The sequence below is a fragment of the Devosia sp. Leaf420 genome, from assembly GCF_001425445.1.
GTDB lineage: Bacteria > Pseudomonadota > Alphaproteobacteria > Rhizobiales > Devosiaceae > Devosia.
In genome coordinates this window covers 283,453-338,064 of the sequence record NZ_LMQU01000011.1, presented here as the reverse complement: position 1 = coordinate 338,064, position 54,612 = coordinate 283,453, and the positions used below count along the sequence as shown (strand labels likewise).

The following is a 54,612-nucleotide window of genomic DNA, read 5'->3' as shown; positions in this document are numbered from 1 at the left end:
CGCCCATATTCTCGAGCACTCAGTGCTCTGTGGGTCGCGAAAGTATCCGGTGAAGAAGCCCTTCGTGGAATTGTTGAAGGGGTCGATGCACACCTTCCTCAACGCCATGACCTTTCCGGACAAGACGGCCTATCCGGTGGCGAGCGCCAATCTCAAGGACTTTTACAACCTTGTGGATGTCTATCTCGATGCGGTGTTCTTCCCGCTCCTGACGGAAGACACGTTCGAGCAGGAAGGCTGGCATTATGAGCTCGAAAGCGCGGGTGCGTCGCTCGTTTATAAGGGCGTCGTCCTCAACGAGATGAAGGGCGTCTTTTCCTCGCCTGACTCGGTGATGCACGACCAGACGCAGCGGGCGCTTTATCCCGATACGACATATGGCAAATCCTCGGGCGGCGACCCGAAGGATATTCCGGCGCTGACCTATGAGCAGTTCAAGCGCTTCCATCAGACGTTTTATCACCCCTCCAATGCCCGCGTGGTATTTGCCGGCGACGACGCGCCGGAAAAACGGCTCGCCATTCTCGATGAGGTGTTCAGCCAGTTCGACGCCGCGCCAGTCGATGCCGAGGTGAAACTGCAGCCGCGCTGGAATGCGCCGCGGCAGGTGAGCGGCACATATGCCGGCCCAATCGACGCGGAAAAGCGCCGCGATGGCATGGTCAGCGTCAATTGGATGATCGATCCGCCGGAGGGCCGCGAGGAGACTCTGAGCCACGGCATTCTAAGCTATTTGCTGGCCGGGAACTCTGCCGCGCCGCTACGCAAGAAGCTCACCGAAAGCGGGATCGGCGAAAGCATGCTCGGCGGCGGGATTTCCACTTGGCTGAGGCAGCCCATGGCTGGCTTCGGGCTCAAGGGGATCGACCCTGCCGACGCGGAAAAGGTCGAAAAACTCATTCTCGATACGCTGGCCGAATTGGCGGAAACTGGCTTTTCCGAGGAGCAGCGAGAAGCGGCGCTCAATACGTTCGAGTTTCATCTACGCGAACAGAACACCGGCGGCCAGCCGCGGGGCATGAGCTATATGTTCACAGCGCTCGGGGCGTGGCTGCATGGCGGCGATCCGCTGGCGCCGCTGACTTTCGAGACCGCGCTTGAAGATCTGAAGCAGAAGGCTGGTCAGGGGCATTTCGAGCGTGAAATCCGCCGGCTGTTCCTCGACAATCCGCATCGCGTCACCTCGAAAATCGAAGCCGATCCGGAAAAGGGCGCCCGCGAGGCGAAGGCCGAGGACGACAAGCTTGCCGCTGTGCGTGCTGCCATGGACGATGCGGCGATCAAGGCGACGCAGGATCGTACCGAGCGGCTGAAGGCACTGCAGGAAGAGGTCGATCGGCCGGAAGATCTTGCGAAAATTCCGACGCTGACGCTGGGCGATCTCGACCGCAAAATTCGCACCATACCGACCGAGGAGAGCGATCTGGCGGGGGCGCGGTTCCTGCACCACGATTTGCCGACGCTTGGGATTTTGTACCTCGATCTTGGCTTTGATCTGAAGGTTCTGAGTGCGGATCTGCTGCCATACCTGCCGCTCTTTGGCCGGGCATTGCTGCAGACGGGTACGAGCAAGGAAGACTTTGTCAGCCTGACCCAGCGTATTGGCAGGACGACAGGCGGCATTGCCCAGCATCGGAGCCTGGCGACCAAACTCGACGATGGCGGCACGGCGGTCTGGTTCTTCCTCTCGGGCAAATCGGTGCCCGATAAGTTCGGCGATATGCTCGACATCATGAGCGATGTGCTGCTCGATGCGCGGCTCGACAATCGCGATCGCATTCGCCAGATGGCGCTGGAGGAAAAGGCGGGCTTTGAGGCCCGCATGATCCCAGCCGGCAATTCCATCGTCGACACGCGCCTCAAGGCGGGGCTTACGGAAGCAAGCTGGGTCGCCGAACAATTGGGCGGGATCAGCTATCTCCAGTTCCTGCGTAACCTCGTCAAGCGCATCGATAGCGATTGGGAGAGCGTTGAAGCGCGTTTCCGCCAGATCCGCGACACGCTGTTCAACCGCGGCCGCATGGTCGTCAATCTGACCGCCGATAGCAGCCTGCTTGGTGACGCGAAGTCTTCACTCCAAAGCTTTGTGTCGGGCCTGCCCCAGCGGGACACGGCTGAACAGGGTTGGGGTTTTGTTGCCGCGCCGAAATCCGAGGGTCTGGTGATCCAGGCGCAGGTGAATTACGTCGGCAAGGGCGCCAATCTCAAGGCGCTGGGCTATGATACTTCCGCTGCTTCGGCAGTGGTGCTGCGCTTCCTCAACACCACCTATCTCTGGGACAAGGTGCGCGTGCAGGGTGGGGCCTATGGCGGATCGAGCCGCTTCGATCTCTCCTCGGGCAATTTTGCCTTCCTCTCCTATCGCGACCCGAACCTCTTGAAGACCCTCGATGTCTACGATGGCGCCGCGAAGGCGCTGCGCGCCGGGATTGGCGAGACCGATCTGACGCGTTCGATCATCGGCGTTATCGGCGACAGCGATCGGCCCGAATTTGTTGATGCCAAGGGCTATTCGGCCATGTGGCGGCTTCTTACAGGCACGACCGACGCGATCCGCCAGCAGCGGCGCGATGAAATCCTAGGGACCAGCAATGCCGATTTTCTCGCACTGGCAGAGGCGGTCGAAGCAATCCGCGATAAGGGCCATGTCGTGGTTCTCGGCGGGGAAGCGGCGATCAGTGCTGCCAATGACAAGCGGCCTGGCCTGCTTGAAGTGACCAAGGTTCTCTAAAGCGCTACCCGGAACGCCGCATTCCTGTGCGGCGTTGCCCCTTTCAAAGGGAAAGGGTGGGACGATGAGCGAAGAGGGCACACTCGGCCGCCTTGTGCGAAAGGTGGATGAGCGAGCAAAGGCAGGTGAGGCCGTTTCGATCGGCCTCATCCAGGAGATCGCCGGTCAACGCGCGGCCGGGCCGATGCTGCTCATTCCGGCGCTGATCGTCATTTCTCCGCTCAGCATCATCCCGGGTCTGCCGACGATGATCGGCCTCAATACTATCCTCGTTGCCGGGCAAATCGTTCTCGGGCGCGATCGGATCTGGCTGCCAAAGTGGCTGCGCGAGCGGTGCATTTCGGCCAAGCATGCTGAAAAGCTCTTGAAGTTTCTGCGGCCGGTGAGCCGCAAGGTCGATGGTGTCGTCAAGCGTCGGGCCAAGGTGCTGACCTCCATGCCGATGCGGCGGATCGGGGCGGTGGTCTGCGTGCTCGTCGGCATGATCATGCCGCTCTTGGAATTTATCCCGTTTACCTCGACCTGGGCGGCGACGATCATCGCGGTCTATGCGCTGGCGATTACCGCGCGCGATGGGTTTTTGGCGCTGGCCTGGATGGGGCTTGTGGGAGGGGCAGTGACGATCGCCTTGGCCTTATTGACCTGAGAAGCAATCAATCCCGCCAGATGTCATCCCGGCCTTGAGCCGGGATCCATCTTAAGATCTGGGGATGGGCCCTCTGCCTTCGCCGGGGTGACAATCGAGCGCTGGGGAAGTGCAGGTGACCTACCGGGTCAGTGCCTCAGTCCCTTGACGATATCTTCCGTGACCTTCTTGGCGTCGCCGAAAAGCATCATGGTATTGTCGCGGAAGAACAGTTCATTCTGGACGCCGGCATAGCCGGCGGCCATGCCGCGCTTGATAAAGAGCACGGTGCCGGCATCTTCGACATTGAGCACAGGCATGCCGAAGATCGGTGAGGTCTTGTCGGTCTTGGCGGCTGGGTTGGTGACGTCATTGGCGCCGATGACGAAGGCGACGTCGCTCTGGGCGAATTCAGAGTTGATGTCTTCGAGTTCGAAAACTTCGTCATAGGGGACGTTGGCTTCGGCGAGCAGCACGTTCATGTGGCCGGGCATGCGACCGGCGACGGGGTGGATGGCGTATTTGACTTCGACGCCTGCGGCTTTGAGAAGGTCCGCCATTTCGCGCAAGGCGTGCTGGGCCTGGGCGACGGCCATGCCATAGCCGGGGACGATGATGACTTTGCCCGCATTTTTCATCAGGAAGGCCGCGTCTTCGGCAGCACCCTGTTTGACCGGGCGATCTTCTTCGGCCCCACTGGTAGCAGCGGCGCTATCGCCCCCAAAACCGCCGAGGATGACCGAGATGAAGCTGCGGTTCATCGCCTTGCACATGATGTAGGAGAGGATGGCGCCGGATGAGCCGACCAATGCGCCGGTGATGATGAGCGCGGTATTGCCAAGGGTAAAACCGATGCCCGCGGCGGCCCAGCCGGAATAGGAATTGAGCATGGAGACGACGACGGGCATGTCGGCGCCGCCGATCGGGATGATCATCAACCCGCCGAGAACGAGGGCGAGCAGGGTAATCAGCCAGAAGAGCGCGGGATTAGCCGTGACGGTAAAGGCCCAGACAAGCGCCAGCAGCACTATGGCGAGGACGATGTGGATGAGATGACGCGCGGGCAGAATGATCGGCTTGCCGCTCATATTGCCATTGAGTTTGGCGAAGGCGATGACGGAGCCGGTGAAGGTGAAGGCGCCGATGGCAACGCCGATCGACATTTCGATGAGCGCCTGGGCGTGGATGGTGCCGATGGCGAGGCCGGTCAGCGGATCGATGTCCACGATACTAAAGGCTTCTGGCGCATAAAGCGCGGCAGCGGCGACGAAAACGGCGGCGAGGCCGACGAGCGAGTGGAAGGCGGCGACAAGCTGGGGCATGTCGGTCATCTTCACTTCGCGCGCGATATAGGCGCCGATGCCGCCACCGAGGCCAAGGCCCACGATGATGAGGAGCCAGCTGACCCAATCGCTGGGCGCAGCGACTAGGAGGGTCGTGACGACGGCGATGGCCATGCCAACCATGCCATAGAGATTGCCCTGGCGGGCGGACGAGGGGCTCGACAGGCCGCGCAGCGCGAGGATGAAAAGCACGCCGGAGACGAGATAGAAGATGGCGGCGATATTGGCGTCGATCATGACCTTCAGCCCTTCTTCTTATACATCGCCAGCATGCGCTGGGTGACGAGGAAACCGCCAAAGATGTTCACACTGGCAAAGACCAGCGCGATGAAGCCGAAGAGTTTGCTGACCCAGCTTGCGTCCGTCGCGAGATGCACGCCGACGGCGAGCAAAGCGCCGACGACGATCACCGAGGAAATGGCATTGGTGACGCTCATGAGCGGCGTGTGCAGCGCCGGGGTGACGCTCCAGACGACGAAATAGCCCACAAAGATGGCGAGGACGAAAATGGCGAGGCGGAAGGTGAAGGGGTCGATGGCGCCGCCGAGCGCCCCATGGGCGATAGCGGTGGTGGTGTCAGCGATCGTGCCTGCAGTCGTTTCCATTTAGAGCTCACCCTCCGGCTTGACGATGGGCCGCCTTGTGGCGGGCTTTTTCTTGGGCGCGGGATTGGCCGCATCGGGTGTCAAAGCAACTGCGGCGGCCTTGCGGGCGACGGCTTTCTTGGCAGCGGGGCGCGAGCCTGCAGGGGCAATGGCTTCAGGTGCGATTGTTGCCGCCGCCTTTTTGCGCGGGGCAGGATTTGCCACGGGCTCGTCAGCCAGCAAGGCAACGGGCTTGGCTTTTGCTACCGCCGGCTTGCGTGGCGCGCCGGCTTTGATCGGCGCATCCTTGGCCACCAGTTTCCGGCTTGGCGTTTTTGGTTCCGGCGCGGCTACGGCGACCGGTTCAGCGGAGACGGCAGATGTTGCTGTGACTGTGGTTGCAAAATTGGGATGCACCACGGCGCCATCGCGGGTCAGGACCGTCGCCTTGACCAGTTCGTCGTCCCAGTTGATCGCGAGTTTTTTCTCCGTCTTGTCGATCAAGGTTTCGATGAAGGAGAGGAGATTTTTAGCATAGAGCTGGCTGGCGGTCGTCGGAATGCGGCTCGCGAGATTGGTGAAGCCGAGGATTGTCACGCCACTATGCTCGACGATCTCGTCAGCACGGGTGAGTTCAACATTGCCGCCACGCTCGGCGGCGAGATCGACGATGACCGAACCGGGCGCCATGCTTTCGACCATCGCGGCAGTGACCAGCTTTGGCGCCGGACGGCCGGGAATGAGCGCGGTAGTGATGACGATATCTTGCTTGGCGATATGGCCGGCGACGAGTTCGGCCTGAGCCTGGCTTTCAGCGAGCGTCAGCTCGCGCGCATAGCCGCCGGTGCCGGAGGCGTCTTTGAGCGCATCGGTCATGATGAATTTTGCACCGAGCGAGCCGACCTGTTCGGCGGCGGCAGCGCGGACGTCGGTCGCTGATACCACGGCGCCGAGACGGCGCGCCGTCGCGATGGCCTGAAGCCCGGCAACGCCGGCGCCCATGACAAAGGCCTTGGCAGGGCGAACCGTTCCGGCGGCGGTCATCATCATCGGCAAAGCGCGCTCGAAATGCGCGGCGGCTTCGATGACGGCCTGATAACCGGCGAGATTGGCCTGGGAGGAGAGGATATCCATGACTTGCGCGCGGGTGATGCGCGGCATGAACTCCATGGCGATGGCGGTAACGCCGGCCCCGGCAAGGGATGCGATCTCGGCCTCATTGCCGTAGGGGTCGAGGCTGGCGATCAGAAGTGCGCCGGGATTGGCTCCAGCGAGAGCTGCGGCCGCTGGGCGGCGCACTGCAAGGATCAAGTCGGCCTGCCAGACGGCTTCTTTCGCCGATGCGGCTACCGCCGCGCCGGCTTGAGCATATTGATCGTCGCTGATGCGGGATTTTTGGCCCGCGCCGGTCTCGATGCTCACATTGGCACCGAGCCCGATCAGTTTGGCGACGGTCTCTGGCGTCGCGGCGACGCGGCTCTCGCCTGTCGCCGTTTCCCGCAGGATCGCAAGTTTCATGAAAATCTCCTCCCGCCTGCCAGGCGGGCAGGCAATTCCATGGCCTGCTGACTGAAACCCCTTTAGGGGCGGATCACGAAGAAGAGGATGATCAGAAGGGCAGCCAGCAGATAAATGGACCACTTCACCGAGACGATGAAGCCATTATAGGTCTTCTCGTGTTCGACATAATCCATCGCCGATTCCAGGACGGGCTGCGAGTGATGCTCGGGGTGGTGGTGATTGGTGGCCATGTATTCCTCGAAATAGCGTCGTTTATAGGTGCAGAGCTTAGGGCGAATTTGCCTCAAGCTCGTCAATCAGCCCTTCGATCATGGAAAGGCCGAGCGTCCAGAAATTGGGGTCTTTGGCATCGAGCCCGAAAGGCGCCAAAAGTTCGGAATGATGCTTGCTTCCCCCAGCCTTGAGGAGCTCGAAATAGCGCTCCGCAAAGCCCTCACTCGATTTCTCATACTGTGCGTAGAGCGAGTTCACAAGGCAATCGCCGAATGCGTAGGCGTAGACATAAAAGGGCGAGTGAATGAAGTGCGGAATATAGGTCCAGAAGATGTCGTAGCCTTCATTCTGGATGATCGCATCGCCCAAGGATTCTGACTGGACGTCGAGCCAGATCTGGTTGATTTCCTCGGTGCGCAGCTCGCCCTGGCGGCGGGCGGTGTGGACACGGCGCTCAAAGGTATAGAAGGCGATCTGGCGCACGACGGTGTTGAGCATGTCCTCCACCTTGGAGGAGAGGAGCGCGAAGCGCTGCTGCTTGTCCGTGGTCTTGTCGAGGAGCGCGCGGAAGGTCAGCATTTCGCCAAAGACCGAGGCGGTTTCAGCCAGGGTCAGCGGGGTATTGGCAAGGATCGGGCCTTGTGCTGCGGCAAGCCGCTGGTGGACGCCGTGGCCCAGTTCATGGGCGAGCGTCATGATATCGCGGGTGCGGCCGAGATAATTGAGCATGAGATAGGGATGGGCGCTTGGCACGGTGGGGTGCGCGAAGGCGCCCGAGAGCTTGCCATTGCCGGTTGGCGCGTCGATCCAGCCCGAATTGAAGAAGGGCTTTGCGACTTCGGCGAGATCGGGCGAGAAGCGGCCATAGGCGTCGAGGACGGTCGAGACAGCCGTGTCCCAGTCCCAGATGCGCTCGTCGCTCGTCGGTAGCGGAGCATTGCGGTCCCAGGCATTGAGCTTGTCCTTGCCGAACCATTTTGCCTTCATCTTGTAATAGCGATGCGACAGACGCGGATAGGCGGCCTCGACAGCGGCCTGGAGCGCGTCGACGACTTCGCGCTCGACCGAATTGGCCATGTGGCGGCTGTCAGCAATGTCTTCATAGCCGCGCCAGCGGTCGGAGATTTCCTTGTCCTTGGCGAGGACATTGGTGATGTGGGTGAAAAGGCGGCCGTTGGCCTTAAAGGTTTTGGCGAGGGCTTTGAAGCCGGCTTCGCGCTTGGTCTCGTCGCGGTCGGAGAGCAGGTTGAGCGTTGATTCAAGATTGAGCGTTTCGCCATCGATCTCGAATTCAAGGCTCGACATGGTTTCGTCAAAGAGGCGGTTCCAGGCGGAAAAGCCGGTGACGGATTTGTCGTGGAACAGCTCTTCGAGCTTGTCGTCGAGCTGGTAGGGCTTGGCTTTGCGCAGTTCGGCAAACCAGGTCTTGTAGCGGCCAAGTTCGGGATCGGCGGCCAGGGCGGCGTCGAGCGTTGCATCGTCGATGCGGTTGAGTTCGAGTTCGAAGAAGAGGACGCGGGTCGACAGGTTCGTCAGCGCCTCGTTGGTATCACCCATGAACTTGGCGCGATCAGGATCGGTCGAGCGCTGCGCATATTGGAGGAACGAGAAAGATCCAATGCGGCCGGTGAGGTCACCCAGAACTTCGCTATCCTTGATCGCCTTGATCAACCCGCCAGAAGCGGTGAGGTCGGCGAGCTTGCTCTTGTAGTCGGCCTCGAATTTGGCGGCGAGCGTCTTTGCTTCTTCGAGCGCTGCCTTGAATTCGGCGCTGTCCTTGCCGGGATAGAGATCGTTGAGGTCCCAAACCGGGAGATTGCCAAACTGGTTGTGGCCTTTTTGGGCAGCAGCGCTCATGCGAACTCGACTCCGAAGCTTTTATTTGGGGCGGACCTTAGCGAGCTTGGTCGGGGCTGTGAAGGTCAGCCCGCCAGAAGCCGATTGGTGCCGTCCCAGATCAGTTGCAGGGCAAGCAGGAACACCAGCCAATAGGCGATGCGATAGAAGAGTTTCATCGAGATGCGGCGGACGAGATAGATGCCGAGGAAAACCCCGATAACCCCCACGGGTGCGAGAGCGGCCGAGAGCGTCAGGTTGTGGACGTTGAGCTGGCCAAGGAAAAAGTAGGGGATGAGCTTGGCGGTATTGACGATGGCAAAGAACACCGCCGTCGTGCCGGAATACACCAAGGGCGGGAGTTTGCGCGGCAGGACGTAAATCTGAAACGGCGGGCCACCGGTGTGGGAAATGAAGCTCGTAAAGCCGGCGACGCCGCCCCAGAAGGTCCCCCAAGGCTTTGAGGGTGGCAGGCCTTCGAGCTTTTTGCGGATCGGGAACACTGCGTCGATGACGAAGAGCAGTGTAACAACGCCCACCATCAGCAGCACGACCGCATCGCTGACAAAGGCCCAGAGCGCCCAGCCAAGCAGGGTGCCGATTGCGGCGCCGGGCAACATAATCTTCAAGATATTGCGGTCGAATTCCTTGCGATACATCCAGACCGCAACGGCGTCCATGCAGAGCAGCACCGGCAGCATCATGCCCGCAGCGTCGCGCGCCGGCATGACCAGCGCCAGGAGCGGCACGCCGACGACGCCGAGGCCACCGAGGAGCCCGGCTTTGGACAGGCCAACAATCAGCACCGCGATGACGGCGACAGTGACGAAAACGGGGTCGATCATGGAAAGGCGAATCCGGCGGGAAGAGGTTCTATCCCCACTCCCAAGCGACAGCTTTGTCAATTGCTCCACACACATTCGCGCGAGGGGGCGGCGCGGTAATCATGGTGCAACTTTTGGGCCCGACACTGGTACTCATGACATACCGTGCCAAAGGCTGGTTTTTCGCCGCCGCCATCAGCTTTTCCCTCTGGGCTCTCATCGCTCTCGTGAGCGTCGAGATCATGATGCAGTGGGAACAACCCAACCCGATCGAAGAGATCGCGGACGAAGCGGCGGTCTAGACCGCTTCATTCCCGGCTAGTCCGGGCAATCCAGCTCGCCTGCATATCGGCCACCAGCACAAGCCGGGTGAAGGTCTTTGAGACATTTGGACCTTCAAACGAAAATCCCCGCCACTAGGGCGGGGACCGAAAAGCTGGGCTGAAGGCCGGGCCGATTATTCGTCGGCGTTGGACTTGAGCGATTTGAGCTTGGAAAAGACCGAGTCGGCGTCGAGGTCTTCGTGGCCCTGATTGCGACGGCCTTCGCCATCGTCTTCCTGGCTGCCATATTCTTCCTGCCGCGCATTGGCGCGCGCGAGCGCTTCTTCGGCGGTAAGAAGGGTCGTGCCTTCGGCGACTTCGTTCGGTGCACCGGCATCCTTGGATGCGCGCTTGACCTCGAGGTCGAGCTCGATCTGGCTGCAGAGACCAAGAGTCACCGGGTCCATGGCGGTCAGATTGGCCGAATTCCAGTGGCTATTTTCACGGACGGATTCGATGGTCGACTTGGTGGTACCCACGAGACGCATGATCTGTGCGTCCTTGAGTTCGGGATGGTTGCGCGTCAGCCACTTGATGGCATTGGGGCGTTCGTTGCGGCGCGAGATGGGGGTGTAACGCGGACCCTTGCGCTTGACGGCAGCAACGCGGACTTTTGGATCGGACAGCTTCAGGCGATAGTTTGGGTTGCCTTCGGCCTTCTCGATCTCTTCTTTGGTCAACTGACCATTCTGGATCGGGTTGACGCCCATGATGCCCGAGGCGACGTCGCCATCGGCAATGCCCTGCACTTCGAGCGGATGCAGCGTGCAGAAGGCAGCGATCTGGTCAAAGGACAATGCGGTGTTGTCCACGAGCCAAACAGCGGTCGCCTTGGGCATGAGTAGGGGCTGGGACATGATAAAACTCTCCTGATGGCGCGGCCGGTTTTCCTCCGGACCGCTCCGCCTCAAAAGCCAAATGCTGAGGGGGAACTGCACACAATATAGAGTTTTGGCGCCATTTCCGCAACGCTGAAACCAGCCCATAACATTTAATTAGCGCAAATTTTATTTGAGCTCAGTCGGCGCTGGTCAGAAGAACGAGTTTCCCGAGATGGCTTCTTTTTTCCATGTGCTCATGTGCCTTGCTCGCTTCGGCTATGGGGAAGGTCGTGACATTGGGTTTGACCCAATCGGGCAGCGATAGATGGGGCAGGAGACGCAGGGCAATATGCTCGGCAATCGCGGCCTTAATCTCTTTTGATTGCGGACGAAGAGTCGAGCCGGAAAGCGTCAGTCCCTTGGCCATCATCAAGCGCAGGGGGACCGGCGCCGTGCCGCCATCGAGCGTCGAAATCTGGACGATATGCCCGCCGCGGGCCGAGGCCTCTATATTGACCGCGGCCATATCGCCGCCGACGACATCGAGAACCCGATCGGCGCCCTTGCCGTCCGTCAATTCCATCACCCGGGCGGTGATGTCTTCGCTCCGGTCGATCGTCGCCGTGGCGCCAAGCCGTTTGGCATAGGCCGCTTTCTCGGGGCTCGAGGTGACGCCAATGGCTTTGGCGCCGATGATTTTTGCAATCTGGATGGCTGCCCCACCAATGCCGCCTGAGGCGCCGTGCACGAGGACAGTCATGTCCGGGGAAAGACCTGCGCGCATGACGAGCGTCTGGGTGACGGTGAACCAGGTTTCGGGCAGGGCCGCGGCTTCGGCAAAGCTCCAACCCCGCGGAATGGGAAGCACCTGGCCTTCGGGCACGGCGACATAGCCGGCATAGCCGCCACCATTGGTCAGGGCCATCACTTTGTCGCCGACGCGATACCGGCCTGTCGTTTCACCCAGCGCTGCGATTTCGCCAGACACTTCGAGACCGATAATGGGCGAGGCGTCGGCCGGCGGATCATATTGGCCTCGCCGCTGCGCCAGGTCCGGGCCGTTGACACCGGCGGCGGCCACGCGGATCAAAACCTCGCCGGGACGCACGGCGGGCAGGGGCTGCGTGCCGAGCACGAGGTTTTCGGGGCCGCCGGGCGATTTGAGCGCGATGGCGGACATGGTGGCTGGAAGCGAAGCAGCGTTGGTCATCTGTCTATGCTGACGCAAACCGGGCTTGCCCGGCAAGGGCGGCGCGTCCATCTTGGGGTCAAATGTTTCCGGAGGCTCCAATGGAAGATCAAGACCAGCGCGCGAAAATCCCTGTGAGCCACGAGGTTGGCATGGTGCTCGACGCGCTCTCCGTTTCAGAGCTCGAACAGCGCATCGCGCTCCTCAAAACCGAGATCGTTCGGCTCGAAGCCGCGATCGATGCGCGAGGGCACACCCGCAAGGCAGCCGACGCCATCTTCAAGTTCTGAGTCGGCGAGTGCGGCGAATTAAGGTTAAACAAGACTAAAGGTTCGGTTGCGCCGCGCCCTGGGTTAAGCTTTTCTTAACACGGGAGGCGGCTCCGTTATGACTTGGAACCTTTTGTTCATCTTTGCACTTTTTGTGACATCCGGCACCTGCGCTCTGGTCTATGCGCTGCGTCTGGCCGGGGTCGAAGATGGCACGCCTCTTAACGCCCCAGCCCCTGACAATCTCACAGACCATGGATGGCAAGAGGCGCCGGTTCAGACTTTGATGTGGCAGGTGCAGGTGGCCCGCTATTGGCAGCCGCCGTTCCGCCGTCGCTAACAAGACGTTCAAGGAGAGCAGAGCATGACACCACAGGTTGACCGAATTCTCGAAGGCGTCCGTCCGATGGAAGTTACGCATCTCCAGGCTTTGGCAAGCGGCCAGATCCCGGTCGGCACCGCGCACCTGCGCCAGCTCGAAGACAAGGGCTGGATCGAAACGGTTGCGGGTACGCCCTTGATCACCCTGACCGGTCGTACGCTGCTCGATGGGGCATCCGCCCGCATCTGATCTTCAGTTTGCGTCAGGGTTAAGAAATCGAGTCTTGTTAACACGCAATTAACGAGTTCGGGTTAAGGTGTTCTTATTCAGATCTTCTGGATTTTTCAGAGCGGTTCTCCCTCTGTTTGACGCCTCCCTGTAAACTTCGAGAGCCGTGTTTCACGGCTCTTTTTCTTTTTCTGGGGTCTCAAAACTCTCGCACAACGCGTGGCGCCTATACCACTTGTTGAGCTTAGTTGGCGCTCAGAGGTGACGGGAGCCACATTTGTGCCTAGCATGATGGGCACATGATGGACGCAATCCGTCTGCCTTGACAATTTCAGCGCAAAAGACGCCAAAGCGGGGATGAACCGTGGCCGATAGCAGCGAAACCAGCCGACACGCCATTTCCCTCGGGCCGCGCATCGCAGCCTCTGGCGGGTTCGAACAGCTTTATCGCGAAGGCATGGGCCTGATCGAAGCCGTCGCCACCTATCTCGATCAAGAAGGGCGCGAAGACAGCCGCCTCCTGCCGCGCGAAGCGGCTTTCCTCTACGCCACCGAATCCATGCGCCTGACGACGCGCCTCATGCAGATCGCCTCATGGCTCTTGCTGCAGCGGGCGGTCAATGAAGGCGAAATTTCCCGCGAGAACGCGCGCACCGAGAAGGAAAAGGTGCAGTTTTCTGCAACGCCTTCCGAGCGGGGCGGGCCGGGATATGATCATCTGCCGGTCAAACTTCGTGACTTTATCGACCTCGGCGATCGTCTATTCGAGCGGGTCACCCAGCTTGATCAGCTCGAGCGCGGCAAATTGCCAGAAGTCCCGACCGGCCAGGTCAACGGCATTGCCGACCAGTTTTCGCGCCTCCACGCCGCGTTCAAGCGCACGGAATAGTTTTCCCATTGACGGAAAAGGCCTCAGCCTGAGGAGCGGAGCTTCGAAGGTCGAGTGCGTGCTCGTATATACTCTGGCGAGGTTTTCGCGCTCGCGCCGGGTGCATGAGTTAAACAAAAAACCCGGCGCAAGGCCGGGCTTTTCGAATTCTTGTTTGCAAGAACAGCTTAAAGGCCGAGGCCCTTGAAGCGTTCCTTGAAGCGGCTGACGCGACCGCCGCGGTCCATCAGCTGGCCCGTGCCGCCGGTCCAGGCGGGATGAGTCTTGGGATCGATATCGAGCTGCAGCGTATCGCCTTCCTTGCCGTAGGTCGAACGGGTCTGGTAGGCGGTGCCATCGGTCATCACGACATTGATGGTGTGGTATTCGGGATGGATATCGGACTTCATCGCTTGCGCCTCAAATCGAACGGGCGAAGTGGCGCCCGGAGAGCTGGAAACTGGTGTTGGGCGGCTTCTTACCTAATGGAGCCTCAATAGGCAAGGGCAGGGGAGCGGCAATTTTACCCTCGTCCACGAGGTTGCTCCCCGGCAAGGCGGGGCCTATATCCAACCGGCCGCTGCAGGGCGGTTTTCCAGCCAACGAGAACGGCGCACACATATGACCGATCAAGCCGTTCCGGCAGAGAGCAATAGCGAAAAGGTAATCGAGGCAGCGCGGATACAGCCCAAGCGGCTGCAGCCGCTGCGCCGTCTCATGCCGTTCATGCTCGCCTATCCGGTGCGCCTCTCGCTCACCGTGCTCTTTCTTCTCGTTTCGGCGACGACGTCCCTCGCGATTCCCGCCATGCTCGGTGGCGTCATCGATCGCGGCTTTATCGAGAAGAACCTCGATATGGTCGGCCAATATGGTTTCATCATCATAGCCATTGCCGCGGTGATGGCGCTTGCGAGCGGCGCGCGCTTTTATTTCATCTCCGTCATCGGCGAGCGCGTCATCGCCGATCTCCGCCAGGCGGTGTTTTCCCATCTCCTTCGTCTCGATGCGCGTTACTTCGATACCAATCGCGTCGGTGAACTGACGAGCCGGCTTAATGGCGATGTCGCCATTATTCGCGGTGCGGTGGGATCGAGTTTCTCGCTGGTTCTGCGCTCCATGGTCACGATCATCGGCGCGCTGATCATGATGGTGCTGACGAGTCCGGTGCTGACGGCCGCTGTTGTTATCGCCGTCCCGACTATTCTTGTTCCCGTCGTCCTCTATTCGCGCCGCCTCCGCGGCATGTCGCGAAAAACCCAGGATGCGCTGGCCGATCTTTCTGCCATGGCAACGGAAATGCTTGGCGCGCCGCGCACCGTCAAATCCTTCACCCAGGAAGCCAGCCAGTCCGAAATCTATCGCGAGCGCAGCGAAGAAAGTTTCGAGGCCGAAGTTCGCCGCCTAAGCGCCCGCGCATTGCTCGTCGCGCTTGTTATTTTCCTCGGCACCTGTGCGCTTGTGGGGCTTGTCTGGTGGGGCGCCCGCGCTGTCTTCGAGGGATCGGTCACGGCGGGCCAGTTGGCGCAGTTCATGGTCTATGCCTTGATGGCCTCGGGTGCTCTGACCAACGTTTCGGAAGTTCTGGGCTCGCTCCAGACCATTGCCGGCTCGACCGAGCGGTTGACGGAAATCCTCGATACGGAAGCTGCCATCGAAGATCCGAAAAATCCGGTGCCGCTGCCGCAGCCGTCGCTGGGCACCGTGGCCTTTGATCGGGTGAGCTTCACCTATGATCCGACGGCGACGGGCAAAGTGCTCGATGATCTCTCGTTTACGGTCGCCAAGGGGGAAACGGTTGCGCTCGTGGGTCCGTCAGGCTCGGGGAAGTCCACCACCCTCTCGCTGCTGCAGCGCTTTTACGATGTCGCTGGCGGATCCATTACGGTCGATGGCGTCGATATCCGCGATGCAAAGCTCTTTGATCTCCGTCAGCGCTTTGCCTATGTCGAGCAGGAACCGACCATTTTTGCCGGCACGATCGCGGACAATATCCGCTTCGGCAAACCTGACGCCACCGAAGCGGAAATCGAGGCGGCGGCGCGATCGGCGCTGGTGCATGATTTCGTTGTCGACTTGCCGGCCGGTTATCACACGGTCGTCGGCGAGCGCGGCGTGATGCTATCGGGTGGCCAGAAGCAGCGCCTCGCGATTGCCCGTGCGATCCTGAAAAATGCGCCAATCCTGCTCCTTGATGAGGCGACCTCGGCGCTCGACGCGCAGAGCGAGCGGCTCGTGCAGATGGCGCTGGAGCATTTGATGGCCGGCCGCACGACGCTCGTTATCGCACACCGTCTCGCGACCATTCGTGACGCCAACAAGATTCTCGTGCTCGAAGCGGGTCGGATTATCGACCAGGGGACGCATGAGGAATTGGTCGCCAAGGGCGGGCGCTATGCGGAACTGGCGAAGCTTCAGTTCAGGTCGGACCTGAACCACTGAACAACTAAGGCCAAAAGGCCCCTCACCCGGCCCTACGGGCCGACCTCTCCCCCGAAGGGAGAGGTGTCGCTCCGCGACTTTGGCAACCCCCACCTCTCCCTTCGGGGGAGAGGTCGCCGCAGTGCGGCGGGTGAGGGGCCTTGCCTTATCCTTCGGTCAGTTTGAACTCGATGCGACGGTTGCGCCTGAACGCTTCGTCGGTATTGCCGGGGTCAAGCGGCGCATATTCGCCAAAGCCGGCGGCGACGAGACGGGCAGGGGCGACGCCCTTGCTGACGAGATATTGGGCGACGGAGATGGCGCGCGCTGCCGACAGCTCCCAGTTGGATGGGAAGCGGGCATTGGAAATCGGCCGGCTATCGGTGTGGCCGTCGATGCGCAGCACCCAATTGATATCTGACGGGATTTCCTGTTCGAGCTGCAGGATTGCATCGGCCAGCGCATCGAGTTCGGGGCGTCCGCCTGCCTGGATTTCGGCCTGGCCGGGATCGAACAGCACTTCGGACTGGAAGACGAAACGGTCGCCCACAACGCGGACGTCCGCGCGACCTTCGAGAATCTGCCGCAAGCGCCCGAAGAAGTCGGAGCGATAGCGCGACAGATCCTGAACGCGCTGGGCCAGCGCCAGATTGAGACGGCGGCCGAGATCGGCGATCTGCGTCCGCGATTCCGTATCGCGGGTTTCCGAGGCTTCAAGCGCAGCTTCAAGCGCCCCGATCTGCGTGCGCAGGGCCGCTAGTTGCTGGTTGAGCAGGGCAACCTGCGCATTGGCTTCATCGGAGAGCTTTTGCGAGTCGATCAGATCATCCTGCAGACCTGCAATGGTCGCGTCGCGATCGCCAAGCCCGGCGCCGATGCCGCTTAGCTGGGAGGTCAGATCCTGATTGCGGGCCTCGGAGCTTGATAGAGTTGCCTGCAGCGTCGCTAATTGATCGGTGAGATCGCCTGAATTGGCGCGCTCGAGCTGTAGCAATTCGGTCAGTTCCGCGATCTGGCTATTGAGCCGCGATAGCGCAGTGTCCCGTCCTTGGATCTCCTGTCCCAGAAAGAACTGGGTGAGCATGAAGAGGCTCAAGAGGAAGATGATGACGAGCAGGAGGCTCGACAGCGCGTCGACGAAGCCCGGCCAGTAATTGGCCTCTACTCTGCGGCGCGAGCGGCTCGATGGCATGGCTTAGTCCCGACGCTCGGTGGTGTCGGTTTCGTTGAGCATGGCCTCGATCAGGCTGCGGAGCTTTTTGTTGGTCTCGCTCTGTTCGGTGATATAGGCGCGCAGGTCTTCTTGCTCGGTGCGGATGTGCTTGACGAGGCCATCGATGCCGCGCGCCAGTTCGGCCATGGCGCGAATGGCGTTCTGCGAGGAATTCTGGCTCTGCATATTGGCGCCGAGCTTATCGAACATTGCCTGGATTTCGGGCCCACCGGCATTGGCCTGCATGGCGCTGACCGGGTGATCGAGCTCGGTCATGGAGGTCATCCAGTCTTCAAGATCTGTATAAAAGGCGTTCTGTGCCTGGCTCGTCTGAAGATCGAGAAAGCCGAGGATCAGCGAGCCGGCAAGACCAAACAAGGAGGACGAAAAGGCGGTGCCCATCCCGCCCAGTGGCGCGGCAAGACCCTCCTTGAGATTGGCAAAGAGTGCGGTGCTGTCGGCGGAGGTGACGTCGAGTGCGTTGATGACGCCGGCGACGGAGCTCACGGTTTCGAGGAGACCATAGAATGTCCCCATGAGGCCGAGGAAGACGAGAAGACCAGTGAGATAACGCGACGTATCCTTGGCTTCATCGAGGCGGTTGCCGACGGAATCAAGGATCGACCGCATGGAAGATGGCGTGATGATCGCCTCGCCGATCCGCTCGCGGAGCAGCCCAGCAACGGGGGCCAGCAGAATCGGAGGGCGCACCTGGCTCGAGCCGCCGTCCTGAAGGGAATTGACCCACTTTACCTCAGGGAAAAGCCGGAAAACTTGCCGGAAGCTGAGGAAAATGCCGATGAAGAGGGCGAAGAAGATCATCGAATTGATGAACGGGTTCGCCCAGAAGAAAGTGAGGATCTGTTGAGAGAGGATAGCGGCGACCAGTGCCGCCAGAATCAGGAAAATGACGATTTTGACGAGGTAAACGGCCGGGCTGGCGAGGTGATAGGGATCGTAACCTTGCGTCATCGTGCCTTTAACCTCTGCCTCGCGCAGCAAATCAACTGCGTGCGAGACTAGAGGCGGCGGAATGGCGTGACAATGGAAAAGGTTAACGGTTCCGCAGAGGTGATAGGAACATCACCCCTCGGAGGTCACTGAACACCCTTGAGCGACTTAAGGAGCGCGCCCTGCAGCGTTTCGTTGCCGGCAACGATCTGGCCGTTCCACACCGAACCGGGCTGGCCGGCATAATCGGTGACGAGGCCGCCGGCTTCCTTGACCATCAGCAAGCCCGGAGCGACGTCCCAAGGCTTGAGGCCGGCTTCCCAAAGAGCGTCGAAGCGGCCGGAAGCAAGCCATGCCATGTCCACGGAGATCGAGCCCGAGCGACGGATACCGGCCACGGCCGGATTGACATGAGCGAGCTGGCGCAACTGCAGACCATCATTGGACGTGCCCTGCGTCTTGATGCCGGTCACGACGACCGCGTCCGACAGGTGCCGGCGTTCGGCGACACGCAAGCGCTTGCGATCGGCCAGCCAGGCGCCGCCGCCCTTTTCAGCGGTGTAGAGCTCGTCCATCACCGGATTATAGATCACCGAAGCCACGATATCATCGCCACGCTGCAGCGCGATAGCGACGGCAAAAAGCGGGATGGAATGGAGGAAATTGGTGGTGCCATCGAGCGGATCGATGATCCAGGTGTGCTGGCCATCGGTGCCGGCAACCTCGCCGCCTTCTTCCATGAGGAAAGCATAGGTCGGGCGCGCCTTGCGCAGCTCATCATAGACGATCTGTTCGGCGCGGAGGTCGGCCTTCGACACGAAATCGGCCGGACCCTTGCGCGAGACCTGGAGGTTTTCGACCTCGTTGAAATCGCGCGACAGCGACTTGCCAGCCTTGATGGCGGCATTGACCATGACGGTGAGAAGGGCGGAACGCGCCATTGTTTTCAAGCTCGCTGGTTCAAGCGGTGTGTCGGACCCGCCGGGACGAGACATCCCGGCGCGGCCTCACTTGGGCCAAGCCCTGCCGCTGATTGAAAGTTTGGCGGCTTATTGCCTCAGAACCCTGCTCGGTTCAAGGGTTTTGCGCCGGTGGGGTTTCCGTGGGGACGACAGGCGTATCGCTCGGCACAGGTGTTTCAGCCGGTGCATCGGCGCCATCGACGCTCGGCACGACGACCTTGCTCGGTGCATTTTCCATATCGGTGGGGGTCGGCAATTGCGGCCCTGCCGTCTGTGGCGTGGTGGGAATGACCGCGATGGTTTCGACGCTCGGCGGCACCGATGGCCAGAAACGCGCCCTTTCTTCGGCGCGCGCCAAAGCCTCGGGCTGGATCGAGACGAGAAGGCGATCAAGCGTCGGATCGGACAAGCCCTGCCGCCGCGCGAGAGCGCGCCACATGGCAGCGGTTTCGAGATCGAGCGCCGTGCCTTCGCCGACGGCGACGAGCTTTGCCAGCCGGTTCTGTGCGACAGGATTGCCGCCTTCGGCAGCGCGCTCATACCAGAGCACGGCAGCCGCTACATCCTTGGCAATGCCGCGGCCGAGATAGAGGAGGGTGGCGTAATCGACCTGGGCAGCGGTGAGGTTCTGCTCGGCGGCGAGCCCGATATAGCGGGCCCCCTCCGCCTCGTTGGGCGCAACGCCGGCGCCTTCGATCAGCATCGAACCATAGTCATACTGCGCTTCGGGCAGTTCCGTTTCCGCCGCTTCGCGCATGAGGGTCGCTGCGGTCGTCAGGCTCGGATCGGCATAGATGCCTTCGACATGAAGCAGCGCAAGATTGTATTTTGCAGGCGGATAGCCCTTGTCGGCGGCCTGCTTGAAGAGTTCGGCGGCCTTTTTGCGATCCTGCGCGACGCCGACGCCGTCCTGATAGAGAAGGCCAAGTTCGAAGGTCGCGAGCGTATCGCCATTTTTCGAGGCAAGCTGATACCAGCCCGCGGCGCGTTCGTCGTTTTGTGCGACGCCGAGGCCCTTTGAATAGATCTCTGCAATCAGCGTCTGGGCTGGCGCATCACCCTTTTCGGCGCGCGGCAAAGCCAATTCAAGCGCTGTAAGAAAATAGCCGCGCTGGAAGGCGCCGAAGGCAAAGTCCGGCTCCGCTCCGCCGCCGAAAATAGCATTGGAAATATCCTCGGCCGCGCCTGGCGCCGCTTCAAAATTTGGCGCTGGCGTTTCTTCGGCCGGTGTCGTGGCTTCAGGCGTTTCTGTCGGCGCCGCGGCATCCTGTGCAAAGGCGGTCAACGGGGTCGAAGCGAGTAGCAGCGCCAGGAGCGGCGCGCGCCAGATCATGCTTTTTCCTTTGCCGCAAAGGCGGCGAGCGAGGCTGTTGGGTCTTTCGTCGACCACACGCAATCGGAGAGCGCAAGAAACTCGGCGCCGGTCAGGTCTGGATTTTGGGCGTCTGCCGCGGGATTGGAATGGACAGCCGGGACTTCAAACGTCTCGGCCCACCACTGCGCAAGTTCGGCAGCCTCGGGATCGGGCGTGCCGCCGAGCGGACCGAAGAAAACATAATCGATATCAAGTTCGCCAAAGCTCATGGCATCATGGCGCGAGCGCACATTGCCGGCCCCGACAATGCCATCGGGCTTGAGCGCGGCGACGGCGGCGCGAATAGCCTTGATCCCGCCTTCAGTCACATGGACGCCATCGGCGCCAATCGACTGGGCCAGCGCCACATCGTCTTCGACGAGCACGGCTGCGCCCGCTGCCTGCCCAACCTGCACCAACCGTTCGGCGAGTTCAGCGTAAGCCGCATCGGCAAGGCTGCCGCGGCGAATGAGAAGCGCTGCGATTTCGGGCCCGGTAAGCACAGCCATCAGCCGCCGCGGAAAGTCGGCGGCATCGGGGTCAGGCGGCGTGATGAGATAAAGCTGGGGAGCCATGGAAATCCCGGAATAAGCGCAAGAGGTCCCTAGGCTGGCATTTTGGCAAGAAAGGGACGGGGTTTCCATAGGGCATGGTGGTGGGGGAGGCAATGCGGGGGTGACTGCAGTCGGCTTACCTAGTCACCCCCTCCCGGCCTTCCCCATCGAGGGGGAGGTGCAGATTTGTGATCTGGGCGACATCTCACCAAGCCCTCAATACGACACCTCCCCCTTGATGGGGAGGAAGGGGGGGGGGTTGGACAGGCGCTAACCTCCTCTCCAATCCCGAAAACAAAAATGGCGTGCCCCCTTTCGGAGACACGCCAGTCGTGACGTTGGGACGTCGAACGGATCAGGCCGCGCGGTCGACCGTGTTGTTCCATTCGCCAAGGGCGGCGAGCGAATTCATGTGGGCGCGGTGGGTGAAGGCGGCTTGCGCGGCTGGAAAATTTTCGCGGCGGCCGGCCCAGGTGCGGAGCGCAACATTTTGCAATGCGCGGCCATAGGAGAAGGTCATCGGCCAGGGCTTGAACGGAATATTGTTCATAGCCGAAAGGTGGGCCGTCGCCTCTTCGTCGGTCTGGCCACCTGAAAGGAAAGCGATGCCGGGTACGGCGGCTGGCACGTGTTCCTTGAGCACTTCAACGGTGCGCTTAGCGACTTCCTCTACCGATGGCCGATCACGCGAATTGACGCCGGGCAGGACCATATTGGGCTTGAGGAGCATGCCCGAGAGATCGACGCCGGCAAGGCGCAGTTCCTTGAAGACATTCTCTAGGACTTCGCCAGTCACCTGAGCACTGCGCTCAAGCGAGTGATTGCCCGGATCGCCATCGCCGACGACCTCCGGCTCGACGATCGGCACGATGCCGGCTTCCTGGCAAAGGATGGCATAGCGCGCAAGGGCATGTGCATTGGCGCGGATATTGTTGCGGGTGGGCGCCACGTCATTGATGGTGATGACGGCGCGCCACTTGGCAAAGCCGGCGCCAAGGGTCGCATAGCGCTCTAGGCGCTGGCGCAGGCCATCAAGACCTTCGGTGATTTTCTCGCCGCTATCGCCCGGCATGGGGAAGGCGCCGCGGTCGACCTTGATACCGGGAATAGTATCGGCATCGGCAAGAATGGCGCGGAAGGGCGTGCCGTCGGCTGCAGATTGTTCGAGGGTTTCTTCGGTCAGGATCACGCCCGAAATATACTTGGTCATCGCTTCGGTCGAGCGGAACAGCATTTCGCGATAGTCGCGGCGCAGGTCGAGCGAATTGGGCAGGTTGATCTTGGCGAAGCGTTTGGCAATTGTGCCCTCAGACTCGTCGGCGGCTAGAATGCCCTGGCCGTGCGTCATCAGCTTTTGGGCAATGGCATTGAGCGACTTGGTCATCGGGTCTCCGGCCTTAATCTGAGGGGAATGAACGTTGCCCTAAAGATTAGACTTTCGGCCCGTCTAGTCGATTAGACCTTGGGTTATCAGACGAAAGGATGATCTTGTATGGTAGTGACCGAGGGAACTTTTCGGCTCTTCGCGTTTATCGTAAGGTGACGATCAATTCCACCTTCTTTCCCAAAATAACGGATAGCAGAATGAGCACGCAACCTCACGTGACTTTTCATGATGGCCGCAGCATTCCCCAAGTCGGGCTCGGTGTCTGGCAGACGCCCAACGATGTCGCCGTCGAAGCAGTATCGACAGCGCTCAAGACAGGCTATCGCCACATCGATACGGCCGCCGTCTATCAAAACGAAGAGGGTGTCGGCGAAGGCATCCGCCAGTCCGGCGTCGCGCGTGGCGATATTTTCCTCACCACCAAAGTTTGGAACGACGATCAGGGCTTTGACCAGACCCTGCGCGCCATGGATGCGTCGCTAAAGCGTCTCGGCACCGACTATGTCGATCTCTATCTCATCCACTGGCCCTCGGCCTATCGCGGCAAATATGTCGAGACCTGGCAGTCGCTGGTAAAGCTCAAGGAAGAGGGCAAGGCGCGCTCGATCGGTGTTTCCAATTTCGAGGGCACCTATATCGATGAACTCGAAGCCGCGACCGGGCAATTGCCGGTCATCAATCAGGTCCAGCTTCATCCGCGCTTTCAGCAGCGCAAGCTCCGCGCCCGCTATGAGCCGAAGGGGATCATCACCGAAAGCTGGAGCCCGCTTGGCCAAGGGAAGATGCTCGAAGACCAGACCATCGCCGATATCGCCCAGCGCCATGGCAAGAGCCCGGCTCAGGTGATCATTCGCTGGCATATCGAAGAGGGGCTGGTGGTTATCCCGAAATCGGTGACGCCGAGCCGTATCGTCGAGAATTTTGACGTTTTCGACTTTGAACTGAGCGCCGAGGACAAGGCGGCGATCAATGGGCTGGATAATGAAGCCGGGCGTTTGGGTTCTGATCCGCTGACGGCGAAGTTTTAAGGCGTTTACTCCGGCACTGAAACAACCAAGACCGAGATGGTCACCCCGGCGAAAGCCGGGGCCCATCCTGAGATCTCAAGATGGATCCCGGCTCAAGGCCGGGATGACAGCCGGCGGTTTTGGAACAACTGAAGACTGTGCCTCAACCAAGCTAAGGGACGCGACGCCTCAGCTCTGCAAAGGCGCCGTTTCGTCGAGCACGCCGGCGATCGAGTTCAGCACCTTCGCCGCCTGATCGAGCTTCCCCGCAAAAGCCTGTTCCGTCGCTTCAAGCTCATCGGCGATCTGGTGGCCCGCTGCGGTCAGCGTCTCCACCTCGGCCTCGAGCGCCGCAATCCTGCGCTCGGCTTCAGCCAATTCATCGAGCACGGCGATGCCCGCCATCACCGTCAGCCTCGTGTCCCCAATTTCGCCGACAGCACCCTTGAGCCCCTCGACGCTGGCGTTAAAACGTTCGGCAAGGGCGATCAGGTGGCCTTGCTGCCCTTCTTCGCAGGCCATGCGGTAGCGGCGGCCATTGATTTCGACATTGACCTCGGGCATGGCCTACTCCGTTTTGGCGAGCACGGCCCGCACGGTTTCCATAGCCTCGACCAGCCGGCGCGAGACGTCATGAGCGCTGTCGTCGAGACGCTTGGCGCGGGCGGAGGTCTTGTCGAGTTCGGTCGCGAGTCGAGCGCGTTCCTGGACGAGGCGCTGGGTATCGACCTCGATGCGCTTCAGGCGCTGCATGCGGCCGGTCAGATCGGCAAGGCTCTGGTCGAGCCGGCCGAGGGCCTTGTCGAAGCGGTTTGATGCTGCGACGAGCCCGTCTTCATCGTGTCCGTCACTCATTGGCCGCAACTATCCTAAACGCAACGCCGATTCAATCTTCTGAGCGTGCCCGAACCCCACAGTCTTTGCAACTGGAAGCCCGCCTGATCCAGGGCAAAACACGCGCCAAAGTGGACGGGTGCGGCCCCTCGTGACATTGACACAAGGGCCGAACCTGTTATGCCTCAAACCGCCTTTGGGAGGAGGCTTCCGCGCCTCTCATCCCCTTATTCCCTGCCTTCCTCAGCATCAGAGAGCGGCCCAGACGATGACGAACACAGCCCAGCAGAACGAATTGGCCAATGCGATCCGGTCCCTTGCCATGGACGCGGTCGAAAAGGCGAATTCCGGTCACCCCGGCCTGCCCATGGGCTGCGCCGATATCGCCACGGTGCTCTTTACCAAGGTGATGAAGTTCGATCCCGCGAACCCCCATTGGGCCGATCGCGACCGCTTCATTCTCTCGGCCGGCCACGGCTCGATGCTGCTCTATTCCTCACTCTACCTGCTTGGCTACGAAGACATGACCATCGATCAGGTCAAGAACTTCCGCCAGCTTGGCTCGAAGACCGCCGGCCACCCCGAATTCGGCCACGCCACCGGCATCGAAACCACCACGGGTCCGCTCGGTCAGGGGCTTGCCAATTCGGTCGGGTTTGCCGTTGCCGAAGCCAAGCTTGCCGCCGAGTTCGGCTCCGATATCGTTGATCACCACACCTGGGTGCTCTGCGGCGACGGTTGCCTCATGGAAGGCATTTCCCAGGAAGCGATCTCGCTCGCTGGTCACCTCAAGCTCAACAAGCTTGTGCTGATCTGGGACAACAACAACATCACCATCGACGGCAAGGTCTCCAATGCCGACTCGACCGACCAGATCGCCCGCTTCAAGGCTGTCGGCTGGAACACGATCGAGATCGACGGCCACGATCAGGACGCCATCGAAAAGGCACTGATCGAAGCCAAGGCATCGACCGACAAACCGACGCTGATCGCGGCCAAGACCACGATCGGTTTTGGTGCGCCGAAGAAAGCCGGCACGGAAAAGGTGCATGGCTCGCCGCTCGGTGCCGAAGAACTGGCCGGCGCCAAGCAGGCGCTCGGCATCGACTATCCGGCGTTTGAAGTTCCGACCCATATTCTCGACGCCTGGCGCGCTGCGGGCACCCGCTCGCAGAACGTGCGCGGCGAATGGGAAGCGCGTCTCGGCAAGTCCGACAAGAAGGCCGAGTTCGAGCGCCGCATGGCTGGCAAGCTGCCGGCCGATTTTGACGCCACCTTTGCCGCCTATAAGGAAAAGCTCGTCGCCGACAAGCCAAAGGTCGCGACCCGCAAGTCGAGCCAGATGGCGCTCGAAGTCATCAACAAGGCGCTGCCCGAAACGCTGGCTGGTTCTGCCGACCTGACCCACTCGAACCTCACCAATACGCCCGAGACGCTGCCCTTCCAGGCTGACAACCGTCTTGGCCGCTACATGATGTACGGCATCCGCGAGCATGAAATGGGCGCCGCAATGAACGGCGTGGCGCTCCATGGCGGTCTCATCCCCTATGGCGGCACGTTCATGGTCTTTACCGACTATGCCCGCCCCGCGATCCGCCTTTCGGCGCTGATGGAACAGCGCGTCATCTATGTCATGACCCACGATTCCATCGGCCTTGGCGAAGACGGCCCGACCCACCAGCCGGTCGAACATCTGACCGCGCTGCGCGCCATCCCGAACCTTCTCGTGCTGCGTCCGGCCGATGCGGTGGAAGCTGCCGAGTGCTGGGAAATCGCCCTCAAGAGCGACAAGGCTCCCTCGATCCTCGCGCTGTCGCGCCAGAACCTGCCGGCCGTCCGCACCGAAAACTCGACCGAGAACAAGTCGGCCAAGGGCGCTTACACGCTTGTCGGCCCGGCCGATGCCGATGCCGTCATCTTCGCGACCGGTTCGGAAGTGGCCATCGCCGTCGAAGCGCAGAAGCAATTGACCGAGAAGGGCATTTCGGCCCGCGTCGTCTCCGTGCCGTCCATGGAGCTCTTTGCCAAGCAGTCCGACGCCTATAAGGCCGAAGTGCTCGGCAAGGCCAAGGCGCGCGTTGCCGTCGAAGCCGGTATCGAAATGAGCTGGTCCAAGCTCCTCGGCGACAAGGGCCGCTTCGTCGGCATGCACTCCTTTGGTGCATCGGGCCCGATCGAAGCGCTCTATGAGCACTTTGGTATTACGGCCAAGGCCGTTGTTGAAGCCGTCACCGCCCAAGTGTAAGAGAGCCGCGCCTCCCTTTCTCCTCCCCTCCCTCTAGGAGCGTCAAATCATGGCAGTTCGCGTCGCCATCAACGGTTTTGGTCGTATCGGCCGCAATATCCTGCGCGCCATCATCGAATCCGGCCGCACCGACATCGAAGTCGTTGCAATCAACGATCTCGGCCCGGTCGAAACCAATGCGCATCTCCTGCGCTTCGACAGTGTCCACGGCCGTTTTCCGCATACCGTAACCGTTTCGGGCGACACCATCGACGTTGGTCGTGGCCCGATCAAGGTGACCGCAGAGCGTGATCCGGCGAACCTGCCGCATGCCGCGATGAACATCGATATCGCGCTCGAGTGCACCGGTATCTTCACCTCCAAGGAAAAAGCCTCGGCCCATATCAAGGCTGGCGCCAAGAAGGTGATCATTTCGGCTCCCGGCGACGGCGCCGACAAGACCATCGTCTTCGGCATCAACCACCAGTCCCTCACCAAGGACGACGTGGTGATCTCGAACGCCTCGTGCACGACCAACTGCCTCGCTCCGCTCGCCTATGTGCTCCACAAGGAGTTCGGCATCGAGAAGGGCATGATGACGACGATCCACTCCTATACGGGTGATCAGCCGACCCTCGACACCATGCACAAGGATCTCTATCGCGGCCGCGCGGCTGCGCTCTCGCAGATCCCGACCTCGACCGGCGCTGCCAAGGCCATCGGCCTCGTGCTGCCCGAACTCAAGGGCAAGCTCGACGGCGTCTCGATCCGCGTGCCGACCCCGAACGTCTCCTGCGTCGACTTCAAGTTCATTGCCAAGCGCAATGTGACCTCCGAAGAGATCAACGCCATGGTCAAGAAGTATGCCGATGGCGAACTCAAGGGCGTCCTCGGCTATACCGAACAGCCCAACGTTTCGATCGACTTCAATCACGACCCGCACTCCTCCACCATGGCGCTCGACCAGACCAAGGTGATGGACGGCAATTTCGTATCGGTCCTTTCCTGGTACGACAATGAATGGGGCTTCTCGAACCGCATGGCCGATACGGCCGTCGCGCTCGGCAAGACGCTCTAAACAAACAAAAAAGCCCCGCTTCGGTGGGGCTTTTTCTGTTCGGTCACATTCTCGTGCCAATCCGTCCGCTAGTTTTGCTCCGTATTTCATGCGGAGCTTTTTTCATGCGCCTTTTCACCGCCCTTTGCCTCGCTGCCCTTTCAATTGCTGCACCCGCTCTTGCAGCTGAAGACAAAGCGACTGGTCTCGCCGTCAATCTCTCCGATGACTTTGTCGTCGAGCCGACACCGGCCGACGCCAACTTCACCGCCAATTTCGGCATCAAGTCCGCCTCCGGCGAAACGGCCAGTTTCGAGAGCGAAGACTATCTCTGCCAAGTTGCCTATTCGCCGGCTCCCGAAAACGCCGACCTCAGCGTCGAGGAGATCAATGCCATGGTCCGAACGCAGGAATGGATCGATCTTGCGAAAAATACCATGTCGGTGATTTTCGATTTCAAGGAAGACACGCCCTTCGAACTCGCTGGCTTCAACGGCCATGAATTCGTTGCCATGCCCAAGCAGTCCGGCGCTGAAAATGTCCGCCTCGTGCTCTCGATGCTCGAAACGCCCAAGGGCCGCACGGCCATTTCCTGTGTGGCCGACGAAGAGGCGCTCGACGAGATGCTGCCGACCTTCCGCACTATCCGCGATGGCGTCACCCCGCCCGCCTGATCCGGAGGTCGCTCATGCGTCTTTTGCCAATCGCCTGTGTTGTCGCGCTTCTGTCGTCGGGAACCGCTTTTGCAGTCGAGGATGATTTGACGGGCCTTGCTGTCAATCTCCCCAAGACATTCGTTGTCGAAAAGGCTCTGCCGCCGCTCGATTATCTCGTCAGCTTTGGCGTCAAGAATGCCTCCGGCAATCCTGTCGCGCTCAAAGGCGAGACCTATCTCTGCCAAGCAAGCTTCATGCCTGATCCAGCCAATGCCGAATTTACTCAGGAGCAGCTCAACACGGCGGTCGCCTCCGAAGGGTGGCGGGATCACATGAAGACCCTATTATCTCAGGATGTCGATGTCGGCGAGATCACGCCCTTCGAATTGGGCGGCATTGGTGGGCAGGAATTCATCGTGACCTCGCGGCTGAAACAGGATGCGGACGCGCGGGCCGTGATGTCCTTCCTCGAAACGCCTAAGGGGAGAAGCTTGATCTCCTGCGTCACTGAGGCCGATACGCTCGACACCAATCTCGATATATTCCGCACCATCCGTGATGGCGTTATCCCGCCGGCCTGAGCCCTCTTCTTGGAGTACGCCATGCGTCTTCTGCCGATTGCCTGCCTTGCTATGCTCTCTGTCCCCGCTCTTGCTGCGGAGGACGTCAGCGGGCTGGCGGTGAACCTGCCCGATACATTCGTGGTTGCTGCCGAAACGTCCCCGCCGCCCTATGACGTCACCTTCGGCGTCAAATCGGCCGCTGATGACCCGGCGCCGCTCGAAGGCGAAAAGTATCTTTGCCAGGTCAGCTTCCAGGACGTGCCCGCCAATGCCGGGCTCAGCGTCGAGGAGATCAATGCGCAGATCGGCTCGCCCGCCTGGCTCGCCATGGCCAAGGACGGCATGTCGCAGATTTTCGATTTCGTCGGGGATTCTGCCTTCGAACTCGATGGTTACACTGGCCATGAATTCATCGGCAAGCCTAAGCAGAAGGGCGCCGAGCACGTCCGGCTCGTGCTCTCCATGGTCGAAACCGCCAGGGGTCGTACTGCGATCTCCTGCGTCACCGATGCCGATCGGCTCGACAGCGTCTTGCCCGTGTTCCACACCATCCGCGACGGCGTGACGCCTCCCGTCTGATTATGCTGGCGGGGCATTGTCCCCGCTTGCTTTCCCCGCGCGCTTTTGCTCGAAATGCAGCGCAGCCTGGGGGCAGACGTGAATCTCAATCGATCCTATCGCTGGCAAGGGCTCGACCTTGCCACTCTCGAACATTGCCATGTCGTCGCCAATGATCGCGACACGCGCATTCGTGGCGCCATTATCGGCCCTGATTTTGGGCTCTTCTACCGCATTAAGCTCGACGAAAATGGCCACACGCGAACGCTCAAGATCGAGCGCGCGGACGGCAAGGCGCTCGAACTTTTTTGCGACGGGCAGGGCGGCTGGACCGACGATCGCGCCGAGCCGATTTCGGGCCTCAAGAACTGTGTCGATGTCGACATCTGGCCAACGCCCCTCACCAATTCTCTGCCCATCTGGCGCAGCGATTGGCAGATGAATGCACCCCAGACGTTTTCAATGGTCTGGATCGACGCCACCACCATGACCATCAAACGCGCCGAGCAGGTCTATACCAAGCTCGATGACGGGCATTTCCGATACCAGTCCGAGAATTTCGAGCGGGTCCTGGAGGTCGATGCGGATGGGGTGGTGGTGAGTTATCCGGGGCTGTTTGAGCGGGCGTAGAAAATGAAGGCCCCCTCACCCGATGCTCCGCATCGACCTCTCCCCCAGAGGGAGAGGTGTCGCTCCGCGACTAAGGCACACTGCCACCTCTCCCTCTGGGGGAGAGGTCGGCCAACGGCCGGGTGAGGGGGCCTTTTCATTACCCCATACTCACCACCATCCCTGCCGTCCGCGCCCTCGCCTCTGGCGTACCCAGACACGACACCAAGCTCTCATAACCCGGCGTCCCACCTACCGGCATGACCTCGAATGGTGAGCTGTGATTGGCCGGGCAATAGAGGATGGCGTGGCCGGGGCTGACAGCATCGAGGTCCAGAACTGCGGTCGATCGGGTCATCACCACCAGTGGCCGCTCATTGTCCGCATACCGCCGGAGCCAGGCACCCAAGGCCAATTGTGTTGCTTCATCAATACCGTCCTCGATCAGATCGAGCACACCGGCGCCCGTAGTGTCCGCAATCGCCGCGACTACGGCGCGCAGTTGGTCCGACTTCGTCGCGCCATCGTCGAGAAGCCAGGCCAAGGCTGTCTCGGCATCTTCTGAAAGTTTCTCGGGCGCCTGCCTGTCCAGCTCGTGAAACACACCGCCCAAGGCCGCCGCCAGCGCCATTGCCAGCCGTGTCTTGCCACTGCCGAGCGGACCGACGAGATAGGTGACTGGCGCCAGTCGCTTGAGCTCGAAACGTTCGCCATCCCAAGGCCAGGGCAGCGTCAAAGATAAGGCAGGTCCATCGCCGACCAGCTCCGCAACATCCGGCATGCGACCCTGAAGCAAATCTCGCCGCCAGAGTTTGACCTGCTCGAGCGCCCCATGCGTCCCGGCCATCTGCTCTTCGAGCTGGCGCTGGTGTGACGCGAGCGCGTCTTCGAGACCTTCGCTGGCGCCATCCAGCACCCCGCCGATCTGTTTGAGGCTGAGGCCCAGGCCGCGGAAGGCCACCACCTGCCTCAGCCGCGCTATCTGGTCGGGTCCATAGTGCCGCCAGCCTGCTGCGTCGCGCAGGGGTTTGATAAAGCCGCGCTCTTCGTAAAGCCGCAGAGCTTTACTTGAAACACCGAGCAGCCTTGCGGCTTCGGATGGAGAGAGAAGTGCTTGCGATTGGGTCACGGGAATCACCTCGTTGCTGACCCTTCGCTCTATCGAGGCAGACCCAGGGGACGGGTCAAGAGGCCGCGTGTTCGCCGCGCAAAATCCTGGTCATGGCTTTGCCCTTGGCCAATTCGTCGACGAGCTTGTCGAGTTGCCGGATCGCCTTCATCGTCGGATCTTCGATGTTTTCGACGCGGATGCCGCAAACGACGCCGGTGATCAATTCGCGGGCCGGGTTCATCTTCGGCGCCTTGGCGAAGAAGTCCTCGAAACTGGTTTTGTCGGCCAATTCGCGCTCAAAACTTTCCTGGCTATGGCCCGTCAACCAGCGGAAGATTTCGTCGACTTCTTGCTTGGTGCGGCCCTTGCGCTCGGCCTTGGCGATATAGGCGGGATAGACGCTGGCAACGCTGACGCCGAAAATACGGTGGCCGGTCATGGCTTTTCTCCTCGGCAGAAAGGTCATGCCTTACTCCTTGCCTGTCAAGTCAACCGAGAAGCTGCCGCAGGATCGCAGCCGAGGCGACGGCGATCACCACAGTGGGCAGAATGGGAAGGCGCGACGCCGCGATGACGGTGATCGCGAGCGCGATGAGGTCGGCGGGTCGTCCGGAGACGAAATCGGGCGCGATGACAGAAATCAGCACGCAGCCCGGCGCCGCTTCCAGCACCTGCGTCAAACGCGGGCTCAGCGTACGGTTGCGGAGAAAAAGATAGCCGGCAATGCGCGTCATATAGGTGACCGACGCCATTAGCACGATGACGAGAAGAATGGTTGTATCGATCATTCCGAGCGCGCCCAGAGGTAAGCGGCCAAAAGACCGGATAGTGCGCCGGCCGGCACGTACCAGGGTCCGGGAACTGCAAGATAGGTCAAGGCGCCGATAACGAGGCTGACGAACCATGGCCGCGCCGCGCGAAACCCGGTCCACATGCCGAAAATCATGACGAGAAAGACGGCCGGAAAGGCCATGTGAAAGCCGTAGCGCGTCACATCGCCCAAACTCGGCCCGACAACCGCCCCGATCGCCGCGCTTGTCGGCCAGGAGAGATAAAGGCCAACCGAGAGCCCGAGATAGAAGGGGAAGCTCAGGACGCCGCCGCGCTTTCGCGCATCATCGAGCCCCAGGGCCCAGCATTCGTCGCACATCAGCGCCAGCGCGGGCAGTACCTTGCGCCGTGGCAGATGGCGCATGGTCGGGGCGAGCGTTGCGCCCATCAGGACATGGCGGCTATTGACCAGCATGGTCAAAGCCACAAGCAGAGGAATTGCCGGCGGCCAGGTCCAAAGCTGGATGACGAGGAATTCGGACCCGCCAGCAAAGTTAAAGCCAGTCATCAAGGCGATCTCGAGCGGCGAAAACCCTTTCATGCCGGCCTGAGAACCGAGCAGAAGACCAAAGGGAATAAAGCCCAGCAGCACTGGCACAGAGACGCGCAAGCCTCGGAAAAACTCCGCGCGATTATCCGCCACCGGCATCGTCATATCCGACATTTTCGCTCCTTAGTCGGAGCACTCCTACACGAGGAAATGATCGCCGTGTTGGGCTTTATGCACGCAAAGGCCAGCTCTCCGTCGCAAAGTGTTCACCAAATCATCCTAGCTCTTTTGCTGTCCAATTGAGGAGCCCAGCCATGTTTCATCTGACCCGGCGGTTCCAGGCGGGTTTGCCGCTTTTCTGGCTCGCAGCCGGCCTTTTTGACAGTCCGATGCTGCTGGCGCTGCCGTCGCTGGCTCTTCTTGCCTGGCTGCTTCTGCGTCATCTACGCATCGTGCGCATGGTTGGCGTTGCGCCCTGGGCCAGCGTCGGCTTTGCACGCCATGTCATGGTCGATGATTTGATGCGTCTTTCGGCGCACGTGCTGCTGAGCCCGGTGCTTTATCTCTGCGGCGGGATCATCGGCGCCGCGCTGTAGAAATTTGCCGCGAGCGCTTTCCCCACGCGCTGGCCTCTGATAGGCCAAAGCCACATCTCGTGCCCTTTGGAGCCTTGCCATGACCGCACAGTTCAAGACCCTCGATGAACTCGACCTCGCCAATAAGGTCGTCCTGCTGCGCGCCGATCTCAATGTTCCCGTTGCCGATGGCAAGGTGACCGATGCCACCCGCATCGAGCGCCTGGTCCCCACGATCCGCGAGATCGTCAAGCACGACGCCAAAGTGGTGCTGCTGTCCCATTTCGGCCGCCCCAAGGGGAAGGTCGATCCTGAGTTTTCGCTCGAGCAAGTCTGCTCGGCCGTCGCCGATGAAACCGGCCATCCCGTGGGCTTTGTCGCGACTGATTGGGTCGATGTTTCCGAAGCCAAGAAAGCCATCGACGAGGCTCCCGCCGGCTCGGTTCTCGTTCTTGAAAACACCCGCTTTCATCCCGGCGAAGAAGAGAACGATGTCGAGCTTGCCAAGCGCATGGCGAGCCTTGGCGATGTCTATGTCAACGACGCCTTCTCCGCCGCGCACCGCGCCCACGCCTCGACCGAAGCCCTGGCGCACCTGCTGCCCGCCGCTGCCGGTCTTGCCATGCAGGGCGAACTTGAAGCGCTCGAAGCGGGTCTTGGCAAGCCCAAGAAGCCGGTTGTCGCCATTGTCGGTGGCGCCAAGGTCTCGTCCAAGATCGACCTTCTCGAAAATCTCGTGACCAAGGTCGATGGCCTCGTCATCGGCGGCGGCATGGCCAACACGTTCCTCTTTGCCCAAGGCTATGGCGTCGGCAAGTCGCTCTGCGAAAAGGATCTCGCCGATACCGCCCGCCGCATCATGGACAAGGCTGACAAGGCTAATTGCGCCATCATCCTGCCGGTCGACGCCGTCGTCTCCTGGCATTTCAAGGCCAATTCTCCGACCCGTCTTTATGGCGTCGATGCCGTCGATCCCGATGGCATGATCCTCGATATCGGCCCCCAGTCGATCGAACGCATCAATGCTGCGATCGACGATGCACACACGGTCATCTGGAACGGTCCCGTCGGCGCCTTCGAAATGGAGCCCTTCGATGCGGGCACCGTCGCGATTGCCAAGCACGTTGCCAAGCGCACCCATGATGGTCACCTCGTTTCGGTCGCCGGTGGTGGCGATACCGTCGGTGCTCTCGCCCATGCCGGCGTCAAGGATGCCCTGACTTACGTCTCGACCGCCGGCGGCGCCTTCCTCGAATGGATGGAAGGCAAGCCCCTGCCAGGCGTCCAAGCGCTCAAGAAATAAGGCTGTTGCCGTATTGATCGAGGCCGGTGCCGCAAGGCGCCGGCCTTTTGCTTTTGACTGTGGATAATCTTGTCGCGCAGCGTTTGCGCAAGGCCGGGGAAGCGCCTATATCTCTTTGGCTGCCCGGCGCGTGAGGACACACATATCCCCGGGGCCTTAATCGATCTCGAGGGAGCTGTCCCTGACCAGGCCCGTGGGCTTGGATATACGGCGCCCACCTACGTAAGTAGGTTCCCGGGATCAGATGTCCCACGGCCAGGGTGGCACAAAATTTTGCATGTCTGCAGAAGTGGTCCCCGCTTCGGATCAAAAAGCTGAAGACGAGACCGGAGCTGCAGCACGCATGGGGAGTGACGGGATCGAGGCTGAAAAGGCGGGCCTGCGTATCGCCGCTCATGCCCGCCGCGAAGCACTGTCCGATGATTTCCGCGCCCAAGCCTCGAAATCGATCGCCTTCCATTTCTTCGATAAGGTCGCCTTTGCGCCTGAAGATGCGATTGCCGGCTATTGGCGCATCCGCGACGAGGCCGACTGCCAACCCATTCTCGTCAAGCTGATGGATTGCGGACAAACGGTGCTTTTGCCTGTCGTCACCGGCGCGAACGAACCCTTGGAATTGCGCGTCTGGGCCCCCGATGCGCCGCTTTACGAAGCGGGTTTTGGCACTTTGGCTCCAGCCGATTCCGCGCCGCGTCGCGCGCCCGATCTTATTCTCATGCCCCTTCTCGGCTTCGATGCCACGGGCACACGCCTCGGCTATGGCGGCGGATATTATGATCGGACACTCGCTTCGCTCACCAAAAAGCCGATGCTCATCGGTCTCGCCTTTGCCGCTCAAAGGCTCGAGGCCATCCCCCGGGAGCCCCATGACGTGCCGCTCGATGCGGTAATCACCGAAGAGGGCGTTCAGTTTTTCGAGGCAAATGCATGAAGTTTCTGTTTTTGGGCGATGTGGTGGGCCGCGCCGGGCGCGATGCCATTGCGGAACGTCTTCCCGGTCTCATCGCCCGTCATGGTTTTGATTTCGTCGTCATCAACGGCGAGAACGCCAGCCATGGCAAGGGCCTCATCGAATCCCACTTTCATGCCCTGCGCGATGCCGGGGCGGATATCATCACCCTCGGCGATCATGCTTTCGACCAGCGCGAGGCCCTGAGTTATATCGAGCGCGAGCCGACCCTAATCCGCCCCATCAACTACGCGCCGGGCACGCCGGGCCGTGGCGCGATGCTGGTCGAGAGTCGCAAGGGCCATCGCGTGCTCGTTATAAATGCGCTTGGCCGCGTCTTCATGCAGCCCATCGATGATCCGTTCCGCGCCGTGGATGCCGCCGTTGCCGATGCACCTTTAGGTCAGGTGGCCGATGCCATCATCGTCGACTTCCACACCGAAGCGACCTCGGAAATCCAGGCCATGGGCCATTTCCTCGATGGCCGCGTCAGTCTTGTCGTTGGGACGCACACGCATCTTCCGACCGCTGACCATCGCGTCCTCAAGGGCGGTACCGCATTCATGGCCGATGCCGGTATGTGCGGCGATTTCGATTCCATCATCGGCACCGAAACCGAGGAGCCGCTCAATCGCTTCCTCACCGGTATTCCCAATGGCCGTTTCGTTCCGGCAGAGGGGGAAGCGACCCTCTGTGGTGTTGCCGTCGAAACCGATCCGCGCACGGGTCTTGCCGTGAAGGTGGCGCCGCTTAGGATTGGCGGCGTGCTAGCGCAGACAGAACCAGAATTCTGAGGTGTTTATGCTCAAAGCGATCGTGTCTCTTCTCGCAACGACGATTTTCGTGGCTGGCGCCGTCGCCGCCGAACTGTTGCCCCTCGAGGTGATGTCGGCGCGACCCATCGTCGATCCGATGACCGGAACGCCGGTTGTCGAGATTACGCTCTCCGACGACGGGCGTGCGACCTTCGCTGAGTTTTCGCGCGAGAATGTCGGCAGGCGCGTTGATGTCCTCGTCGATGATGACGTGGTCACATCGCCCGTCATCCAGACGCCGCTCGATATGCGCGTCATGCAGATTTCGGGGCTCGATACGATGGCCATCGCGACCGATATCGCAACCCGACTCCGGGGTAAGAAGGCCCAGATCTTCGTGCGTCCGACCGAAGACTAGAACCGCGCGTCCCGCTTCACAATTGATCTGCCTTTGCCTATAAGGCGCCACCAAAACAAAACTCACAAAAAATCGGAGTGCGAGAATGGCAGGCCATTCACACGCCAAGAACATCATGCACCGCAAGGGCAAGTCCGACGCGGTGCGGTCGAAGGTCTTTTCCAAGCTCGCCCGTGAAATCACCGTGGCGGCAAAGATGGGCATGCCCGACCCGGCATTTAACGCCCGCCTGCGTCTGGCTGTGACCAATGCCCGCTCGCAGTCCATGCCCAAAGACAATATCGATCGCGCCATCAAGAAGGCCATGGGCAGCGATGGCGAGAACTATGATGAAATCCGCTACGAGGGTTACGGCCCCGGTGGCGTCGCCGTTATCGTCGAGGCGCTGACCGACAATCGCAATCGCACCGCCTCGAACGTGCGCTCGTACTTCTCCAAGAACGGTGGCGCCCTCGGTGAAACCGGTTCGGTCGGCTTCATGTTCGATCGCGTCGGCGAAATCACCTATCCGGCAACGGTCGGCTCGGAAGACAAGGTCATGGAAGCCGCCATCGAGGCCGGCGCCGACGATGTCGAGAGCGACGAAGAAGGCCACTACGTCTATACGAGCTTTGAGACTATGGCCGAAGTCGCCGCCGCACTCGAAAAGGTGCTGGGCGAAGCTGAATCGGTGAAAGCCATCTGGCGCCCGCAGAACCAGACGCCGATCGACGCCGACAAGGGCGCGACGCTGATGAAGCTGATCGCCACGCTCGAAGAAGATGACGACGTCCAGAACGTCTATTCGAACTTCGACATGAGCGACGAAGACGCGGCCAAGCTGGCCGAGTGATCTTCGGTTGGAAGCGGATGACTTAAAAAGGTCCGGGTATGTCCCGGGCCTTTTTGCTTTGCCCGAGCCCGATGCTCTGCCATCTTTCCCATGGAGGACAAGCAGATGATCGTCATGCTCAACGGCTATCCCGGCGTCGGCAAGTTCACAATTGCCCAGGAACTGGCGCCGCTGATCGGCGCGCGGCTGCTCGACATCCACACGATCTACAATGTCGCTTTTGCCCTTACCGAATTCAAATCACCCGAATTCATCAAGGCGGTCGAAGACGTGGAAGCCATTGCATACGGTCTCGTCCGGAAGCTGCCTGCCAATGTGCCCGTAGTGATGACGACCGTTCTGGCCGGTCGCAGCGAGTGGGGCGATGCCGAATGGGAGCGGCTTCTCGCGCTCGGTCGCGAACGGCCACCATTCTGCATGGTGAATCTCAGTTGCACGCTCGACGAAAACATCCGCCGCATCCAGTCCGATGGTCGCGGCGCCAAGCGCAAACCGCGCGATGCTGAAATGGCGCGGCGTAATCAGAGCGAGGCCAAGCCGCTTCTTGGCAGTGACGTCGAGCTTTTTTTGGCGCTCGATGTCACCACCCTCGATCCAGCCGAAGCGGCAACACAAATTGCTGACTGGCTAAAAGGCGTCAGGCCGACTGCCTGAGATCGATTGGCGGGCTGTCATAGGCGTGCATGACGACGGCGCGATTGCGGCCGGAATGCTTGGCGCCATAGAGCCGCTGGTCGGCAATGCGGAAAAGATCGGTGAAACTCGCGGCACCGGCGAACACCGCTCCGCCGATGCTGACCGTCAACACATGCGGCTTGCCGCGCGGCGCAAAGTGAGCGAGTTGCACGCCGCGCCGGATGCGCTCGGCCATGCTCTCGGTTTCCTTTTGATCAAGGCCGGGGAGATAGACGCCGAATTCCTCCCCGCCCATGCGGCCAATGAGATCGCCAGGCTTAAGCACCGAACGGATAGCGCGCGAGAGAATGGCCAGGGCTTCATCGCCCGCGTCATGACCGTGGAGGTCGTTGATCGCCTTGAAATTATCGGCGTCGATGATGAGCAGGGCGCCAGCTAGAGGACCTTCGGCTTCGAGAAGCTGGGTTTCGACCTTGGCAGTGAAAGCCCCCCGATTGAGGCAAGAGGTCAGGCTATCGGTGCGGGCAACAAGGCCCAGCCGCCGGTTGATGACGGCCAGTGTTCGCAAGCGAAGCGAGAGATAAAGGAAAAGCGGCACGCCCAGCATGATGGGCAAAACGATGCCCGCCGTTATGCCGCGCCGTAGCGCTTCGTCGCCCATGTTGGAAAACACCACGGCATTATAGGTCACCGAGACGATAACGCAGGCCAGCGGGCCGAAGATCGTCCACTTGGCGATGCTCGACCAGCTATGCATGGAATGGACCGTGCGCGGTGACAACATGCTGGCAACCTTTTACTCGAAAGAGAGGAGGGGCGGCGTTAGTCAGGCAGCTTGCGGCAGGGCGACGCGATCGCGTCCCCACTGTTTGGCTTGGTAGAGAAACTGGTCGGCTTCGCGATAGAGGTCGCGAAAGCTCGTGGATTTGGCGTGGCTGCTGCCGCCGATGCTGACCGAAATCGGACAGGGCGTGCCATCGGGCATGAAGACGATATCGGCCATGGCTGCGCGGATGCGTCCGGCAACGACAGCTGCTGCATCGAGCCCCATTCGTGGCAGATAGACCCCGAACTCTTCGCCGCCGAGCCGCCCTGCAATACCATCGCTGCCCGTTGCCGTAGCGAGCACTCCAGCAATCTCGATCAGCGCCTCGTCGCCCTTGTCATGGCCAAAGCGGTCGTTGATGGATTTGAAATGATCGACATCGAGCACCAGCAGTGTACCGGCGCCCTTCGATGACCCGCATTGCCGTTCGACCTTGAGGGTGAAAGCCCGGCGATTGAAAAGTCCCGTCAGCCCATCGACGCTCGCAAGGCGCATCAACTGGTCATTGGCAAAACGCAGCTTTTCGCCGCCGAGCGCAAAGATGAACGTCATCGGACCGCCGATGCAGATGGGCACGATGATGGCAATGAGGAGACCCGGCATGTTCACGCCGGCCGAAAACGTGCCCATGAACACGACGGTCGTGACGACGGACGCCGCGATCGATATGCCCAGAATGAGAAACGTCTTCCGGAAAATCCTCAGCCACGCTTGCCTTGGCAGCGTGGTCACCAGCCCCGTCATCATGCACAAATCGCCTCTGCGTCCCGCGAACAACCTAAGGCTCGGTTTGTGAATTCCCCGTTTCGTGTTTGGGTAAATTTTGAACTATCCACCTGATTGATGCGGTGGCAGTTTCTGTTTTGTTCACTTTGGCCTTGGTAGGGTGCACGAAACTGCTAGAAGGGCATCCATGAGCAAATCCGTGCGAATCATCGGCATCGATCCAGGCCTCCGGCGCTGTGGCTGGGGCATTGTCGATGCGCTCGATAATCGCCTGAGCTTTGTTGCGGCAGGAACGGTCACCCCGCCGATCGACGGCATGCTCGCGGACCGGCTTGCCCTGCTGGCTGCAGGGTTGAAGGAAGTCCTTGTTCAGTTTGACCCGATCGAAGCCGCCGTCGAAGAAACCTTCGTCAATGCAGGCCCGCGCTCGGCGCTGATCCTTGGTCAGGCGCGCGGTGTGGCTTTGGTGACGCCGGCGCAAAGCGGGCTCTATGTTGCCGAATATGCCACCAACCTTGTCAAGAAATCGGTAGTTGGCACAGGCCATGCCGATAAGAAGCAGGTGGAGCTGATGGTGCGGACCTTGCTGCCGACGGCGCAGTTTAAGGGCGCTGACGCAGCCGACGCGCTCGCCGTCGCCATTTGCCACGCACATCACCGGGTGTCGGCCCGCCGCATGGGAGCTCTTTTATGATCGGCAAGCTCAAGGGGCTCGTTGACAGCTTTGGCGACGACTGGGTTCTTATTGATTGCGGTGGCGTCTGCTACGAAGTGCACTGCTCGATGCGCACGCTGCAATCTCTGCCGCGCGTCGGTGAATCTGCCGTGGTCTTCATCGAGACCATCCTCCGCGAAGACCTGATCCGGCTTTTCGGCTTCGCTTCGGAAGCGGAAAAATCTTGGTTTCTGCTGCTCACCACAGTGCAGGGCGTCGGCGCCCGCGTCGCGCTCGCCATCCTCTCGGTGCTGTCGCCATCAGAACTCTCGAGCGCCATTGCTTTGCAGGATAAGGCCCTGGTCGGTCGCGCCAATGGTGTCGGGCCTAAGCTCGCCGTGCGTATCGTAACCGAGCTCAAGGGCAAGGTCCCCGCTCTCGGCGGCATCGATGCGGGCACGCTCGGTCTCCAGACTGCGCTCGGCGAAGGCGTGGCCAAATCCAATGTTGCCGACGCCGTCTCCGCTCTGACCAATCTCGGCTATTCCAGCGCCCAAGCGTCTGCCGCGCTCGCCCGCGTGGTAGCGAAGGAAGGCGAGGACGCGGCGACCGAGAAGCTGATCCGGTTGGGTTTGCGAGAACTGAGCCAGTGATCCTTGTTCGAGACGCAATTCCTTACTATTTTTGAATTGTAAGGAATTTGGAGCATCCAGATGGGCGTTCAGCAGAGGTTGGTGGGCCGGTCTGTGGCAACCAGCAAAGGTCAGACGACAATCCCCAAATCGCTCCGCGATGCCGTTGGCATCAAGGACGGCACGCCTCTAACCTGGATTTTGGAGGATGGCGCAATTCGCGTGGTGGCCAAAACTCTCAATGCCGCCGATCTCGCGGGTTTTCTTGGACCGCCGCCGAGCGGCGTGCGTCTGACTGTTGAAGAGATGGACGATGCAATCGGTGAAGCCGTTGTGGAGCGGTTCGAACGGGCCACGAAGCGGTGATTGCCCTCGATACGAATGTCTTGGCCCGCCTCTTGGTCGGTGACGACAAGGCGGAAGCGGATCTGGCGGTACAATTCATTCGTCGCCACACAGCCGAAGATCCAATTTTCGTAGGGCGCGAAGTCATTCTCGAACTCATCTGGTTGCTCATGTCGCGCTATAAATATCCGCTGGAGGCTGTCCGCCAGGCTTTGGACAGATTGTTCATGAGTGCAAATTTGGCAATCGAGGAAGAAGACGCGATCAAGACCGCGTTGTATCTCGCTGAGCGAACTGGAGCAGATATTGCCGATGCCATCATCGCCACAATCGCCCTGCAGCGCGACTGCACGCAGATAGTGACCTTCGACCAAGACGCCGCCAAGCGCATACCCGGAATGGAACTTCTCGCGTGACCGATCTTACGTCTCCCGCTGCCGAGCGCGATGGTTCGCTGGATGTCGCCCTGCGCCCGTCCGGCTTTTCCGATTTTGTCGGTCAGGCCGATGCGCGAGCCAATCTTGAAGTGTTTATCGAGGCGGCGAAGAAACGCGGTGCGGCGCTCGATCATGTGCTTTTTGTCGGCCCTCCAGGTCTGGGCAAGACGACGCTTGCACAGATTATCGCCAAGGAATTGGGCGTCGGTTTTCGCGCTACCTCCGGCCCGGTCATTGCCAAGGCTGGAGATCTCGCTGCGCTCCTGACCAATCTCGAAGAGCGCGACGTTCTTTTCATCGACGAGATCCATCGCCTCAATCCGGCAATCGAAGAAGTCCTCTATCCCGCGATGGAAGATTTCCAGCTCGATCTCATTATCGGCGAAGGCCCAGCCGCGCGTTCGGTACGTATAGATCTCGCCAAGTTCACCCTGGTCGGCGCCACGACCCGCGCCGGACTTCTGACCACGCCGCTGCGCGATCGTTTCGGCATTCCCGTCCGGCTCAATTTCTATACGCCGCAGGAACTGGTCAAAATCGTCACCCGTGGCGCCCGGCTGATGGGCACGCCCATGTCCGCTGATGGCGCGCTCGAAATCGCCCGCCGGTCGCGCGGCACGCCCCGTATTGCCGGACGCCTCCTGCGCCGCGTCATCGATTTTGCGCTCGTCGAAGGCGCACCTGAGGTCAACAGTACGCTCGCCGACAAAGCCCTGTTGCGCCTCGATGTCGATGCGCGTGGCCTCGATCAATTGGACCGGCGCTATCTCAACACCATTGTCGACTTTTATGGCGGCGGCCCCGTCGGCATCGAGACGATCGCCGCAGCTCTCAGCGAGCCGCGTGATGCGATCGAGGAAATCGTCGAGCCCTATCTTCTCCAGCAAGGGTTCATCCAGCGCACGCCGCGCGGCCGCATGCTGACCGCCATCGCTTTCCAGCATCTCGGCAAATCGGTGCCGCAGGGTTTTGTCGGCATGCAGCAAAGTCTTTTCGAGGAACCTGAGGGCGAGGCCTGATGGTCACGCTTCTGAGGCGCCTGTTTCACGCCTTCGGCGCCCATAGCTGGATCGGCGAGCCGGGTCTCGTTGTCCGGTACTATGCCCCGAAGCCACAGAATTGGCCGCAAGACCTGCCGCTCCGCATCGCCATGCTCAGCGATTTTCACATCGCCGAGCCATGGACGGGCTTGGATGCACTTCAAACCATCGTCAAAAACACCAACTCCCTCCAACCCGACATCGTCCTCCTGGTCGGCGATTTCGAAGAGGGGCCGCGCTTCAGCCGCCATCTCCCGCCTTCCGAATGGGCGCCGGTCTTGGCCAAGCTCAAATCGTCGCTCGGCACTTTTGCCGTTCTCGGCAATCATGACTATCCCCGCATCGCCCGTAAGCGCCATCGCGCCCTGCCAGCTCCAGCGGCAATGGGCGCGCTCGAGGCGGTGGGGATCAGGACGTTGATCAACGAAGCTATTCCGCTGCAATGGAACGAGAAAACCTTTTGGCTCCTGGGCCTCGGCGACCAGATCGCTGAATTCGAGGACGGACAATCGCTCGCCGATCTCGATCGCACCCTGTCGCAAATGACCCATGACGCGCCTGCCATCCTCATGGCCCACGAGCCCGACATTTTCCCCGAAGTCCCAGATCGGGTCAGCCTGACCCTCTCGGGCCATGTCCATCGTGGCCAGATCCGGTTCTTTGGTTATGCGCCCGTCGTACCCTCGAAATATGGTCGCCGCTACCTCCATGGCCATATTGTCGAGACCGGTCGCCACCTCGTTGTCGGCGGGGGCCTTGGCCATTCCGGCGTGCCGCTGCGCTTCGATGCGCCGCCGGAAATCGTCCTTATCGAACTTGGAGGTCCAGCGTGACCGCGCGCCATGTCCTGAGCTTTCCCATGAAAGAAGGCCGTTTCAATTTTCGCGTTGCGGGCATCATTATCGCAGAAGGCCATGTTTTGATCTGCCGCGAAGATAGCGATGACTATGCCATGCTACCCGGGGGACGCGTAGAACTGGGCGAGGATAGCCGCCTCAGCCTCATCCGCGAAATTGCCGAAGAGCTCGCCATGCCGGCCGAAGTGGGCCCGATGATCGCGACTTCAGAAAGTTTTTATCGCCGCGAGGGCGAGGATTTTCACGAGCTCGGCTTTTTCTATGCCGTCACATTGCCGGGGCAGGGGTCCAACGGTACGTCACCCTGGCTCGAACGTCAGGACGAAGGGCACGATCTGCAGTTTCACTGGGTGCCTCTAGAGGGAGATGAACTCGAAAAGTTCAACCTTCTGCCCCGTTGGCTCCCTGATTTCCTTAGAGACCTACCGACCGAATTGGATCACATCGTCTACGATGAGCGCGACGCGTGACCCCGCATCGCTTTCCCATTCGCATCTATTACGAAGACACCGATTTTTCGGGAAACGTCTATCACGCCGCCTATCTCAAATTCTTCGAGCGCGGCCGCACCGAATTCTTGCGCGATCTCGGCATTCACCACAGCGCGCTGATGGAGCAGGGCCTTGCCTTTGCCGTGCGGCATATGGAAATCGACTTCATCGCCGCCGCCCGCATCGATGATCTGCTCGCCGTCGAAACGCGCATTGCCGACGCTACGGGCGTGCGTCTTGTGCTCGAACAGACACTTCTCCGTGACCAAATCGTGCTGACTTCGGCGCGTGTGACCGTCGTTTCTATCAAGATGAGCGGCGGCCCCGCACGCTTGCCGGCATCCCTGCGCGCCCGGCTCATGGGCGAAAGCTGACGCGATGCCACCGGCGGAGTCGCTTTTTTAACCTCTTGGTCACCATAATCGAGTCAAAGGGACCATTGCGTTGTGATGCGGACCGAAAGGCCCGGCTTGCAAAGCATTTCTCTTAATTTTGACAGATTCCGCCCCCATCGCACCCAGCATGGGGTCGGGCACTTGGGCCGGGCCAAAAGGATCACTTCATGGAAGCCATGGATGCAGTAGGAGCGGCCGCTCCGCATGCCGACCTGTCCATTTGGGGGCTGTTCTGGGCGGCGGATTTCGTCGTCAAGTCGGTCATGCTCGGCCTGCTCGGCGCTTCCGTCTGGTGCTGGGCCATCATCGTGGACAAGTCCATCGCCTATCGCCGCGTCGCCTCCGAGATGAACAATTTCGAAAAGACGTTCTGGTCGGGCCAGTCGCTCGAAGAACTTTACAAGCAGCAGTCCGAAAAATCCTCGGGTGGCATGGGCGCCGTGTTCGTCGCCGCCATGAAGGAATGGAAGCGCAGCCACGAGCAGAACGCGGCGAGCTTTGTCGGCATGCAGCAGCGCCTCGATAAGGTGCTCGATGTCGCCATTTCCCGCGAAAGCGAGTTCCTGGAAAAGCGCTTGGGCTTCCTCGCCACTGTCGGCTCCGCCGGTCCCTTCATCGGGCTCTTCGGCACCGTCTGGGGCATCATGAACGCCTTCACCAATATCGCGGCCTCGTCCTCGACCAATCTCGCGGTTGTCGCCGGCCCGATCGCCGAAGCGCTTTTTGCCACCGCCATTGGCCTCGTCGCCGCTATTCCCGCCGTTATCGCCTATAACAAGCTGTCGGCCGATGCCGGCAAGATGATCGGCCGCCTCGAAGGCTTTGCCGACGAGTTCTCGACTATCCTGAGCCGCCAGCTCGAAGCCCGGAGCCGCTGATATGGGCATGGGTGTATCAGGCGGTGGAGGCGGGGGCGGCGGACGCCGCCGTCGCGGTCGCCGGAAAGCGGTGATGAGCGAAATCAACATCACGCCGATGGTCGACGTGATGCTGGTGCTGCTGATCATCTTCATGGTCGCCGCGCCGATGATGACGGCCGGCGTGCCTGTCGACGTGCCGCAATCGGCTGCAGCCGATATGCCGAGCCAGACCCAGCCGGTCACGGTCGCCGTCACGCCTGAGGGCGCGATCTTTGTCGATGAAACTCCGGTCACCGAAGCCGATCTCGTCACGACCGTTTCCGGCCTCGCCACGCCCGAAGACCGCATCTTCCTCCGCGGCGATACCACGGCCAATTATGGCAGCGTGATGCGCGTCATGGGGCTTCTCTCGGCTGCCGGCTATGCCAAGATCGGTCTTGTCACCGAGCGTGGGCAATAGGACCGCCAATGCCGATGCGGATGGGCGTCATTGTTTCGGTTTCAGCCCACGTGCTGCTGATCGTGCTTGGTCTGATCAATCTGGGATCGACCGAGCCGCTGACGCCTGTCGAGCCTTCAATTGCGGTCGATCTCGTACCAATCGACGATTTTAACAATATCCGCCGCGGCCAGCTCGATAGCACCGTCGTCGAAACCGATACGCCTTCAATTGCGGAAAGCGATCAGCCTGCCGAGCTGGCTCAGCCCACCGGCAATACCGAACAAGATCAGCCGACCCCGTCGCCTGCCGATGTGCCGACGCCACGTCCGGTGACGCAGACCGCGCCCGCGCCGGAACCTGCTCCGCAGCCCGAACCGACGCCGGAGCCGGCACCTGAGCCCGAGCCAGCCCCAACGCCGGAACCCGCCCCAACGCCTGAACCGCCGCCGGAGCCGACACCAACGCCGCCCACACCAACGCCGCCTGTTCCGCAGACGCGGCCGCAACCGGCGCCGACGCCAGAGCCAACCCCAGCGCCGGAACCGACGCCCGAGCCGACCCCGGAACCAGCTCCGACGCCGGAGCCCACACCTGAGCCAACGCCCGAACCCGCCCCGACGCCAGAGCCCACAACACCTTCTGTCGCTGCGCCGACTCCGGCTGCGCGTCCGAGCAATCTTGCCCAGTTGCGCCAGCAATTCGCTGCCGCCGAAGCCGAGCGCAAGAAGCGCGAGGAAGAAGAGCGCCAGCGCCAGGCCGCAGCGCAGGCCGCGCAGAATCAGTCCCAGGCGCAGGCCGAGGCTCCGCGGCCGTCGCCGCCTGGCCCGACCGCACTTGATTCAAGCTTGGCCGACGACATCAGCGCCATCATCAACAATGCGCCATCGACCGGCGGCACGACCGGGCAGGGCGGTTCGCCGACGCTTGGCGACACCACTGGCACGTCGGCGACTCTCAGCCAGACCGAAATATCTGGCGTTCAGGCGCGCATAAAAAAATACTGGAACCTCCTGCCGAGCGATTTCAACAGCGGTCTGACCGTGGTCGTCCGGTTGAACCTCAACCGCGATGGATCGTTGAACGGTATTCCGCAGATCATCTCTTCCGACCCGTCGCCGCAGGGCCAGCAAATTGCGCGCGCCGCCCAGCGTGCGGTGGTGGCAGCCAGCCAGGATGGACCTTTTAACTTGTCGCCGGACGCCTTTGGCCAATGGCAAAATCTAGAACTTGAACTCAGACCCTGACCTTGAATTTGCCTAGGTGCTGGCCACAATTCGGCCCAAGGCGAAATTGGAGACATTCCTCATCATGACGCTTGTGACCCGTCGTTCTGCCCTCAAGCTTGGCTTAGCCGGTGGCGCCTTGTTGGCAACTTCCCCCATGGCCATGGCCCAGCTGCGCATCGTCGTGGAAGGCGCCAATTTCCAGCCCTTGCCAATCGCGATCCCCGATTTTGCCTCGTCTGATCCGACGTTCGGGCGTGAGATCGCCGATATCGTGCGCAACAATCTGCGCCGTTCGGGCCTGTTCCTCCCGCTTGATCCGGCTTCGCTGCCGGTGCAGGTGGGTGATGTCAACGGCACGCCCAATTTCAACATCTGGCGCACCGCCAATGTTGATGCCCTCGTCATGGGCTCGGTCGAGCGCGGCGGACAGATTTCTTCCTCCGTCCGTGTCTGGGATACCCGGCAAGCCGCACAGGTTGTCGGCAAGAGCTATAATACCGATCCCAATTCGGCCCGCCGCGTTGGTCATATCGTCTCGGACGCCATCTATGAGCAGCTCGCCGGCGGTTCGGGCTACTTCGATACGCGCGTCATCTACGTTGCCGAAAGTGGTCCCAAGGCCAACCGCACGCGTCGCCTCGCGATCATGGATCAGGACGGCGCCAATATGCAGTACCTGACGGATGGCTCGTCCATGGCGCTGACGCCGCGCTTTGCGCCCAATGGCGATCTCGTCACCTATATGAACTTTGCCGATGGCAATCCGCAGGTCTATCTGCTGCAGCTCTCTTCGGGCCAGCAGCAGCGCCTCGCCAATGTCGGCGCCATGACCTTTGCGCCGCGCTTCTCGCCCGATGGCGGCACCGTGGTGTTCTCGGTCGAACAGTCCGGCGCGACCAATATCTATTCGGTCGGGACCGGTGGCGGCGCGCCATCGCAGCTCACCTCGGGCTCGGCCATCGATACCGGCCCGTCCTTCTCGCCCGATGGCAGCCGCATCGTCTTTGAAAGCGACCGAGGTGGCTCGCCCCAGATCTACATGATGGGTGCTGGCGGCGGTAACGCGCAGCGCGTCAGCTTTGGCCAGGGCAGCTATTCGACCCCCGTCTGGTCCCCCAAGGGCGATCTCATCGCCTATACCCGCCAGTCCGGCGGCCAGTTCCATATCGGCATCATGGCGCCCGATGGCTCGGGCGAACGCCTGCTTTATTCGAGCTTCCATGCCGAAGGCCCAACCTGGGCGCCCAATGGCCGCGTCATCATGTTCTTCCAGGATCCGGGCGGCAATGACGGCCCGCGCCTGATGAGCGTCGATATCTGGGGCCGCAACCCCCAGACGATTTCGACCGATACCTACGCGTCAGATCCATCATGGTCGGGTCTCCGCGCTTAAAAGGCAAACACGACATTGCGTTTGTTTCCAAAGAGGCCGTGCGCATTGGCGCCGGCCTCTTTTTCTTAGGCGTTAAGCTGCTGAAATGCTTGCCACTTAACCTTAACGTGATTGCGCTGTGCAGCTGTGCCTATTTGGCAACGCCACGAAAAAGCCCGGATTTCCGCCACATTCGCGCCGCGATAGGCAAAGATTAACCATCTTAGCGAACCCGGCTTTAAGATTAAGCGCGGTAAATGCTGCCCTTAAGATTGTTGCCTTTTCTGGAGCTACCCGTGGCCATTCCCGCACCCATTTCGACCGCGTTGCGCGCTGCCGCGATGCTGTTTTTCGTCGTCGTCGTCGCCGCCTGTTCGCGCAGTTCCAATGATGCCGTGGGCCTCACCGGCGCCGGCAATCTCGGCCCAGGTGGCGGTGCCCCCGGCAGCCAGCAGGAATTCATCGTAACCGTTGGTGACCGTGTCTTCTTCGAAACCGATTCCAGCTCGCTGACATCGGAAGCCATGTCCACCCTCGACAAGCAGGCCGCCTGGCTCAACCAGTACCAGAACTATCGTATCCTGATCGAAGGCCATGCCGACGAACGCGGTACCCGCGAATACAACATCGCTCTCGGCGCTCGCCGCGCCAATGTCGTCGTGAACTATCTCGTCTCCAAGGGCGTGAATGGTCAGCGCATCACCAACCAGTCCTTCGGCAAGGAACGTCCGGTTGCGATCTGTAACGACATCTCCTGCTGGAGCCAGAACCGCCGCGCCGTGACGGTCGTCCAGTAAGAAACAGCAATCCAGTCCTGAAAAACTGGAGGCAATGAGCGCCCGGCGCCACGAAAGTGGGCCGGGCGTTTTCTTTTGACCAAAATTGGCCTTTATCGAGAGGCCAATGATACCCATCTACGAAAGCGTCAGCCCGGACCTAGGCTTCGGAGCGGCACTTCGCAGAAACGGATAGCTAAGGCGCAACAGGCTGATCGAAACGATAGCGACGCGCTTTAGGCTAGGCAAAGACGGTTACGGAGAGACGGCTTGAAGCTGGGAACATTGAACAGAAGAGCGCGCGCGGGATTAATCGCCGCGGCGATGGGCCTTGGGATTTATGCGCCGGCCAATGCGCAGACGACGATCCTGCCCGGAGAATTGGGTGGCTTGAGCTACAACAATACCCAGCCCGATCGCATGCTGGTGGCCCAAGCCGATACCGCGCAGGTCTTGGTGCGTATCCAGCAGCTTGAAGAGCAGATCCGCTCGCTCAATGGCCAGGTGGAAGGCCTGACGTTCCAGCTCACCCAGATGCAGGAACTCGTCAACCGCATGCAGGAAGATAACGAATTCCGCTTCCAGCAATTGGAAGGTGGTGCTGGGGGAAAAACTGAAGCGGCGACCCAACCTGGTGGCGTGACGCCGCCCGAGGCGTCGCCGCAGACTCAAACCCAGCCCCAGATCCAGATCGAGCCAGCTATGCCGACCGGTGAAGAGACAGTGCCACTGACGCAGATCCCCGAGCAGGGCGTGCGTCCTCTCCCGGGTGAGGCCGAGTTCGATCCGACCTTCAACGATTCCTCGGCCGCCCCGATGGATGATCTTGGCAATTCGGGCGATCCACTGGTGGGAACCGGCGCGACAGGCGCTGTCGATCTTGCGACCGGCCAACCGCTCGATCTCACCTATAATCCCAGCATCGTTTCGACGGGCGACGCGGACGCCGATGCGCAGTTCGCGGCGGGCTATGAAGCCATGGCTTCCAAAGACTATGCCTTTGCCGCTGATCAGTTCACCCAGTTCGTCTCGCTCTATCCCGATAATCCGCAGGTCACCGAGGCCTCCAACTGGCTTGGTGAAGCGCTGATACAGGAAGGGTCCTACGATCAGGCCGCCGAGGTCTTGCTCGATGCCTTCCAGAAGCAACCGGACAATCCGCGCGCTCGCGACATCCTTCTCAAGCTCGGCGTTGCCCTTTCCGGCGCCGGCGAGCGCGAAACCGCCTGCCGCACCTTTGCCGAGGTCGACAAGCGCTATACCGATCTGACCCCGGCTTTCGTCACGCGGCTCGCCGAGGAGAAAGCCAAGGCCGAATGTCCGCCAGCCTGACCCCGGACCTTTCCGATCCCACAACCCTGACCAGCCTCTTCTCGCCCCTCGCGAGCGAGGCTGGCGTGGGGCTAGCAGTGTCCGGCGGCCCCGATAGCCTCGCGCTCATGCTGCTCGTCAAGCGCTGGGCCGACATGCTGGCTACCCCGCCAAAGCTCGTCGTCTACAGCCTCGATCATGGTCTCCGGCCCGAAGCAGCCGACGAAGTCGTCATGGTCGGCGAAGAGGCTCAACGCCTGGGCCTCAATTTTCGCGGCCTCAAATGGGCCGATGAGCATCCCGAAACCGGTATCCAGGAAGCCGCGCGGCAAGCGCGCTATCGGCTGATCGGCGAGGCCATGGCCGAGGACGGAATCTCGCTCCTCGTCACGGCTCATCACCGCGCCGATCAGGCCGAAACCATTTTGATGCGCCTCGCCCATGGCAGTGGCCTCGATGGTCTCAAGGGCATGGTGCGCCTCGCCGAAGTCGAGGGCGTCCGCGTTTTTCGTCCGCTTCTCGATGTCGAACCCGCTGCGCTTGTCGCCATTGTCGACGAGGCGGGTCTCACGGCCGTTCACGACCCATCCAACGATGACGAGGATTACGAGCGCATCCGCTGGCGACGGCTCCTTCCCGCCCTCGCCAAGGAAGGGCTCGACGGCGCCTCTCTATCGCGCTTTGCCGCCCGCATGGCCGAGGCCGACGCCGCCCTCAGCAATCTCGCCGATGCTGCCTTTGCCGAACTCGTTGGCTTCGATGGCTTTGGCGCCGCGACGCTTCCCCTTGCCGCGCTCTCGCAGCTTGGCCCCGCCACCGGTCGTCGTGTTTTGAGCCGCATCCTGACTGTCGTCGGCGGCCGGCAAAAGCCGCGCGCCCTTGGCCAGGTCGAGCGGCTCTTTGACCAGATCGCGACTGACACCCTACCCAAGGGCACGACGCTTCTGGGCACTGTCATTCGGGTGAAAGATGAAAAACTCGTCGTCGCGCGCGAGCCGGGCAGGGCGCTCCCGAGCGATATTCTTCTCCCGCCGGGCGAAACCTTGGTCTGGGACGATCGCTTCGCCATTTTCAACCGCTCGAGCGAAACCGGCCTCACCGCTGCCGCCACCGATTTCTTCCCCCGTCATCGGCTCGAAGAAGTGCTCGGCTTCAAGGTGACTACCCCGGCCGAAGCCATTCGCACCGCGCCCATCGTCCGTGACGCGGAGGGCGCCGTTCTCTCCCTCGGCGGCTGGTCGTTCGACGAGCGCGTCGAGGTAACGGTAATCACCGACTGATCCGCCTAAGCGCGGGTGCCAAGCCTCCTATGATCCAATAGTTGTTTTGGCACTTTGCGAGCGGAACCTGCGCAAGCCACACCCCGTTAACCTCGTCGCGACAATATGACTGGACGTATAGGGGCGTAGGCCGCAGGTCTTGCCCTTGTAACGCCCCAATGGGGGCCTTACATTCGGCCCAATGCTGCCGCTTCGCGCGCTGCCTCCCCCGGGACAGGATTGATGAACGGAAATTTCCGCAACTTTGCCATCTGGCTAGTCATACTTTTTATGCTGATGGGCCTGTTCCAGGTCTTTCAGTCGTCTACGCGCACCATGTCGGTGGGCGAAAAGACCTATAGCCAGTTTATCAGCGATGTCGCCGCCGGCCGCGTGTCGAGCGTGACGATCACCGACGATGTCGTTTCCGGCGTGCTTAATGACAGCACCCGTTTCGAAACGGTCATCCCTGCCGGTGCCGATATTATTTCGCGCCTCGAAGCGGAAAATGTCTCGATCACGGCACGCGCTCCGGAATCGAGCCCGTTCTGGTCGATCCTCTTGTCGTCCTGGCTCCCGTTCATCGTCATCATCGGCGTGTGGTTCTTCTTCATACGCCAGATGCAGGGCGGTGGTCGTGGCGGCGCCATGGGCTTTGGCAAATCGCGCGCCAAATTGCTGACGGAGACGCAGGGCAAGATCACCTTCGAGGACGTTGCTGGCGTCGATGAAGCCAAGCAGGATCTCGAGGAAATCGTCGAATTCCTTCGTGATCCCGGCAAGTTTCAGCGTCTCGGCGGCAAGATCCCGCGCGGCGTGCTGCTCGTCGGCCCTCCGGGTACCGGTAAGACCCTGCTTGCCCGCTCGGTTGCTGGCGAAGCCAATGTGCCGTTCTTCACCATTTCGGGTTCCGACTTCGTGGAAATGTTCGTCGGTGTGGGCGCCAGCCGCGTCCGCGACATGTTCGAACAGGCGAAGAAGAATGCCCCGTGCATCATTTTCATCGACGAAATCGACGCCGTCGGTCGCCAGCGTGGCGCCGGTCTTGGTGGCGGTAACGACGAACGCGAACAAACCCTCAACCAGCTCCTTGTCGAGATGGATGGCTTTGAAGCCAATGAAGGCATCATCCTGATAGCCGCGACCAACCGTCCCGACGTTCTCGATCCTGCCCTGCTGCGTCCGGGCCGTTTCGACCGTCAGGTCGTCGTGCCGAACCCCGACGTGTCGGGCCGCGAAAAAGTCCTCAAGGTCCACGTCCGTAAGGTGCCGCTGGCTCCAGACGTCGATTTGAAGGTTCTGGCACGTGGTACGCCTGGTTTTTCGGGTGCAGACCTGATGAACCTCGTCAACGAAGCCGCTCTGATGGCCGCGCGCAAAAATAAGCGTTTTGTCACCCATCAGGAATTCGAAGACGCCAAGGACAAGATCATGATGGGCGCCGAGCGCCGCACCATGGCCATGACCGACGACGAAAAGAAGCTGACTGCCTATCACGAAGCTGGCCACGCCATCATCGCGCTTAAGGTTGCCGGCATCGATCCGATCCATAAGGCCACCATCATCCCACGCGGTCGCGCACTGGGCATGGTGATGACCCTGCCGGAGAACGACACCTATTCGTTCAGCCGTGAAAAGGCCCTTGCTCGCCTCACCATGCTCTTCGGTGGTCGCGAAGCCGAGATCATCAAGTTTGGTCCGGCCAAGGTCACCTCGGGCGCATCGGGCGATATCCAGATGGCAACCAGCCTTGCCCGCTCCATGGTCATGGAATGGGGCATGAGCGAGCGTCTTGGTCGCGTACGGTACAAGTCGAACGACCAGGAAGTCTTCCTTGGTCACTCGGTGACCCAGTCCAACAATATGTCGGACGAGACCGCCAAGCTGATCGACGAAGAAGTTCGCAAGCTTATCGAAGATGGTGAAGCCTCCGCTCGCGATATCCTGACCACCTATAACGATCAGTGGGAAGCCATCGCACAGGCTCTCCTCGAGTTCGAAACCCTGACCGGCGACGAACTGCGCGCCCTGATGGATGGCAAGCAGCCGGTGCGTCCAGATGACAATGGTCCATCTACGCCAAAGGCAACCGGCGTGCCGACTGCCGGCAAGTCGGGCAAGAAGCGCCCTGACTCCCCGCCTGAGCCAGGCATGGAGCCCCAGCCGGAAAGCTGAGGCAAAAATTGAAAGGGCCACCTGAGGGTGGCCCTTTTCTTATGGTGCTCGCTGGGCTACTCCCAGACAAGTGGTATCAACCGCAAAAGACCAATTGGCGGGGAACGCATATGGCCCGGAAATATTTCGGCACGGACGGTATTCGCGGCATGGCGAACGGCGACAAGCTGACGCCGGAACTAGCCATGAAAGTCGGCATGGCTGCTGGCACCAAGTTCGTGCGCGGTGACCATCGCAATCGCGTCGTCATCGGCAAGGATACCCGCCGTTCCGGCTATATGCTCGAAAGCGCCCTTGGCGCCGGTTTCACCGCCGTGGGCATGGATGTCTATTTCCTCGGCCCAATGCCGACGCCAGCCGTCGCCATGCTGACGCGCTCGCTGCGCGCTGATCTCGGCGTCATGATCTCTGCCTCGCATAACCCATACGAAGACAACGGCATCAAATTCTTCCGCCCCGATGGCTACAAGCTCAGTGACGAAGTCGAGTCTGAAATCGAGCGGCTGATCGATACGGACATGAACAAGCTTCTGGCTCATGGCATGGCAATTGGCCGCGCCCATCGCGACGAAGCCGCCAGCACCCGCTATATCGAATATGCCAAGCGCACACTGCCGCGTGGCGTCGATCTTTCGGGTCTTCGCGTCGTTATCGATTGCGCCAATGGCGCCGCCTATAAGGTCGCTCCGATCGCTCTTTGGGAGCTTGGCGCCGAGGTCATCGCCATCGGCGTCGAACCGGATGGCTATAATATCAATCACAAGGTCGGTTCGACCGCCCCCGAGGCGGTATCAGCCAAGGTCAAGGAAGTGCGCGCCGATATCGGCATTGCGCTCGATGGCG

62 protein-coding genes and 1 other RNA gene (2 of these 63 cut by a window edge) are annotated in these 54,612 nt (G+C 60.9%); 40 read left to right on the top strand and 23 right to left on the bottom strand.

The features are described 5' to 3' along the window. Nucleotides 1–2,731: the 3' portion of an insulinase family protein gene (locus ASG47_RS12555; RefSeq protein WP_061909496.1), read on the top strand. It extends 182 nt beyond the left edge of the window; the window shows 2,731 of its 2,913 coding nt (coding positions 183–2,913); its start codon lies off the left edge, out of view; its stop codon occupies nucleotides 2,729–2,731. 64 nt (nucleotides 2,732–2,795) lie between these two features. Next, the gene (locus tag ASG47_RS12550; protein ID WP_061909494.1) at nucleotides 2,796–3,377 is read left to right on the top strand and encodes an exopolysaccharide biosynthesis protein; all 582 of its coding nucleotides are present in this window, start codon (nucleotides 2,796–2,798) and stop codon (nucleotides 3,375–3,377) included. Nucleotides 3,378–3,505: 128 nt separating this feature from the next. Here the strand turns inward: ASG47_RS12550 and ASG47_RS12545 are convergent, their stop codons facing one another. The 6 genes from ASG47_RS12545 to ASG47_RS12525 all read right to left on the bottom strand — a co-directional run bounded on the left by ASG47_RS12545 (nucleotide 3,506) and on the right by ASG47_RS12525 (nucleotide 9,698). Then, nucleotides 3,506–4,933, bottom strand: a complete 1,428-nt coding sequence (locus tag ASG47_RS12545) for an NAD(P)(+) transhydrogenase (Re/Si-specific) subunit beta (protein ID WP_156464104.1) — start codon at nucleotides 4,931–4,933, stop codon at nucleotides 3,506–3,508. An 8-nt stretch (nucleotides 4,934–4,941) separates the two neighbouring features. Continuing rightward, entirely contained in the window at nucleotides 4,942–5,304 is a 363-nt protein-coding gene (locus tag ASG47_RS12540) for a proton-translocating transhydrogenase family protein (protein WP_061909489.1), read from the bottom strand. Continuing rightward, entirely contained in the window at nucleotides 5,305–6,801 is a 1,497-nt protein-coding gene (locus ASG47_RS12535; RefSeq protein ID WP_061909486.1) for a Re/Si-specific NAD(P)(+) transhydrogenase subunit alpha, read from the bottom strand. Nucleotides 6,802–6,863: 62 nt separating this feature from the next. Further along, a complete protein-coding gene (locus ASG47_RS20295; protein WP_082460853.1) occupies nucleotides 6,864–7,034 on the bottom strand; it encodes an aa3-type cytochrome c oxidase subunit IV in 171 nt (56 codons plus the stop codon). A gap of 37 nt (nucleotides 7,035–7,071) precedes the next feature. Beyond that, on the bottom strand, nucleotides 7,072–8,874 hold the full coding sequence (locus ASG47_RS12530; RefSeq protein ID WP_061909484.1) for a M3 family oligoendopeptidase: 1,803 nt from the start codon (nucleotides 8,872–8,874) through the stop codon (nucleotides 7,072–7,074). 65 nt (nucleotides 8,875–8,939) lie between these two features. Then, complete coding sequence (locus ASG47_RS12525) at nucleotides 8,940–9,698, bottom strand: sulfite exporter TauE/SafE family protein (protein ID WP_061909482.1); 759 nt, start codon at nucleotides 9,696–9,698, stop codon at nucleotides 8,940–8,942. A 101-nt stretch (nucleotides 9,699–9,799) separates the two neighbouring features. Here ASG47_RS12525 and ASG47_RS12520 point away from each other — a divergent pair, with 101 nt between their 5' ends. Beyond that, a complete protein-coding gene (locus ASG47_RS12520) occupies nucleotides 9,800–9,979 on the top strand; it encodes a hypothetical protein (RefSeq protein WP_061909480.1) in 180 nt (59 codons plus the stop codon). Nucleotides 9,980–10,134: 155 nt separating this feature from the next. Here ASG47_RS12520 and ASG47_RS12515 read toward each other — a convergent pair whose 3' ends face one another. Together ASG47_RS12515 and ASG47_RS12510 are read right to left on the bottom strand one after the other, a co-directional pair. Next, complete coding sequence (locus tag ASG47_RS12515) at nucleotides 10,135–10,857, bottom strand: DUF1013 domain-containing protein (RefSeq protein WP_061909474.1); 723 nt, start codon at nucleotides 10,855–10,857, stop codon at nucleotides 10,135–10,137. A 160-nt stretch (nucleotides 10,858–11,017) separates the two neighbouring features. Next, the gene (locus ASG47_RS12510; RefSeq protein WP_156464088.1) at nucleotides 11,018–12,031 is read right to left on the bottom strand and encodes an NAD(P)H-quinone oxidoreductase; all 1,014 of its coding nucleotides are present in this window, start codon (nucleotides 12,029–12,031) and stop codon (nucleotides 11,018–11,020) included. Nucleotides 12,032–12,111: 80 nt separating this feature from the next. Here ASG47_RS12510 and ASG47_RS12505 point away from each other — a divergent pair, with 80 nt between their 5' ends. From ASG47_RS12505 to ASG47_RS12490, 4 genes are all read left to right on the top strand, one after another. Next, complete coding sequence (locus ASG47_RS12505; protein ID WP_061909472.1) at nucleotides 12,112–12,300, top strand: DUF1192 domain-containing protein; 189 nt, start codon at nucleotides 12,112–12,114, stop codon at nucleotides 12,298–12,300. 97 nt (nucleotides 12,301–12,397) lie between these two features. After that, nucleotides 12,398–12,619 carry a hypothetical protein gene (locus tag ASG47_RS12500; protein WP_061909470.1) on the top strand — a complete coding sequence of 74 codons (222 nt, stop codon included), beginning with the start codon at nucleotides 12,398–12,400 and terminating at the stop codon, nucleotides 12,617–12,619. Between the two features lie 24 nt (nucleotides 12,620–12,643). Beyond that, a complete protein-coding gene (locus ASG47_RS12495; RefSeq protein ID WP_061909468.1) occupies nucleotides 12,644–12,850 on the top strand; it encodes a hypothetical protein in 207 nt (68 codons plus the stop codon). Between the two features lie 343 nt (nucleotides 12,851–13,193). Continuing rightward, complete coding sequence (locus ASG47_RS12490) at nucleotides 13,194–13,718, top strand: DUF1465 family protein (protein ID WP_061909466.1); 525 nt, start codon at nucleotides 13,194–13,196, stop codon at nucleotides 13,716–13,718. A 167-nt stretch (nucleotides 13,719–13,885) separates the two neighbouring features. Here ASG47_RS12490 and rpmE read toward each other — a convergent pair whose 3' ends face one another. After that, a complete protein-coding gene (gene rpmE, locus ASG47_RS12485; protein ID WP_061909464.1) occupies nucleotides 13,886–14,107 on the bottom strand; it encodes a 50S ribosomal protein L31 in 222 nt (73 codons plus the stop codon). Between the two features lie 211 nt (nucleotides 14,108–14,318). Here rpmE and ASG47_RS12480 point away from each other — a divergent pair, with 211 nt between their 5' ends. Further along, nucleotides 14,319–16,136 carry an ABC transporter transmembrane domain-containing protein gene (locus ASG47_RS12480; protein WP_061909462.1) on the top strand — a complete coding sequence of 606 codons (1,818 nt, stop codon included), beginning with the start codon at nucleotides 14,319–14,321 and terminating at the stop codon, nucleotides 16,134–16,136. A 145-nt stretch (nucleotides 16,137–16,281) separates the two neighbouring features. On the opposite strand, the gene ASG47_RS12475 is transcribed toward ASG47_RS12480, so the two are convergent. From ASG47_RS12475 to ASG47_RS12450, 6 genes are all read right to left on the bottom strand, one after another. Next, nucleotides 16,282–17,307, bottom strand: a complete 1,026-nt coding sequence (locus ASG47_RS12475) for a peptidoglycan -binding protein (RefSeq protein ID WP_061909461.1) — start codon at nucleotides 17,305–17,307, stop codon at nucleotides 16,282–16,284. Nucleotides 17,308–17,310: 3 nt separating this feature from the next. After that, entirely contained in the window at nucleotides 17,311–18,300 is a 990-nt protein-coding gene (locus ASG47_RS12470) for a hypothetical protein (RefSeq protein ID WP_061909460.1), read from the bottom strand. Between the two features lie 125 nt (nucleotides 18,301–18,425). Beyond that, nucleotides 18,426–19,220, bottom strand: a complete 795-nt coding sequence (locus tag ASG47_RS12465) for an inositol monophosphatase family protein (protein ID WP_061909459.1) — start codon at nucleotides 19,218–19,220, stop codon at nucleotides 18,426–18,428. 133 nt (nucleotides 19,221–19,353) lie between these two features. Beyond that, a complete protein-coding gene (locus ASG47_RS12460) occupies nucleotides 19,354–20,574 on the bottom strand; it encodes a tetratricopeptide repeat protein (RefSeq protein ID WP_061909458.1) in 1,221 nt (406 codons plus the stop codon). Beyond that, nucleotides 20,571–21,170 (bottom strand): thiamine phosphate synthase, encoded by a 600-nt coding sequence (locus tag ASG47_RS12455; RefSeq protein WP_061909456.1) that lies wholly within the window; start codon nucleotides 21,168–21,170, stop codon nucleotides 20,571–20,573. Before ASG47_RS12455 ends, ASG47_RS12460 begins: the two co-directional genes overlap by 4 nt. A 334-nt stretch (nucleotides 21,171–21,504) precedes the next feature. Continuing rightward, nucleotides 21,505–22,533, bottom strand: a complete 1,029-nt coding sequence (locus tag ASG47_RS12450; protein ID WP_061909454.1) for a class I fructose-bisphosphate aldolase — start codon at nucleotides 22,531–22,533, stop codon at nucleotides 21,505–21,507. Nucleotides 22,534–22,733: 200 nt separating this feature from the next. Between ASG47_RS12450 and ASG47_RS12445 the strand changes: the two genes are divergently transcribed. Next, a complete protein-coding gene (locus ASG47_RS12445) occupies nucleotides 22,734–23,564 on the top strand; it encodes an aldo/keto reductase (protein ID WP_061909452.1) in 831 nt (276 codons plus the stop codon). A gap of 168 nt (nucleotides 23,565–23,732) precedes the next feature. Here the strand turns inward: ASG47_RS12445 and ASG47_RS21210 are convergent, their stop codons facing one another. Beyond that, a complete protein-coding gene (locus ASG47_RS21210) occupies nucleotides 23,733–24,107 on the bottom strand; it encodes a cell division protein ZapA (RefSeq protein ID WP_061909450.1) in 375 nt (124 codons plus the stop codon). Between the two features lie 3 nt (nucleotides 24,108–24,110). Beyond that, entirely contained in the window at nucleotides 24,111–24,398 is a 288-nt protein-coding gene (locus ASG47_RS12435; protein ID WP_061909448.1) for a DUF4164 family protein, read from the bottom strand. A 247-nt stretch (nucleotides 24,399–24,645) separates the two neighbouring features. On the opposite strand from ASG47_RS12435, the gene tkt reads away from it, so the two are divergent. From tkt to ASG47_RS12405, 6 genes are all read left to right on the top strand, one after another. After that, on the top strand, nucleotides 24,646–26,622 hold the full coding sequence (gene tkt, locus ASG47_RS12430; RefSeq protein WP_061909446.1) for a transketolase: 1,977 nt from the start codon (nucleotides 24,646–24,648) through the stop codon (nucleotides 26,620–26,622). Nucleotides 26,623–26,671: 49 nt separating this feature from the next. Then, nucleotides 26,672–27,679 (top strand): type I glyceraldehyde-3-phosphate dehydrogenase, encoded by a 1,008-nt coding sequence (gene gap / locus ASG47_RS12425; protein WP_061909444.1) that lies wholly within the window; start codon nucleotides 26,672–26,674, stop codon nucleotides 27,677–27,679. 104 nt (nucleotides 27,680–27,783) lie between these two features. Then, entirely contained in the window at nucleotides 27,784–28,332 is a 549-nt protein-coding gene (locus tag ASG47_RS12420; protein WP_061909442.1) for a hypothetical protein, read from the top strand. 14 nt (nucleotides 28,333–28,346) lie between these two features. Further along, nucleotides 28,347–28,895: a hypothetical protein gene (locus ASG47_RS12415; protein ID WP_061909439.1), complete on the top strand. Its 549-nt coding sequence runs from the start codon at nucleotides 28,347–28,349 to the stop codon at nucleotides 28,893–28,895. Between the two features lie 21 nt (nucleotides 28,896–28,916). Then, nucleotides 28,917–29,456 carry a hypothetical protein gene (locus ASG47_RS12410; RefSeq protein ID WP_061909437.1) on the top strand — a complete coding sequence of 180 codons (540 nt, stop codon included), beginning with the start codon at nucleotides 28,917–28,919 and terminating at the stop codon, nucleotides 29,454–29,456. 78 nt (nucleotides 29,457–29,534) lie between these two features. Beyond that, on the top strand, nucleotides 29,535–30,065 hold the full coding sequence (locus tag ASG47_RS12405; RefSeq protein WP_162243257.1) for a putative glycolipid-binding domain-containing protein: 531 nt from the start codon (nucleotides 29,535–29,537) through the stop codon (nucleotides 30,063–30,065). Nucleotides 30,066–30,204: 139 nt separating this feature from the next. Here the strand turns inward: ASG47_RS12405 and ASG47_RS12400 are convergent, their stop codons facing one another. From ASG47_RS12400 to ASG47_RS12385, 4 genes are read right to left on the bottom strand one after another with little or no spacing between them, the layout of a single operon-like run. Beyond that, the gene (locus ASG47_RS12400; protein WP_061909791.1) at nucleotides 30,205–31,173 is read right to left on the bottom strand and encodes a MerR family transcriptional regulator; all 969 of its coding nucleotides are present in this window, start codon (nucleotides 31,171–31,173) and stop codon (nucleotides 30,205–30,207) included. Between the two features lie 55 nt (nucleotides 31,174–31,228). Further along, a complete protein-coding gene (locus ASG47_RS12395) occupies nucleotides 31,229–31,594 on the bottom strand; it encodes a DUF2200 domain-containing protein (RefSeq protein ID WP_061909432.1) in 366 nt (121 codons plus the stop codon). Nucleotides 31,595–31,643: 49 nt separating this feature from the next. Beyond that, nucleotides 31,644–31,943 carry an AzlD family protein gene (locus ASG47_RS12390; protein WP_061909430.1) on the bottom strand — a complete coding sequence of 100 codons (300 nt, stop codon included), beginning with the start codon at nucleotides 31,941–31,943 and terminating at the stop codon, nucleotides 31,644–31,646. Continuing rightward, entirely contained in the window at nucleotides 31,940–32,650 is a 711-nt protein-coding gene (locus tag ASG47_RS12385; RefSeq protein ID WP_061909428.1) for an AzlC family ABC transporter permease, read from the bottom strand. The genes ASG47_RS12390 and ASG47_RS12385 overlap by 4 nt, the downstream gene beginning before the upstream one ends. A gap of 140 nt (nucleotides 32,651–32,790) precedes the next feature. Between ASG47_RS12385 and ASG47_RS12380 the strand changes: the two genes are divergently transcribed. The 8 genes from ASG47_RS12380 (at nucleotide 32,791) to ASG47_RS12345 (ending at nucleotide 37,962) form a co-directional block, all read left to right on the top strand. Further along, complete coding sequence (locus ASG47_RS12380) at nucleotides 32,791–33,072, top strand: hypothetical protein (RefSeq protein ID WP_061909426.1); 282 nt, start codon at nucleotides 32,791–32,793, stop codon at nucleotides 33,070–33,072. Between the two features lie 79 nt (nucleotides 33,073–33,151). Further along, the gene (locus tag ASG47_RS12375; RefSeq protein ID WP_061909424.1) at nucleotides 33,152–34,354 is read left to right on the top strand and encodes a phosphoglycerate kinase; all 1,203 of its coding nucleotides are present in this window, start codon (nucleotides 33,152–33,154) and stop codon (nucleotides 34,352–34,354) included. 113 nt (nucleotides 34,355–34,467) lie between these two features. After that, nucleotides 34,468–34,625, top strand: a non-coding RNA gene (gene ssrS, locus ASG47_RS12370) — 6S RNA. A 6-nt stretch (nucleotides 34,626–34,631) separates the two neighbouring features. Further along, nucleotides 34,632–35,285 (top strand): 5-formyltetrahydrofolate cyclo-ligase, encoded by a 654-nt coding sequence (locus ASG47_RS12365; protein WP_082511722.1) that lies wholly within the window; start codon nucleotides 34,632–34,634, stop codon nucleotides 35,283–35,285. Continuing rightward, the gene (locus ASG47_RS12360) at nucleotides 35,282–36,097 is read left to right on the top strand and encodes a TIGR00282 family metallophosphoesterase (RefSeq protein WP_061909421.1); all 816 of its coding nucleotides are present in this window, start codon (nucleotides 35,282–35,284) and stop codon (nucleotides 36,095–36,097) included. Before ASG47_RS12365 ends, ASG47_RS12360 begins: the two co-directional genes overlap by 4 nt. 7 nt (nucleotides 36,098–36,104) lie before the next feature. Next, nucleotides 36,105–36,476 carry a SecDF P1 head subdomain-containing protein gene (locus ASG47_RS12355; protein ID WP_156464086.1) on the top strand — a complete coding sequence of 124 codons (372 nt, stop codon included), beginning with the start codon at nucleotides 36,105–36,107 and terminating at the stop codon, nucleotides 36,474–36,476. Nucleotides 36,477–36,561: 85 nt separating this feature from the next. After that, complete coding sequence (locus ASG47_RS12350) at nucleotides 36,562–37,308, top strand: YebC/PmpR family DNA-binding transcriptional regulator (protein ID WP_061909418.1); 747 nt, start codon at nucleotides 36,562–36,564, stop codon at nucleotides 37,306–37,308. Between the two features lie 105 nt (nucleotides 37,309–37,413). Then, entirely contained in the window at nucleotides 37,414–37,962 is a 549-nt protein-coding gene (locus ASG47_RS12345) for an AAA family ATPase (RefSeq protein WP_061909415.1), read from the top strand. Here the strand turns inward: ASG47_RS12345 and ASG47_RS12340 are convergent. Both ASG47_RS12340 and ASG47_RS12335 read right to left on the bottom strand, forming a co-directional pair. Then, on the bottom strand, nucleotides 37,946–38,728 hold the full coding sequence (locus tag ASG47_RS12340) for a GGDEF domain-containing protein (RefSeq protein WP_061909413.1): 783 nt from the start codon (nucleotides 38,726–38,728) through the stop codon (nucleotides 37,946–37,948). The genes ASG47_RS12345 and ASG47_RS12340 overlap by 17 nt on opposite strands. A gap of 42 nt (nucleotides 38,729–38,770) precedes the next feature. Continuing rightward, nucleotides 38,771–39,517 carry a GGDEF domain-containing protein gene (locus ASG47_RS12335; protein WP_061909411.1) on the bottom strand — a complete coding sequence of 249 codons (747 nt, stop codon included), beginning with the start codon at nucleotides 39,515–39,517 and terminating at the stop codon, nucleotides 38,771–38,773. A 166-nt stretch (nucleotides 39,518–39,683) separates the two neighbouring features. On the opposite strand from ASG47_RS12335, the gene ruvC reads away from it, so the two are divergent. The 17 genes from ruvC to glmM all read left to right on the top strand — a co-directional run. After that, nucleotides 39,684–40,190, top strand: coding sequence for a crossover junction endodeoxyribonuclease RuvC (ruvC, locus tag ASG47_RS12330; RefSeq protein ID WP_061909410.1), 507 nt, complete (start codon nucleotides 39,684–39,686; stop codon nucleotides 40,188–40,190). Beyond that, nucleotides 40,187–40,804 carry a Holliday junction branch migration protein RuvA gene (ruvA, locus tag ASG47_RS12325; protein ID WP_061909408.1) on the top strand — a complete coding sequence of 206 codons (618 nt, stop codon included), beginning with the start codon at nucleotides 40,187–40,189 and terminating at the stop codon, nucleotides 40,802–40,804. Before ruvC ends, ruvA begins: the two co-directional genes overlap by 4 nt. Before the next feature lie 93 nt (nucleotides 40,805–40,897). Then, nucleotides 40,898–41,149 carry an AbrB/MazE/SpoVT family DNA-binding domain-containing protein gene (locus ASG47_RS12320; protein ID WP_162243256.1) on the top strand — a complete coding sequence of 84 codons (252 nt, stop codon included), beginning with the start codon at nucleotides 40,898–40,900 and terminating at the stop codon, nucleotides 41,147–41,149. Beyond that, nucleotides 41,146–41,544 (top strand): PIN domain-containing protein, encoded by a 399-nt coding sequence (locus tag ASG47_RS12315; protein ID WP_061909404.1) that lies wholly within the window; start codon nucleotides 41,146–41,148, stop codon nucleotides 41,542–41,544. Before ASG47_RS12320 ends, ASG47_RS12315 begins: the two co-directional genes overlap by 4 nt. Beyond that, nucleotides 41,541–42,584, top strand: a complete 1,044-nt coding sequence (gene ruvB / locus ASG47_RS12310; protein ID WP_061909402.1) for a Holliday junction branch migration DNA helicase RuvB — start codon at nucleotides 41,541–41,543, stop codon at nucleotides 42,582–42,584. Before ASG47_RS12315 ends, ruvB begins: the two co-directional genes overlap by 4 nt. Beyond that, entirely contained in the window at nucleotides 42,584–43,438 is an 855-nt protein-coding gene (locus ASG47_RS12305; protein ID WP_061909400.1) for a metallophosphoesterase, read from the top strand. The genes ruvB and ASG47_RS12305 overlap by 1 nt, the downstream gene beginning before the upstream one ends. Beyond that, nucleotides 43,435–43,932, top strand: a complete 498-nt coding sequence (locus ASG47_RS12300; protein ID WP_061909398.1) for an NUDIX hydrolase — start codon at nucleotides 43,435–43,437, stop codon at nucleotides 43,930–43,932. The genes ASG47_RS12305 and ASG47_RS12300 overlap by 4 nt, the downstream gene beginning before the upstream one ends. Further along, nucleotides 43,929–44,327 carry a tol-pal system-associated acyl-CoA thioesterase gene (gene ybgC / locus ASG47_RS12295; protein WP_061909396.1) on the top strand — a complete coding sequence of 133 codons (399 nt, stop codon included), beginning with the start codon at nucleotides 43,929–43,931 and terminating at the stop codon, nucleotides 44,325–44,327. Before ASG47_RS12300 ends, ybgC begins: the two co-directional genes overlap by 4 nt. A 197-nt stretch (nucleotides 44,328–44,524) precedes the next feature. Then, complete coding sequence (tolQ, locus tag ASG47_RS12290; RefSeq protein ID WP_061909789.1) at nucleotides 44,525–45,226, top strand: protein TolQ; 702 nt, start codon at nucleotides 44,525–44,527, stop codon at nucleotides 45,224–45,226. Between the two features lies 1 nt (nucleotide 45,227). Continuing rightward, entirely contained in the window at nucleotides 45,228–45,668 is a 441-nt protein-coding gene (locus tag ASG47_RS12285) for an ExbD/TolR family protein (protein WP_061909394.1), read from the top strand. Between the two features lie 8 nt (nucleotides 45,669–45,676). After that, nucleotides 45,677–46,894, top strand: coding sequence for a hypothetical protein (locus tag ASG47_RS20940; RefSeq protein ID WP_061909392.1), 1,218 nt, complete (start codon nucleotides 45,677–45,679; stop codon nucleotides 46,892–46,894). A gap of 64 nt (nucleotides 46,895–46,958) precedes the next feature. Beyond that, nucleotides 46,959–48,269, top strand: a complete 1,311-nt coding sequence (gene tolB, locus ASG47_RS12275; protein ID WP_061909787.1) for a Tol-Pal system beta propeller repeat protein TolB — start codon at nucleotides 46,959–46,961, stop codon at nucleotides 48,267–48,269. Nucleotides 48,270–48,544: 275 nt separating this feature from the next. Further along, nucleotides 48,545–49,045 carry a peptidoglycan-associated lipoprotein Pal gene (gene pal, locus ASG47_RS12270; RefSeq protein WP_061909390.1) on the top strand — a complete coding sequence of 167 codons (501 nt, stop codon included), beginning with the start codon at nucleotides 48,545–48,547 and terminating at the stop codon, nucleotides 49,043–49,045. Nucleotides 49,046–49,294: 249 nt separating this feature from the next. Next, a complete protein-coding gene (gene ybgF / locus ASG47_RS12265; RefSeq protein WP_156464085.1) occupies nucleotides 49,295–50,356 on the top strand; it encodes a tol-pal system protein YbgF in 1,062 nt (353 codons plus the stop codon). Beyond that, on the top strand, nucleotides 50,341–51,615 hold the full coding sequence (gene tilS, locus ASG47_RS12260; RefSeq protein ID WP_061909386.1) for a tRNA lysidine(34) synthetase TilS: 1,275 nt from the start codon (nucleotides 50,341–50,343) through the stop codon (nucleotides 51,613–51,615). The genes ybgF and tilS overlap by 16 nt, the downstream gene beginning before the upstream one ends. Before the next feature lie 222 nt (nucleotides 51,616–51,837). Then, nucleotides 51,838–53,769, top strand: a complete 1,932-nt coding sequence (gene ftsH / locus ASG47_RS12255) for an ATP-dependent zinc metalloprotease FtsH (protein WP_061909384.1) — start codon at nucleotides 51,838–51,840, stop codon at nucleotides 53,767–53,769. Between the two features lie 110 nt (nucleotides 53,770–53,879). Further along, nucleotides 53,880–54,612 carry the 5' portion of a phosphoglucosamine mutase gene (glmM, locus tag ASG47_RS12250; RefSeq protein WP_061909382.1) on the top strand. 614 nt of this gene lie beyond the right edge of the window, so the window shows 733 of its 1,347 coding nt (coding positions 1–733); it begins with the start codon at nucleotides 53,880–53,882; its stop codon lies off the right edge, out of view.

Excerpts from the sequence above, each read along its gene's own strand:
- ASG47_RS12550 (WP_061909494.1), top strand. The coding sequence starts at position 2,796 with ATGAGCGAAGAGGGCACACTCGGCCGCCTTGTGCGAAAGGTGGATGAG.
- ASG47_RS12540 (WP_061909489.1), bottom strand. The coding sequence starts at position 5,304 with ATGGAAACGACTGCAGGCACGATCGCTGACACCACCACCGCTATCGCC.
- ASG47_RS12535 (WP_061909486.1), bottom strand. The coding sequence starts at position 6,801 with ATGAAACTTGCGATCCTGCGGGAAACGGCGACAGGCGAGAGCCGCGTC.
- ASG47_RS20295 (WP_082460853.1), bottom strand. The coding sequence starts at position 7,034 with ATGGCCACCAATCACCACCACCCCGAGCATCACTCGCAGCCCGTCCTG.
- ASG47_RS12530 (WP_061909484.1), bottom strand. The coding sequence starts at position 8,874 with ATGAGCGCTGCTGCCCAAAAAGGCCACAACCAGTTTGGCAATCTCCCG.
- ASG47_RS12525 (WP_061909482.1), bottom strand. The coding sequence starts at position 9,698 with ATGATCGACCCCGTTTTCGTCACTGTCGCCGTCATCGCGGTGCTGATT.
- ASG47_RS12520 (WP_061909480.1), top strand. The coding sequence starts at position 9,800 with ATGGTGCAACTTTTGGGCCCGACACTGGTACTCATGACATACCGTGCC.
- ASG47_RS12515 (WP_061909474.1), bottom strand. The coding sequence starts at position 10,857 with ATGTCCCAGCCCCTACTCATGCCCAAGGCGACCGCTGTTTGGCTCGTG.
- ASG47_RS12510 (WP_156464088.1), bottom strand. The coding sequence starts at position 12,031 with ATGACCAACGCTGCTTCGCTTCCAGCCACCATGTCCGCCATCGCGCTC.
- ASG47_RS12505 (WP_061909472.1), top strand. The coding sequence starts at position 12,112 with ATGGAAGATCAAGACCAGCGCGCGAAAATCCCTGTGAGCCACGAGGTT.
- ASG47_RS12500 (WP_061909470.1), top strand. The coding sequence starts at position 12,398 with ATGACTTGGAACCTTTTGTTCATCTTTGCACTTTTTGTGACATCCGGC.
- ASG47_RS12495 (WP_061909468.1), top strand. The coding sequence starts at position 12,644 with ATGACACCACAGGTTGACCGAATTCTCGAAGGCGTCCGTCCGATGGAA.
- rpmE (WP_061909464.1), bottom strand. The coding sequence starts at position 14,107 with ATGAAGTCCGATATCCATCCCGAATACCACACCATCAATGTCGTGATG.
- ASG47_RS12480 (WP_061909462.1), top strand. The coding sequence starts at position 14,319 with ATGACCGATCAAGCCGTTCCGGCAGAGAGCAATAGCGAAAAGGTAATC.
- ASG47_RS12475 (WP_061909461.1), bottom strand. The coding sequence starts at position 17,307 with ATGCCATCGAGCCGCTCGCGCCGCAGAGTAGAGGCCAATTACTGGCCG.
- ASG47_RS12470 (WP_061909460.1), bottom strand. The coding sequence starts at position 18,300 with ATGACGCAAGGTTACGATCCCTATCACCTCGCCAGCCCGGCCGTTTAC.
- ASG47_RS12465 (WP_061909459.1), bottom strand. The coding sequence starts at position 19,220 with ATGGCGCGTTCCGCCCTTCTCACCGTCATGGTCAATGCCGCCATCAAG.
- ASG47_RS12460 (WP_061909458.1), bottom strand. The coding sequence starts at position 20,574 with ATGATCTGGCGCGCGCCGCTCCTGGCGCTGCTACTCGCTTCGACCCCG.
- ASG47_RS12455 (WP_061909456.1), bottom strand. The coding sequence starts at position 21,170 with ATGGCTCCCCAGCTTTATCTCATCACGCCGCCTGACCCCGATGCCGCC.
- ASG47_RS12450 (WP_061909454.1), bottom strand. The coding sequence starts at position 22,533 with ATGACCAAGTCGCTCAATGCCATTGCCCAAAAGCTGATGACGCACGGC.
- ASG47_RS12445 (WP_061909452.1), top strand. The coding sequence starts at position 22,734 with ATGAGCACGCAACCTCACGTGACTTTTCATGATGGCCGCAGCATTCCC.
- ASG47_RS21210 (WP_061909450.1), bottom strand. The coding sequence starts at position 24,107 with ATGCCCGAGGTCAATGTCGAAATCAATGGCCGCCGCTACCGCATGGCC.
- ASG47_RS12435 (WP_061909448.1), bottom strand. The coding sequence starts at position 24,398 with ATGAGTGACGGACACGATGAAGACGGGCTCGTCGCAGCATCAAACCGC.
- tkt (WP_061909446.1), top strand. The coding sequence starts at position 24,646 with ATGACGAACACAGCCCAGCAGAACGAATTGGCCAATGCGATCCGGTCC.
- gap (WP_061909444.1), top strand. The coding sequence starts at position 26,672 with ATGGCAGTTCGCGTCGCCATCAACGGTTTTGGTCGTATCGGCCGCAAT.
- ASG47_RS12420 (WP_061909442.1), top strand. The coding sequence starts at position 27,784 with ATGCGCCTTTTCACCGCCCTTTGCCTCGCTGCCCTTTCAATTGCTGCA.
- ASG47_RS12415 (WP_061909439.1), top strand. The coding sequence starts at position 28,347 with ATGCGTCTTTTGCCAATCGCCTGTGTTGTCGCGCTTCTGTCGTCGGGA.
- ASG47_RS12410 (WP_061909437.1), top strand. The coding sequence starts at position 28,917 with ATGCGTCTTCTGCCGATTGCCTGCCTTGCTATGCTCTCTGTCCCCGCT.
- ASG47_RS12395 (WP_061909432.1), bottom strand. The coding sequence starts at position 31,594 with ATGACCGGCCACCGTATTTTCGGCGTCAGCGTTGCCAGCGTCTATCCC.
- ASG47_RS12390 (WP_061909430.1), bottom strand. The coding sequence starts at position 31,943 with ATGATCGATACAACCATTCTTCTCGTCATCGTGCTAATGGCGTCGGTC.
- ASG47_RS12385 (WP_061909428.1), bottom strand. The coding sequence starts at position 32,650 with ATGTCGGATATGACGATGCCGGTGGCGGATAATCGCGCGGAGTTTTTC.
- ASG47_RS12380 (WP_061909426.1), top strand. The coding sequence starts at position 32,791 with ATGTTTCATCTGACCCGGCGGTTCCAGGCGGGTTTGCCGCTTTTCTGG.
- ASG47_RS12375 (WP_061909424.1), top strand. The coding sequence starts at position 33,152 with ATGACCGCACAGTTCAAGACCCTCGATGAACTCGACCTCGCCAATAAG.
- ASG47_RS12365 (WP_082511722.1), top strand. The coding sequence starts at position 34,632 with ATGTCTGCAGAAGTGGTCCCCGCTTCGGATCAAAAAGCTGAAGACGAG.
- ASG47_RS12360 (WP_061909421.1), top strand. The coding sequence starts at position 35,282 with ATGAAGTTTCTGTTTTTGGGCGATGTGGTGGGCCGCGCCGGGCGCGAT.
- ASG47_RS12355 (WP_156464086.1), top strand. The coding sequence starts at position 36,105 with ATGCTCAAAGCGATCGTGTCTCTTCTCGCAACGACGATTTTCGTGGCT.
- ASG47_RS12350 (WP_061909418.1), top strand. The coding sequence starts at position 36,562 with ATGGCAGGCCATTCACACGCCAAGAACATCATGCACCGCAAGGGCAAG.
- ASG47_RS12345 (WP_061909415.1), top strand. The coding sequence starts at position 37,414 with ATGATCGTCATGCTCAACGGCTATCCCGGCGTCGGCAAGTTCACAATT.
- ASG47_RS12340 (WP_061909413.1), bottom strand. The coding sequence starts at position 38,728 with ATGTTGTCACCGCGCACGGTCCATTCCATGCATAGCTGGTCGAGCATC.
- ASG47_RS12335 (WP_061909411.1), bottom strand. The coding sequence starts at position 39,517 with ATGATGACGGGGCTGGTGACCACGCTGCCAAGGCAAGCGTGGCTGAGG.
- ruvC (WP_061909410.1), top strand. The coding sequence starts at position 39,684 with ATGAGCAAATCCGTGCGAATCATCGGCATCGATCCAGGCCTCCGGCGC.
- ruvA (WP_061909408.1), top strand. The coding sequence starts at position 40,187 with ATGATCGGCAAGCTCAAGGGGCTCGTTGACAGCTTTGGCGACGACTGG.
- ASG47_RS12305 (WP_061909400.1), top strand. The coding sequence starts at position 42,584 with ATGGTCACGCTTCTGAGGCGCCTGTTTCACGCCTTCGGCGCCCATAGC.
- tolQ (WP_061909789.1), top strand. The coding sequence starts at position 44,525 with ATGGATGCAGTAGGAGCGGCCGCTCCGCATGCCGACCTGTCCATTTGG.
- ASG47_RS12285 (WP_061909394.1), top strand. The coding sequence starts at position 45,228 with ATGGGCATGGGTGTATCAGGCGGTGGAGGCGGGGGCGGCGGACGCCGC.
- ASG47_RS20940 (WP_061909392.1), top strand. The coding sequence starts at position 45,677 with ATGCCGATGCGGATGGGCGTCATTGTTTCGGTTTCAGCCCACGTGCTG.
- tolB (WP_061909787.1), top strand. The coding sequence starts at position 46,959 with ATGACGCTTGTGACCCGTCGTTCTGCCCTCAAGCTTGGCTTAGCCGGT.
- tilS (WP_061909386.1), top strand. The coding sequence starts at position 50,341 with ATGTCCGCCAGCCTGACCCCGGACCTTTCCGATCCCACAACCCTGACC.
- ftsH (WP_061909384.1), top strand. The coding sequence starts at position 51,838 with ATGAACGGAAATTTCCGCAACTTTGCCATCTGGCTAGTCATACTTTTT.